The 56,911-nt window shown below is 72.9% G+C and carries 53 protein-coding genes and 2 pseudogenes (2 of these 55 cut by a window edge); 32 read left to right on the top strand and 23 right to left on the bottom strand.

Annotated elements, in window-relative coordinates; genetic code table 11:
• Positions 1-73, bottom strand: partial view of a hypothetical protein gene (locus ABZ801_RS22210; RefSeq protein ID WP_360700651.1) — the beginning only. It extends 1,250 nt beyond the left edge of the window; 73 of the gene's 1,323 nt are visible here — the first part of the coding sequence; its start codon is at positions 71-73; its stop codon lies beyond the left edge, outside the window.
• A gap of 273 nt (positions 74-346) precedes the next feature.
• On the opposite strand from ABZ801_RS22210, the pseudogene ABZ801_RS22215 reads away from it, so the two are divergent.
• From ABZ801_RS22215 to ABZ801_RS22235, 5 genes and pseudogenes are all read left to right on the top strand, one after another.
• A pseudogene (locus ABZ801_RS22215) lies at positions 347-775 on the top strand (ATP-binding protein); the annotation flags it as partial.
• Between the two features lie 225 nt (positions 776-1,000).
• Complete coding sequence (locus ABZ801_RS22220) at positions 1,001-1,162, top strand: hypothetical protein (RefSeq protein WP_360701212.1); 162 nt, start codon at positions 1,001-1,003, stop codon at positions 1,160-1,162.
• A complete protein-coding gene (locus tag ABZ801_RS22225) occupies positions 1,152-1,343 on the top strand; it encodes a helix-turn-helix domain-containing protein (RefSeq protein ID WP_360700654.1) in 192 nt (63 codons plus the stop codon). The genes ABZ801_RS22220 and ABZ801_RS22225 overlap by 11 nt, the downstream gene beginning before the upstream one ends.
• 104 nt (positions 1,344-1,447) lie before the next feature.
• On the top strand, positions 1,448-1,828 hold the full coding sequence (locus ABZ801_RS22230) for a hypothetical protein (protein WP_360700657.1): 381 nt from the start codon (positions 1,448-1,450) through the stop codon (positions 1,826-1,828).
• A 523-nt stretch (positions 1,829-2,351) separates the two neighbouring features.
• The gene (locus tag ABZ801_RS22235; protein ID WP_360700660.1) at positions 2,352-2,654 is read left to right on the top strand and encodes a hypothetical protein; all 303 of its coding nucleotides are present in this window, start codon (positions 2,352-2,354) and stop codon (positions 2,652-2,654) included.
• Positions 2,655-2,760: 106 nt separating this feature from the next.
• Here ABZ801_RS22235 and ABZ801_RS22240 read toward each other — a convergent pair whose 3' ends face one another.
• A complete protein-coding gene (locus tag ABZ801_RS22240) occupies positions 2,761-3,726 on the bottom strand; it encodes a zinc-binding dehydrogenase (protein WP_360700662.1) in 966 nt (321 codons plus the stop codon).
• 142 nt (positions 3,727-3,868) lie between these two features.
• Here ABZ801_RS22240 and ABZ801_RS22245 point away from each other — a divergent pair.
• Positions 3,869-3,988 (top strand): annotated as a pseudogene (locus tag ABZ801_RS22245) (CarD family transcriptional regulator); the annotation flags it as partial.
• 665 nt (positions 3,989-4,653) lie between these two features.
• Here ABZ801_RS22245 and ABZ801_RS22250 read toward each other — a convergent pair.
• Together ABZ801_RS22250 and ABZ801_RS22255 are read right to left on the bottom strand one after the other, a co-directional pair.
• Complete coding sequence (locus ABZ801_RS22250; RefSeq protein ID WP_360700665.1) at positions 4,654-5,094, bottom strand: SMI1/KNR4 family protein; 441 nt, start codon at positions 5,092-5,094, stop codon at positions 4,654-4,656.
• Between the two features lie 57 nt (positions 5,095-5,151).
• Positions 5,152-6,012 (bottom strand): patatin-like phospholipase family protein, encoded by an 861-nt coding sequence (locus tag ABZ801_RS22255; RefSeq protein WP_360700668.1) that lies wholly within the window; start codon positions 6,010-6,012, stop codon positions 5,152-5,154.
• Positions 6,013-6,650: 638 nt separating this feature from the next.
• Between ABZ801_RS22255 and ABZ801_RS22260 the strand changes: the two genes are divergently transcribed.
• Positions 6,651-7,049, top strand: a complete 399-nt coding sequence (locus tag ABZ801_RS22260; protein WP_360700671.1) for a VOC family protein — start codon at positions 6,651-6,653, stop codon at positions 7,047-7,049.
• A gap of 110 nt (positions 7,050-7,159) precedes the next feature.
• Here the strand turns inward: ABZ801_RS22260 and ABZ801_RS22265 are convergent, their stop codons facing one another.
• Positions 7,160-9,619, bottom strand: a complete 2,460-nt coding sequence (locus ABZ801_RS22265; RefSeq protein WP_360700674.1) for a DNA topoisomerase IV subunit A — start codon at positions 9,617-9,619, stop codon at positions 7,160-7,162.
• 224 nt (positions 9,620-9,843) lie between these two features.
• On the opposite strand from ABZ801_RS22265, the gene ABZ801_RS22270 reads away from it, so the two are divergent.
• From ABZ801_RS22270 to ABZ801_RS22285, 4 genes are all read left to right on the top strand, one after another.
• Complete coding sequence (locus ABZ801_RS22270; protein ID WP_360700677.1) at positions 9,844-11,007, top strand: lactate 2-monooxygenase; 1,164 nt, start codon at positions 9,844-9,846, stop codon at positions 11,005-11,007.
• A gap of 98 nt (positions 11,008-11,105) precedes the next feature.
• Positions 11,106-11,756 carry an ABC transporter ATP-binding protein gene (locus ABZ801_RS22275; RefSeq protein ID WP_360700680.1) on the top strand — a complete coding sequence of 217 codons (651 nt, stop codon included), beginning with the start codon at positions 11,106-11,108 and terminating at the stop codon, positions 11,754-11,756.
• 200 nt (positions 11,757-11,956) lie between these two features.
• Entirely contained in the window at positions 11,957-13,150 is a 1,194-nt protein-coding gene (locus tag ABZ801_RS22280; protein ID WP_360700683.1) for a histidine kinase, read from the top strand.
• Positions 13,147-13,752 carry a response regulator transcription factor gene (locus ABZ801_RS22285; RefSeq protein ID WP_360700686.1) on the top strand — a complete coding sequence of 202 codons (606 nt, stop codon included), beginning with the start codon at positions 13,147-13,149 and terminating at the stop codon, positions 13,750-13,752. The genes ABZ801_RS22280 and ABZ801_RS22285 overlap by 4 nt, the downstream gene beginning before the upstream one ends.
• 28 nt (positions 13,753-13,780) lie before the next feature.
• Here ABZ801_RS22285 and ABZ801_RS22290 read toward each other — a convergent pair whose 3' ends face one another.
• Both ABZ801_RS22290 and ABZ801_RS22295 read right to left on the bottom strand, forming a co-directional pair.
• Positions 13,781-14,176, bottom strand: a complete 396-nt coding sequence (locus ABZ801_RS22290; protein ID WP_360700689.1) for a hypothetical protein — start codon at positions 14,174-14,176, stop codon at positions 13,781-13,783.
• 25 nt (positions 14,177-14,201) lie between these two features.
• A complete protein-coding gene (locus ABZ801_RS22295; protein ID WP_360700692.1) occupies positions 14,202-14,774 on the bottom strand; it encodes a hypothetical protein in 573 nt (190 codons plus the stop codon).
• Positions 14,775-15,360: 586 nt separating this feature from the next.
• Here ABZ801_RS22295 and ABZ801_RS22300 point away from each other — a divergent pair.
• From ABZ801_RS22300 to ABZ801_RS22360, 13 genes are all read left to right on the top strand, one after another.
• Complete coding sequence (locus ABZ801_RS22300; protein ID WP_360700695.1) at positions 15,361-16,407, top strand: methionine ABC transporter ATP-binding protein; 1,047 nt, start codon at positions 15,361-15,363, stop codon at positions 16,405-16,407.
• Entirely contained in the window at positions 16,404-17,060 is a 657-nt protein-coding gene (locus tag ABZ801_RS22305; RefSeq protein WP_344947206.1) for a methionine ABC transporter permease, read from the top strand. The genes ABZ801_RS22300 and ABZ801_RS22305 overlap by 4 nt, the downstream gene beginning before the upstream one ends.
• Positions 17,061-17,141: 81 nt before the next feature.
• Positions 17,142-17,948, top strand: a complete 807-nt coding sequence (locus ABZ801_RS22310) for a MetQ/NlpA family ABC transporter substrate-binding protein (RefSeq protein ID WP_344947204.1) — start codon at positions 17,142-17,144, stop codon at positions 17,946-17,948.
• Between the two features lie 169 nt (positions 17,949-18,117).
• Positions 18,118-19,035 carry an STM4015 family protein gene (locus ABZ801_RS22315; protein WP_360700698.1) on the top strand — a complete coding sequence of 306 codons (918 nt, stop codon included), beginning with the start codon at positions 18,118-18,120 and terminating at the stop codon, positions 19,033-19,035.
• Positions 19,036-19,060: 25 nt separating this feature from the next.
• Entirely contained in the window at positions 19,061-19,996 is a 936-nt protein-coding gene (locus tag ABZ801_RS22320) for an STM4015 family protein (protein ID WP_360700701.1), read from the top strand.
• 32 nt (positions 19,997-20,028) lie between these two features.
• A complete protein-coding gene (locus ABZ801_RS22325; protein ID WP_360700704.1) occupies positions 20,029-20,475 on the top strand; it encodes a hypothetical protein in 447 nt (148 codons plus the stop codon).
• Positions 20,476-20,611: 136 nt separating this feature from the next.
• Positions 20,612-21,556 carry an STM4015 family protein gene (locus tag ABZ801_RS22330; protein WP_360700707.1) on the top strand — a complete coding sequence of 315 codons (945 nt, stop codon included), beginning with the start codon at positions 20,612-20,614 and terminating at the stop codon, positions 21,554-21,556.
• A gap of 2 nt (positions 21,557-21,558) precedes the next feature.
• Positions 21,559-22,698, top strand: coding sequence for an STM4014 family protein (locus ABZ801_RS22335; protein ID WP_360700710.1), 1,140 nt, complete (start codon positions 21,559-21,561; stop codon positions 22,696-22,698).
• Positions 22,695-23,486, top strand: coding sequence for an STM4013/SEN3800 family hydrolase (locus ABZ801_RS22340; RefSeq protein WP_344947467.1), 792 nt, complete (start codon positions 22,695-22,697; stop codon positions 23,484-23,486). Before ABZ801_RS22335 ends, ABZ801_RS22340 begins: the two co-directional genes overlap by 4 nt.
• Positions 23,483-24,793 carry an STM4012 family radical SAM protein gene (locus tag ABZ801_RS22345; protein ID WP_344947188.1) on the top strand — a complete coding sequence of 437 codons (1,311 nt, stop codon included), beginning with the start codon at positions 23,483-23,485 and terminating at the stop codon, positions 24,791-24,793. The genes ABZ801_RS22340 and ABZ801_RS22345 overlap by 4 nt, the downstream gene beginning before the upstream one ends.
• Positions 24,793-25,722, top strand: coding sequence for an STM4011 family radical SAM protein (locus ABZ801_RS22350; protein WP_360700713.1), 930 nt, complete (start codon positions 24,793-24,795; stop codon positions 25,720-25,722). The genes ABZ801_RS22345 and ABZ801_RS22350 overlap by 1 nt, the downstream gene beginning before the upstream one ends.
• Positions 25,723-25,836: 114 nt before the next feature.
• Positions 25,837-26,634, top strand: a complete 798-nt coding sequence (locus ABZ801_RS22355) for an SAM-dependent methyltransferase (RefSeq protein ID WP_360700716.1) — start codon at positions 25,837-25,839, stop codon at positions 26,632-26,634.
• A gap of 237 nt (positions 26,635-26,871) precedes the next feature.
• Positions 26,872-27,774 (top strand): helix-turn-helix transcriptional regulator, encoded by a 903-nt coding sequence (locus ABZ801_RS22360; RefSeq protein ID WP_360700719.1) that lies wholly within the window; start codon positions 26,872-26,874, stop codon positions 27,772-27,774.
• Between the two features lie 168 nt (positions 27,775-27,942).
• Here the strand turns inward: ABZ801_RS22360 and ABZ801_RS22365 are convergent, their stop codons facing one another.
• The 3 genes from ABZ801_RS22365 to ABZ801_RS22375 form a co-directional block, all read right to left on the bottom strand.
• Positions 27,943-29,028: a DUF6745 domain-containing protein gene (locus ABZ801_RS22365; RefSeq protein WP_360700722.1), complete on the bottom strand. Its 1,086-nt coding sequence runs from the start codon at positions 29,026-29,028 to the stop codon at positions 27,943-27,945.
• Positions 29,028-29,354: a hypothetical protein gene (locus ABZ801_RS22370; RefSeq protein ID WP_360700725.1), complete on the bottom strand. Its 327-nt coding sequence runs from the start codon at positions 29,352-29,354 to the stop codon at positions 29,028-29,030. Before ABZ801_RS22370 ends, ABZ801_RS22365 begins: the two co-directional genes overlap by 1 nt.
• Before the next feature lie 157 nt (positions 29,355-29,511).
• A complete protein-coding gene (locus ABZ801_RS22375; protein WP_360700728.1) occupies positions 29,512-30,888 on the bottom strand; it encodes a threonine/serine exporter family protein in 1,377 nt (458 codons plus the stop codon).
• Between the two features lie 154 nt (positions 30,889-31,042).
• Between ABZ801_RS22375 and ABZ801_RS22380 the strand changes: the two genes are divergently transcribed.
• Both ABZ801_RS22380 and ABZ801_RS22385 read left to right on the top strand, forming a co-directional pair.
• Positions 31,043-33,160 (top strand): DEAD/DEAH box helicase, encoded by a 2,118-nt coding sequence (locus tag ABZ801_RS22380; RefSeq protein WP_360700731.1) that lies wholly within the window; start codon positions 31,043-31,045, stop codon positions 33,158-33,160.
• Positions 33,161-33,642: 482 nt separating this feature from the next.
• Complete coding sequence (locus ABZ801_RS22385) at positions 33,643-34,695, top strand: LysR family transcriptional regulator (protein WP_360700734.1); 1,053 nt, start codon at positions 33,643-33,645, stop codon at positions 34,693-34,695.
• 384 nt (positions 34,696-35,079) lie between these two features.
• On the opposite strand, the gene ABZ801_RS22390 is transcribed toward ABZ801_RS22385, so the two are convergent.
• On the bottom strand, positions 35,080-36,003 hold the full coding sequence (locus ABZ801_RS22390) for a sugar kinase (RefSeq protein WP_360700736.1): 924 nt from the start codon (positions 36,001-36,003) through the stop codon (positions 35,080-35,082).
• Positions 36,004-36,171: 168 nt separating this feature from the next.
• Between ABZ801_RS22390 and ABZ801_RS22395 the strand changes: the two genes are divergently transcribed.
• The 4 genes from ABZ801_RS22395 to ABZ801_RS22410 all read left to right on the top strand — a co-directional run bounded on the left by ABZ801_RS22395 (position 36,172) and on the right by ABZ801_RS22410 (position 41,738).
• Positions 36,172-38,652, top strand: coding sequence for a GNAT family N-acetyltransferase (locus tag ABZ801_RS22395; RefSeq protein WP_360700739.1), 2,481 nt, complete (start codon positions 36,172-36,174; stop codon positions 38,650-38,652).
• Between the two features lie 467 nt (positions 38,653-39,119).
• Positions 39,120-39,701: a DUF5998 family protein gene (locus ABZ801_RS22400; RefSeq protein ID WP_344947163.1), complete on the top strand. Its 582-nt coding sequence runs from the start codon at positions 39,120-39,122 to the stop codon at positions 39,699-39,701.
• A gap of 28 nt (positions 39,702-39,729) precedes the next feature.
• Entirely contained in the window at positions 39,730-40,857 is a 1,128-nt protein-coding gene (locus ABZ801_RS22405) for a nucleotide pyrophosphatase/phosphodiesterase family protein (RefSeq protein ID WP_360700742.1), read from the top strand.
• 53 nt (positions 40,858-40,910) lie between these two features.
• On the top strand, positions 40,911-41,738 hold the full coding sequence (locus tag ABZ801_RS22410; RefSeq protein WP_360700745.1) for a sulfurtransferase: 828 nt from the start codon (positions 40,911-40,913) through the stop codon (positions 41,736-41,738).
• A gap of 13 nt (positions 41,739-41,751) precedes the next feature.
• Here ABZ801_RS22410 and ABZ801_RS22415 read toward each other — a convergent pair whose 3' ends face one another.
• From ABZ801_RS22415 to ABZ801_RS22430, 4 genes are read right to left on the bottom strand one after another with little or no spacing between them, the layout of a single operon-like run.
• Entirely contained in the window at positions 41,752-44,298 is a 2,547-nt protein-coding gene (locus tag ABZ801_RS22415; RefSeq protein WP_360700748.1) for a CHAT domain-containing protein, read from the bottom strand.
• Positions 44,295-44,735 carry a hypothetical protein gene (locus ABZ801_RS22420; protein ID WP_344947155.1) on the bottom strand — a complete coding sequence of 147 codons (441 nt, stop codon included), beginning with the start codon at positions 44,733-44,735 and terminating at the stop codon, positions 44,295-44,297. Before ABZ801_RS22420 ends, ABZ801_RS22415 begins: the two co-directional genes overlap by 4 nt.
• A gap of 4 nt (positions 44,736-44,739) precedes the next feature.
• On the bottom strand, positions 44,740-45,249 hold the full coding sequence (locus ABZ801_RS22425; protein ID WP_360700752.1) for a sigma-70 family RNA polymerase sigma factor: 510 nt from the start codon (positions 45,247-45,249) through the stop codon (positions 44,740-44,742).
• Between the two features lie 49 nt (positions 45,250-45,298).
• On the bottom strand, positions 45,299-46,486 hold the full coding sequence (locus ABZ801_RS22430) for a S8 family serine peptidase (RefSeq protein ID WP_360700755.1): 1,188 nt from the start codon (positions 46,484-46,486) through the stop codon (positions 45,299-45,301).
• A 155-nt stretch (positions 46,487-46,641) separates the two neighbouring features.
• On the opposite strand from ABZ801_RS22430, the gene lnt reads away from it, so the two are divergent.
• Both lnt and ABZ801_RS22440 read left to right on the top strand, forming a co-directional pair.
• Positions 46,642-48,075, top strand: coding sequence for an apolipoprotein N-acyltransferase (gene lnt / locus ABZ801_RS22435; RefSeq protein WP_360700758.1), 1,434 nt, complete (start codon positions 46,642-46,644; stop codon positions 48,073-48,075).
• 187 nt (positions 48,076-48,262) lie between these two features.
• On the top strand, positions 48,263-48,757 hold the full coding sequence (locus ABZ801_RS22440; protein WP_344947146.1) for a DUF3145 domain-containing protein: 495 nt from the start codon (positions 48,263-48,265) through the stop codon (positions 48,755-48,757).
• Between the two features lie 251 nt (positions 48,758-49,008).
• Here ABZ801_RS22440 and ABZ801_RS22445 read toward each other — a convergent pair whose 3' ends face one another.
• The 8 genes from ABZ801_RS22445 to ABZ801_RS22480 all read right to left on the bottom strand — a co-directional run.
• Positions 49,009-50,457: a carboxyl transferase domain-containing protein gene (locus tag ABZ801_RS22445; protein ID WP_360700761.1), complete on the bottom strand. Its 1,449-nt coding sequence runs from the start codon at positions 50,455-50,457 to the stop codon at positions 49,009-49,011.
• Positions 50,458-50,511: 54 nt separating this feature from the next.
• On the bottom strand, positions 50,512-51,819 hold the full coding sequence (locus tag ABZ801_RS22450; protein ID WP_344947142.1) for a beta-ketoacyl-[acyl-carrier-protein] synthase family protein: 1,308 nt from the start codon (positions 51,817-51,819) through the stop codon (positions 50,512-50,514).
• A 134-nt stretch (positions 51,820-51,953) separates the two neighbouring features.
• Positions 51,954-52,205 (bottom strand): acyl carrier protein, encoded by a 252-nt coding sequence (locus ABZ801_RS22455; RefSeq protein ID WP_344947140.1) that lies wholly within the window; start codon positions 52,203-52,205, stop codon positions 51,954-51,956.
• A 53-nt stretch (positions 52,206-52,258) separates the two neighbouring features.
• Complete coding sequence (locus ABZ801_RS22460; protein WP_344947137.1) at positions 52,259-53,242, bottom strand: beta-ketoacyl-ACP synthase III; 984 nt, start codon at positions 53,240-53,242, stop codon at positions 52,259-52,261.
• On the bottom strand, positions 53,239-54,156 hold the full coding sequence (locus tag ABZ801_RS22465; protein WP_360700765.1) for an ACP S-malonyltransferase: 918 nt from the start codon (positions 54,154-54,156) through the stop codon (positions 53,239-53,241). Before ABZ801_RS22465 ends, ABZ801_RS22460 begins: the two co-directional genes overlap by 4 nt.
• A gap of 135 nt (positions 54,157-54,291) precedes the next feature.
• Positions 54,292-55,473 carry a helix-turn-helix domain-containing protein gene (locus ABZ801_RS22470; RefSeq protein ID WP_360700767.1) on the bottom strand — a complete coding sequence of 394 codons (1,182 nt, stop codon included), beginning with the start codon at positions 55,471-55,473 and terminating at the stop codon, positions 54,292-54,294.
• Positions 55,474-55,560: 87 nt separating this feature from the next.
• Positions 55,561-56,511: an alpha/beta hydrolase gene (locus ABZ801_RS22475; protein WP_360700770.1), complete on the bottom strand. Its 951-nt coding sequence runs from the start codon at positions 56,509-56,511 to the stop codon at positions 55,561-55,563.
• Positions 56,512-56,794: 283 nt separating this feature from the next.
• Positions 56,795-56,911: the 3' portion of an acyltransferase gene (locus tag ABZ801_RS22480; protein ID WP_360700773.1), read on the bottom strand. 1,014 nt of this gene lie beyond the right edge of the window; the window shows 117 of its 1,131 coding nt (coding positions 1,015-1,131); its start codon lies beyond the right edge, outside the window; the stop codon is at positions 56,795-56,797.

Below are 56,911 nucleotides of genomic sequence, written 5' to 3' on the forward strand. Positions count from 1 at the left end.
GCTTGGTCCAACCGCGCCTTTCGCGTTCGGCCCAGATCCGTACGGCCCACTTCGGGAGCTGCTGATCGCTCATCGTTCCGCTCCTCTTGATCAGCGCGTTGATCGGCGCGGTACGCCTGGAGATGCGGCTCCCCGGGCGGTCTCGGTCATTCTCACCTGTCCTTGCGTCGCGTGACACGGATTCACTGAGAGTCACGTGAAAAGCGGGTTGCGGGCTCGTCGAGGTCAGCGACTTATGCCCCATTTGGAAGGAAAAGGCGTCCGTGCGGTGAGGCGACACCGTCACGCCTTGATCGGTGACAGCGGAGGTTCAAACCCCATGGCAGATCGTGCCTCTGAGCGCGACATGCCCCCCAGCCTGGGCGGGCTCGGTCCGACGGCCGAACGAACGGTGCGGGGCGCGGAGGCTCCCGGTGCAGGCCTCATTGTGGCTGGAGGGTGTGCGGTGTGGGCGTTGCCGCAGGACGCGACAATCGCGGCGGTGGCGCGGGGAAGGGTGCGGGAGACGCTGCGGGCGCTACTGATCTCCGAGGAGATGGTGGGAGACGCGGCCACTATGGTCTCGGAACTCGCGACGAACGTTCTCGTGCACGCGCTGCGGGACCGTTGCCGGCCGTTGGGGCAGCCCGAGTTGTGGATGTACCGGCGGGGCGAGGCCTCGCAGATCGTGACCAAGGTTTTCGATAGCGCCCCATGGAAGGGGGCCGTCCCTCACCAGCCCCTCCGTCCCGCACCCGGAGCCGAGGGAGGCCGTGGGCTCGAACTGGTGGACGGCCTCACGGGTGAACACGGCGGTGAGTGGGGAGTCCACCGAACGAGATCTCGGCTCGGTCGCTCGCCCACCTGCGGCAAGGTTGTCTATTTCGCGCTGCCCGCTCCGAAGGACAGCCCGGCGGCGCTCCCCCCGATCCGGCAGGGCTGCCGAGAAGCGGCGCGTCACCTGGAGGCTGTCCTTAGAGCGCGCGGCCTGGGGCCGTTGCACCGCTCAGAGGGCTGGGACATGTCGGTGCTCTCAGTACGGGCCGGGATCACCGTGTGGGCGCGGGACGGCGGACTGGCGGTGACCACGCCGTGTGCCGGGATGCTGCGGTTCCCGCTGGGGGACGTGACCGAGGCGGCGGAGACGATCGTGCGGCACTGCGAGGACCTGGATGCGAAATGACGATCTGCCCGACCTGCTGACCACGGCGGAGGTGGCCACGATGTTCCGCGTCGCCAGGTCGACGGTCTCCGGCTGGGCAGCGCGGGGCCTGTTGCCGTCAGCCCGAACCCCCAGCGGCCGCCTGCGCTTCCACCGCGCCGATGTCGAGGTCGTCCTGCGGCGCGGCCTCGATCCTCGATGAGTTTTCCACAGATCGTGATTTCACTGACGCGGACCGTGACGACTTGCCAGGCTTGAACTCCGAGACCTCCCCAGCCCCCCGGTCAGGAGAAGGAGACGAACACGATGCTGCTTCGGAGCGCCGTGATCAAGGCCCGGTTGATGGCTCTGGAAGAGTATGTCGGGCTGCCCAGGCAGCGCGGCGGTGTGACCATCACGGCCAGGCTCGACGCCCAACACGCCCTGCTCGTCGCCCTCAGCACCACACAGAGCGACATGAACCGGCGCCTGACCACGGTGGAGGACCGCCTGACCAGGGTCGAGGAGCGGCTGAGCAGCGTCGATGGCCGCCTCACCCGGGTCGAAGGGCGGCTGACCGGTGTGGAGATGCGGCTGACGGAGATCGAGAACTCGATGGGCAAGGTCCTGTGGGGCATGACCGAGATCAAGAACCTGCTCAAGGAGCAGAACAGTCCACCGGATGAATCGGCTGGGCCGCATCGCTGACATGCGTCCGCGCCTCAACCTGCCTCCACACCCCACGGCTGCGGCTGACGCCCAGAACAGGGCGCCGCTGAGCAGCAGGGCGGTGGAGGGGCCCCAGCGGTCGGTGGCGCGTCCGCCGAGTTGGCCTTCGGCGATGCCGGCCAGTCCGCAGACGGCGAACACCCAGCCGAGGGTGGTGGGGCCGGTGCCGGACATGTCGCGGAGGAACGGCGCCAGGTAGGTCAGGAACAGCACAGGTGGAGCAGGCTGCGCGTCCCATGTTGCTGGTGCTCCGGGACCGCGAGCTTCCGTGTGGCCTGCTGACATCCCGGTCTCTCTGCGCGCGCGTCGGTGTCGCCGTTGGTCATCACCGGGTGTGCGGACCAGAGGTGATCTGTGTCTGGCCGCGTTGGTGACGAGCATCGCGATGATCAGGTGAGGTTGCGGGCCCGCGGCACGGGCGCCCGCCAGCCCAGCCACTGTGCCGGGACGCTGCCGGCGGCCCAGCGCGGCGGGGTACGCGCTGAGCTACCTCACCTCGGCGATGGCGGTGGTGATGGCCAGGGTGGTCGTGCTGACCCGCGCTCCCGTATGGCAGGCCATGGTGCTGTCGGGCTACGGCCTGCCCCTGGGCGTACTGTTCGTCGTCCTGGAGGCCCCCCGGGGTGGCGCTGTCACAGATCGGCGTCGGCACCGTGGTCATTTCCCTGCTGGTGCTGCTGGCCGAGAGGGCGCAACCGAGCAGCAGCTCGTCGATCGCAAGGCGTCCGTGTGGCCGAGCAGCAGGGGAAGGGCGGAGCCTTGGCTGATCGACCTGCTCAGTGGGATGCGGCTGACGATTCCGTGACGCTCGTCAGCCGCCGCGCCCGCTGCTCGGTACGCCTACGCCTGGAGGTCTTCTTGCTGACCAGATACCTACCGGTCAGTGCCACCAAGATCGTAACCAGGTGCCGTTAGCGGATGGCCAGGACGGTTTTGGCCGGGGCTGTGCGGGTCTCCAATGCTTGGTGGACTTCGGTGGCCTGGTCGAGCGGCACGACGGACGGGGCGGGCTCGCGCAGGACTCCGCGGTGAACGAGGTCGACGATGGCCGAGAGGGCGGTGCCGACGCGGTCGGGGATGAGGTGGGCGACGCCGCCGAGGCTGAAGCCGAGGATCTGGCGGGTGTTCAGCCAGGCGGAGTCGGCCGAGACGGGGCGGTCCTGACCGCTGGCGTTGCCGACGACCACCAGGCGGCCGAAGGGGGCGAGCAGGTCGTAGGCCCGGGTGCGCAGGTCGCCGCCGACGGGGTCGATGACGATGTCGACGCCACGGCCGCCGGTGAGGTCCGGGACGGTGTCCAGGTCGGTTACCAAGTGCGTCCACGTGGGGGCGTCGGAGGGGCGACGGGACGAGCCGATGACGCGGCCGGCCGGGTGGATGGCGGCGAGGCGGCCGGTGATGCCGCCCAGACCGCCGCTTGCGCCCAGCACCAGCACGTCGTCGCCGACCTGTAGTCGCGCCAGGTCGTGCAGCGCGAGCCACGCGGTGACGCCGTTGATCAGGACGGCGGCCATCCGCGCCAGGTCGGCGTCTCCGGGAAGGCGGGTGGTCATCGTGGCGTGAGCGACGGCGACCTCGGCATAGCCGCCCGCCCGCATACCGCGCCCGAAGTCGTTGAGCAGGGCACCCACGGGCTGTCCGGGCTCGAAGCCGGTGACGCCGGGGCCGATCTCGCGGACATGGCCGGTGACCTCGATACCCGGGGTGAAGGGCGTGGGGAGGTCGAAGGCGCCCGAGCGAAAGAGCGTGTCGACGAAGCCGACTCCGGCGTAGGCCACGTCGATGGTCAGCTCGCCCGGTCCCGGTGACGGTGTGGCCGTCTCCGTGAGCCGCAGGGACTCCGGTGGGCCGGGCTCCTTGACGACCAACGCACGCATACTGACCTCCATTTCAAGATCCAACGGCCGATCCAACTCCCGAGATGGCGGTGGGTATTCCCGCGTGACGAACGCGCCCCTGGGAATGGCGAGTCGCCCCTTGGCCTGACACCCCGGTCTGACGCCCCGGCCTGTCGCCCCGGCCTGACGGCGTTACAAGGCGAACCTGGAGAAGCTCGCATCCGGTGACGTCAACAAGGTCGCCGAGGTCGTCCGCGACCTGCGGCGCCGCGACAAGGAACGCGGACTGTCGGCCGGTGAGGCCCCGGTCTGACGCCCCGGTTTGTTGGTCCGGCCAGGTGGCTTGGCTTGACGCCCCGGTTTGTTGGTCCGGCCTGATGCCCTAACCTGACGCGACCCGGTGTGATGGCTCGGCCTGGCGGTTTGGTGTGGCGGCTCGGCCTGGTGGTTCGGCCTGGTGGCTCGGTTTGGCGGCTCGGTTTGAGGGGGTGTGACGTGGCGTCCGGGCTCGTTGGCGAGATGCCGTTGCGTCGTCGGAGGCCGGTCGAACGCGTGTCTGCCGCAGACCCGGGGCGGAGGCGCATACCCCGTGAGTGCCGCGCGGGGCTAGCGGCGATCAAGAGTCTGGCCAGCAGCTTCGGAGGGTGCATCTGCCCTCGTCGCCGCGTTGGCGGGGTGGCGGGTGCGGGGAGTTTCCATGGGTGTGGTGCGGGGGGACAGGGAGGCGGCGTGCCTGACCCAGTTCGACACGTACGGATGGAACAGGCACCGGCGTGTTGGCACCCTTCAGCAACGTCGTGAACGCTCCTCCGGCCCGTGAACGCCATGCTGCGGGGTGCGCGATCAACCAGCTCGAACGCAACGGGGCGTCCGGCGCGAGCAGGTTCGGCAAGCTGGACGCTCGCAGGGAGGCGACCTCGTGCATCGCTTGGACCAAAGGATGGCTGTGCCCGCTCCTCGGCTCGCTCACTTGTACCAGTCGTCGCCGTTCGCGTCCGCCCTACGCTGCAGGTAGTCCTCGAGCGAGTTGGCGATCCACTTGCGTTCGTCGGTTTCGTGATCCCACACGAACACGTCGTCGGGTCGTCCAGAAGGGCCCCGGACGTACGCGAACTGGTCACCACCGCCGTTGTCCCCGATGAACATCAGCTGGTCGAACGGCATGTAGAGCTCGGCGAAGTCGGCGCTGCCCCGAAACTCCGTGTTCTCCTTGATGATCTCCTGCGCCGACCACACCAGTCCGGATCCGTACTCGGCCCGCACGCCGTTGGTCTGCCGCAGCAGTTCTCGCAGTTCGTCCGGCACCGCCTGGCCCAGCCGCCGCGCGATCTCGTCGATCTCCTCGTCGGACGCGGGTGCGGCGAACTCCGCGTCACCGTACAGGCGCCCGATGAGCTTTCTCCACATGGCAGGGTCCTCCCACGGTCTGCGGAAACGGCGATCACGGCAGGCCGACCAATGGGATCACTTCTGAGACGGCTGCTGCGGGCGGCTCCATTGGATCTCGAGTGTGCGGCCCTGGGCGCGGCCCGCCTCGGCGGCCGGCTCGCGGGTGGACGGGGCGAGCGGGTTCGGGCCGATGGCCGTCCGCGACGCCTCGTCCGGTTCGATGACCGCGACCTCGGCGCCGCTCGCACGCAGCTCCTCGACGGTCTGGTCCAGCGGCCTGTCGGTCGGAACCAGTTCGACGCCGCCCAGTGGCGCGAGCACCAGGACCCGGGACGCACCGGCGGCGTAGTCGGCGTTGGCGCCGGAGCGGACGCCGCCGTCGACGTACCGGCGTCCGCCGATCGTCACGGGTGGCCACACGCCGGGTACGGCGCAGCTCGCCGCGACGGCGTCGACGAGGTTCACGCCCGAGGCGTTGTCGAACACCCGCGGCTCACCGCTCTCGGCGTCCACCGCGACGATCTTCAACGATCGCGTCGGCCACGCGTGGGACGGCAGCCGCGACTCGATCACCGCCCGTCGCTCCGGCTCCGGCACGGTGGCGGCCTTGAGCGCGTACCTGCCCACCGCGCGCCGGATCTCCGCAACGGTGTCGACATCGCGCAGCGTGGCGGCGAACTCGGCGCCGAACCTCTCCAGGTCCAGGTCGACCATGATCTCGGCGGCCTGCAGCTCCGGCTCGACCTGCCGGGCGTACAGCTCGTCCAGGCTCAGTCCGCTGCCCAGCTGCGCCGCGACGGCCGAGCCCGCGGACGTACCCACGATCACGCCGGCGCCGGTGACGTCCTGCCCCGCGTCGGCCAGCCCGGCAAGCACCCCGGTGATCCAGGCGATCCCGCCGACACCCCCGCCGCCCAGCACCAGCGCCTCGGTCATGGTCGTCCTCCATCCGTCGAATACCGCTCAGTATCCTCCGGCCCACGCGTTCAGCGCGGCCACTCCGCCTGGTCAGTGAGCAGGTGAGGCGGCGGGGCGTGCTCGCCACGGGGCAAGGCGTCCCGCGGTCCCTGCCGAGGACGCCCGTACTGGTGAATCAAGGGCGTGCCGGTCGACCCGGTGGCCGGGACAGCGTGGATTCAGCCGGAACCCGCCCGGAACGGGTGTTGGAGTACACCACCGTGCGCTGGCCGGTCCCGGGGACACTTGTGCTGGCCGCCTCCCGCGCCCGTCCCCCGATCAACGTGTCAGGGGCTTTGCAGGTGAGGGGGTGCGTGTCGGTTTTGGGTGGGCCGAGACGCAGGACTTCGATCTTGTGTTGGGCATCACCGAATACTGGCGCGAGCACTACGACCCTGGTGAGCGTTTCCAGTGCGCGGGCGGCAGTCCGCCCAGGGCGGCCCGGGATTCCAGGTCGATCCGCGTGGGGTGTGGGCGTCGCGAGGGAGTGGTGGGGGTGCGGCTGGGCGTGTCGCGTCAGGACGTCGGTGGGGCGGCGGGGGTGAAGCAGGGTGCGCTCCTGAGGAGGGGGCGTTGAGCGGCCTGGTTCTGTCACTGGGGCGTAGGAGGATCCTGGCGTGGACTGGAATCTTGAAGTGGTGCCGGTGCCCGTCTCGGACGTGGACCGGGCGAAGGCCTTCTACAGCGAGCAGGTCGGCTTCAACGTGGACATCGACCAGGAGATCCCAGGGGGAAGACGGCTTGTGCAGCTCACGCCGCCCGGCTCCGGGTGTTCGATCCATCTGGTCACCGACGGTGAGCCTGGCAGCGTCAAGGGGCTGACGCTTGTGGTCGGCGATGTCGAGGCCGCCCACGCGGAACTGGCGGGACGGGGGGCTCCGGTCAGCGACGTGGTGCACTTCGAGGATGGAGTGCAGCGTCCGGGGCGTGGCGAGAAGCCCTGGAGCACGATGATCTTTTTCAGCGACCCGGACGACAATCACTGGGTCGTCCAGGAGCGCCCGGCTTCCGCGTGACCCCGCACCCGCCGGCCTGAGCGACTGGCCACCTTGGGTGCCCTCGGTCGAGGGTGTGCGTCATGCGGGCGCGGCCTGGGCGAGGGCCCAGGGCGCGCCCGCAAGACGTGTTATGCCTCGGAGGCCAGGGGGCCGCCCAGGGCCGTTATGGGCGTGGCGAGTTTTTCGCCGGACCCGTCGCGGCGGCCCAGTTCCGTTGTCAGGGGCAGCGGCTTGCCCGTGGAGGACGCGGCGCGTACGGGGGCCGGGCCCGCCCAGGCCAGGATCAGGGCGTCCTCGCCCTTGAGGAAGCGGTGGGAGCGGACGCCGCCGGTGGCGCGGCCCTTGGCCGGGAAGTCGGCGTAGTCGGAGACCTTGACCGCGCCGGTCTGGGTGCCGGGCAGGGCCGTGGAGGAGCCGGAGACCGTCACCACGCGGTTCTCACGGGCCGGGTCGACGGCGCCGAACCACAGGACGCGTGCCCCGGCGGAGAGCTTGATGCCCGCCATTCCCCCCGCGGGGCGGCCCTGGGGACGGACGTTGGCGGCGCTGTAGTGCAGCAACTGGGCGTCGGTGGTGATGAAGACCAGGTCCTGGTCCTCGGAGGTCAGCTGGACGGCGCCCACCACGCGGTCGCCCTCCTTCAGGCCGATCACCTCGAAGTCGTCGCGGTTGGGGAAGTCGGGGACGACCCGTTTGACCACGCCCTGCTCGGTGCCCAGGGCGAGACCGGCGCCGGAGTCGGCGATGACGCCCAGGCCGACGACCTTCTCGTCGTCCTCCAGGGCGATGTACTCGTCGATGGGCGCGCCGCCGGCCAGGGACGGCGCGGTGGCCGACGGCGGCAGCATCGGCAGGTCGATGACCTCGATGCGGATCATCCGTCCGGCCGAGGTGACCGCGCCGATCTGGCCGCGCGCCGACGTGCGGACGACCGACGCCAGCACGTCGTGCGGTGCCCGGTCGCCCTCGGCGGGCAGCGGCTCGGCGGTGGTGGTGCGGGCGAGCAGGCCGGTGGACGACATCAGCACCAGGCAGGGGTCGTCGGGGACCTCCAGCGGCACGGCGGCCGCGGCGGTGTGGCCGGACGCCTCCAGCAGGACGGTGCGGCGGGGCGTGGCGTACTCGGCGGCGACCTCGGCCAGCTCGGCCGAGACCACGCCGCGCAGCTTGGTCTCCGACTCCAGGATCTCGGTCAGCTCGGCGATCTCGCGGGCCAGCTGCTCCTTCTCCTTCTCCAGCTCCAGCCGGTCGTAGCGGGTCAGGCGGCGCAGCGGCGTGTCGAGGATGTACTGCGACTGGATCTCCGACAGTTCGAAGATCTGCATGAGGCGCTGCTTGGCCTGCGCGGAGTCGTCGCTGCCGCGGATGACCTGGATGACCTCGTCGATGTTGAGCAGCGCGACCAGCAGGCCGTCGACCAGGTGCAGCCGGTCCTCGCGCTTGGCGCGGCGGTGGGCCGAGCGGCGGCGCACCACGTCGATGCGGTGGTCGACGTAGACCTGCAGCAGTTCGCGCAGGCCGAGGGTGCGGGGCTGGCCGTCCACCAGCGCCACGTTGTTGATGCCGAAGGTCTCCTCCATCGGGGTGAGCCGGTAGAGCTCCTCCAGCACGGCCTCCGGGTGGAAGCCGTTCTTGACCTCGATGACCAGGCGCAGCCCGGTGGTGCGGTCGGTGAGGTCCTTCAGGTCGGCGATGCCCTGCAGCTTCTTGGCGTTGACCAGGTCCTTGATCTTGGCCTTGACGCGTTCGGGGCCGACCGCGTACGGCAGTTCGGTGACGACGATGCCCTTGCGGCGGGGGGTGACGTTCTCGATGTGCGCGGTCGCGCGGGTGCGGAACGTGCCGCGGCCGGTGGCGTAGGCGTCGCGGATGCCGTCCAGTCCGACGATCTTGCCGCCGGTGGGCAGGTCGGGGCCGGGCACGAAGCGCATCAGCGCGTCCAGGTCGGCCTCGGGGTTGTCGATCAGGTGCCGGGCGGCGGCGATGACCTCCCCGAGGTTGTGCGGGGCCATGTTGGTGGCCATTCCGACCGCGATCCCGGACGCCCCGTTGACCAGCAGGTTCGGGAACGCGGCGGGCAGCACCTCCGGCTCGGTCTCCTGCCCGTCGTAGTTGGGCCGGAAGTCGACGGTGCCCTCGTCGATCGAGGCGACCATCAGCATGGCCTCGCGGGACATGCGGGCCTCGGTGTACCGCATGGCGGCGGGCATGTCGTCGCCGCCGAGGGAGCCGAAGTTGCCGTGCCCGTCCACCAGCGGCATCCGCATCGCCCAGCGCTGGGCCAGGCGCACCATGGCGTCGTAGATGGCGCTGTCGCCGTGCGGATGCAGCTTGCCCATGACCTCGCCGACGACGCGGGCGCACTTGACGTGACCGCGGTCGGGACGCAGGCCCATCTCGTTCATCGAGTACAGGATGCGGCGCTGCACGGGCTTGAGCCCGTCGCGCGCGTCCGGAAGCGCCCGCTGGTAGATCACCGAGTAGGCGTACTCAAGGTAGCTGCCGCGCATCTCCTCGGAGACGTCGACGTCGACGATGTTCTCTTCGAAGTCGGGCGGCGGTGGGGCTTGGGATCCGCGTCGTGCCATGTGGAACATTGTTGCCGGTCCCACAGACAGATTCGTACCGGACGGCCCCCACGACGGCGGGGCGTCGCGGTCCGGACGGCCCGAGGAGGGCGCATGAGTGAGCCGGAGGGGCGTGACGCCGCCTGGCCCGCCAGCGTGGCGAGCCACAGGGGCACGGCGGCGTCCGCGAAGCGGGCGCCGCGAGCCGGGCGAGGACCCGGCGCGGCGGCGAGCGGGAGGCGGGCATGAGTTCGCTCGCCGACTTCCAGAACGAGATCTACCTGAGGGGCCTCGGTGACGTCGTCCCCGCGCTGCCCACCGACCTGACCAGGCTGGAGGCGCTGGCCGAGCGGCGCCTGTCGGCCGCGGCGTTCGGGTACGTGGCCGGGGCGGCGGGCAGCGAGGCGACCGCGCGGGCCAACCGGGAGGCGTTCGACCGGTGGCGGATCGTGCCGCGGATGCTGCGGGACGTGGCGGCGCGCGACCTGTCGGTGCGGGTGCTGGGCACGCCGATGCCCGCGCCGGTGGCGCTGGCCCCGGTCGGCGTCCAGTCGATCTTCCATCCGGACGGCGAGCGCGCGGCGGCGCGCGCGGCGGCGGCGACCAGGCTGCCGTACGTGCTGAGCACGGCCTCGTCGTTCTCGATCGAGGAGGTCGCGCAGGCGAACGGGGACGGGCCGCGCTGGTACCAGCTGTACTGGCCCAAGGACCGTGAGCTGGCCGTCAGCTTCCTGGAGCGCGCGGCCGCCGCCGGGTACACCGCGCTGGTGGTCACGCTCGACACGTTCGCGCTGGCGTGGCGGCCCCGCGACCTGGATCAGGCGTACCTGCCGTTCCTGCGGGGCATCGGGGTGGCCAACTACTTCAGCGACCCGGTGTTCCAGAAGGCGGTCGGCGGGCCGGTCACCGAGGCCAACCGGGACGCGGCGATCCTGCACTGGGCGGCCAACTTCGGCAATCCCTCGCTGACCTGGGACGACCTGGTGTTCCTGCGCGAGCACTGGCATGGGCCGATCGCGCTCAAGGGCATCCAGCATCCCGACGACGCGCGCCGCGCGGTGGACGCGGGCATGGACGGCGTGATCGTCTCCAACCACGGCGGACGGCAGATCGACGGGGCGGTGGCGTCGCTGGACGCGCTGCCGCCCGTGGTCGAGGCCGTGCGCGACCAGGCGGAGGTGCTGTTCGACAGCGGCGTCCGCACCGGCGGCGACATCGCCAAGGCGCTCGCCCTGGGCGCCAAGGCGGTGCTGGTGGGACGCCCCTTCGTGTACGGGCTCGCGCTCGGGGGCGAGGCGGGGGTCACGCACGTCCTGCGCTGCCTGCTGGCCGAGCTGGACCTGACCCTGATGCTCTCGGGCCACACCAGGGTCGCGGACCTCGGCCCGGATCTGCTGGTGTCGGCGTGAGGTCTGACAAATGTCATGGCGTGGCCGTGTGAAGGTCCCGGACGTTTCCTGACGTCCGTGACTGCCCGCCCTGTGCCGGCGCTCGGCAGCATGGGTGCATGGACGTGATCGAGGTACGCGACCTGCGGGTGCGTTTCGGGGAGCGCGACGCCGTACGGGACGTCTCGTTCACCGTGGCCCGGGGCGAGATGTACGCGCTCCTGGGTCGTCACGGGGCGGGCAAGACCACCCTGCTGGAGGTGGGGGCGGGGCTGCGTCGTCCCACCGGGGGGACGGTGCGGGTCTGCGGGGTCGACCCGTACGAACGGCGCGACGCGCTGAGGGCGGGCACGGTGTGGCGCGACGGCGGCCTGTTCCCGGGCCTGACCGTGGGGGAGGTCGTGGACGCCTGGCGCCGCTGGACATTGGACCCGCTCACCGCGACGCAGGCGCTGCGCCTGGTCGGCCTGTCGGGGCTGGAGAACGTGCCGTTCGAACGGCTCACGCCGGGGGAGCGGCGCCTGCTGGACGTGGCGCTGGTTCTGCTGGCCCGTTCCGATGTGCTGTTCCTGGACGAGCCCACGGCGGACCTCCAGGACGCACCGAGGGAACGCGTCTGGGGTGTGCTGCGGGCACTGTCCGCCCACGGGGTCACCGTGCTGATGACCACTCGTTCCCCGGACGAGGCATGCTTCGCCGACCGTGTCGGGATCCTGGACGAAGGACGTCTGGTCACAGGCGGTGACGAAGCGCATCCCAAGGCCGCCTGACACCGAACACCGGTCGCCTGGGACGCCCTCAGGCGGCCACTGGGCGCACCCAGGTGCGGTCATAGCGTTCGCGCAGGCCCACGCGCCCTGTCTGGGGGCTGAAATTGTGAGCGCGGTGATAATCGGCGGCCGAAAGCTTTGACGGCTTCGCCAAGAGGCGGGGGCGGGCACCTCGCGTACCCTGAGTGACCCTGCTCCCGTTGATCGCAGAGGCAGGCAGACAGGTGCAGCCGAGGATCGGGCGCCCCGGGGCTTTCGCCGCCGTCATCGTGGCGTTGACCCTGCTGACCCTGACCGGCATGCTGCTGCCCGCCCTCTGGTACGAGATCTTCGTCCGCTCCGAGCCGGGACGCGTGGCCCTGGCCGTGGCCGCGACGGCGGCCATATGCGCCACGTACGGACGGCTGCTGTGGCTCAACCTGCGTCGCCGTACCGCGCCCGCCCACCGGATCGGCCTTGCCGCCCTCACCGTCGTGTGCTGGGGGCTGCCGCCGGTGATGGGCGCGGAGGTCGGCTGGGGGAACCTGCTGATGTTCCCGGCGGGCCTCATCGCCGTCGTGCTGCCGCTACGGCAGGCCGTGGCGGTGACAGGGGTCGCCACCGTGCTCAGCCCCGCGTACGGGGTGTTGCTCGGTCTTCCCCCGTTGACGGTGCTGTACGAGCTGTTCGGCGTCCCGGTCGCGGCCTTCTCCGGTTACGTGACGGTGTGGATGTACCACATCGTCCAGGAACTGCGCCGGGCGCGCGCGGAACTGGCCCGGTCCGCCGTGGGGGAGGAGCGGCTGCGCTTCGCCCGGGACCTGCACGACGTGCTCGGCCACAGCCTCCAGGCCGTCGCACTGCGCGCCGAGGTCGCCGAACGGTATCTGGAGCGCGACCCCGGGCGCGTGCGCAAGGAACTGACCGAGATCCAGGCGATGGCGCGTGCGGCGGTCGGCGACGTGCGGGAGATCGTCCGCGGCTACCGGGCGACGTCGCTGCGCACAGAACTGGACGGCATGTCCGCCGTGCTGCAGGCGGCCGCGATCCGCTGCCGGCGTCCCGAGATCTCCCCGCGCCTGCCCGCCCACGTGCACGAACCGCTCGGCCGGGTCGCCCGCGAGGCCGCCACCAACGTGCTGCGGCACAGCGCCGCGACCTGGTGCCTGATCACGGTGTGGGCCGACGACGACCGGATGTGGCTGGAGATCAGCAACGATGGGGCGGGGCCGGGCCGCCGCGCGCCGGGCGCCGCCCCGCACCGGCCCGGCAGCGGGCTCGCCGGGCTGGCCGAGCGGATCGCGGCGGCGGGCGGGGAGTTCACCGCCGGGCCGGTCGGCGACGGAACGTTCCGGGTGGCCGCGGCCGTGCCGCTGCTCCCGGCGCGGGGACCCGCCGGGAAGGGACGGACATGATCCGGGTGCTGCTGGCCGACGACCACCTGCTGATCAGGGACGCGCTGGTCCTGCTGCTGGACACCGAGCCCGGCATCGAGGTCGTGGCCGATGTCGGCCGCGGCGACGAGGCGGTGGAACGGGCGCTGGCCCTCAAACCGGACGTGGCGGTGCTCGACCTGGACATGCCGGGCCTGGACGGGCTCGCCGCCGCCGAACGCCTGGCCCGCGACCTGCCCGGCTGCCAGGTCGTGATCGTCACCGCGCACGGACGGCCCGGCAACCTGCGCCGCGCCATGAGCGCGGGCGTGCGCGGCTTCCTCGGCAAGGACGCGCCCGGCGCGCGGCTCGCGCAGGTCATCCGGCAGGTCGCCGGCGGCGCCCGCTACATCGACCCGCAACTGGCCGCCGACGCGCTGGCCGCCGAGGAGTGCCCCCTCACGCCGCGCGAGCTGGACACCCTGCGCGCCGCCGCCGACGGCGCGCCCGTCGCCCGCATCGCCCGCGCCCTCGGCCTGTCGGAGGGGACGGTGCGCAACTACCTGTCGGCCGCGGTCACCAAGCTCGGCGTCGACAACCGGCACGCCGCCGTGCGGGCCGCACGCGACCTCGGCTGGCTGTGACGTCGGCCGGCTGTGCCCCCCGGAGGACTCAGCCGAGCATGACGCCCAGGAACAGGGCGGCCAGGGCGGCCACGCCGCTGACCGCTCCCGTCACGGCCAGGCCCTTGGGGGTGGACGCCCTGGTGTGCAGGAACGCGGCGACGCCCGACACGACCACGACGGCCAGCTTCACGTAGAGGGTCGTCCGGTACGCGCCGTCCACGTCGCCCACGGCCGCGATGTTCCACCCGCCCGTCAGCACCAGCACGGCGAACGCGGCCCACGCGACCCGGTTGAACTGGCGGGCGGCGAGCCGGGAGGTGTCGCCGCCCGCGCCGCGCAGCACCGGCAGCAGCGCCGTGAGGGTCAGCTGCCCGCCGACCCACACGGTCGCGGCCAGCACGTGCAGGAAGATCCGGACGGTGTCCCAGGTGATGGCGAGCACGGGTCCTCCGGGGGACGCAAGGGGGTCAGGCCGTCGTTGCCAGGGGGACGAGCCGGGGGCCGAGGTCCAGGGACTCCAGGACGACGCCGTCGTGGTCCAGGGCCTCGACGACGGGGTCGCGGCGCGCCGTCCAGACCACCACGACGTGCCCGTGCGCCGGGACGTCCAGCAGCCGGGCGCCGACCCGGATCCGCGCGACCTCGCTGGAGGCGCGCAGCTTGGCCTCGCTGACCCACTTGGCGCCCCAGGGGAACATGCGGTTGGCGTTGCGGACGGTACGGCCCGTGGCGTACCGGATCAGGTGGCCGCCCAGCTCCGCGGCGGGACGCCGGGCCAGCGGCTCGTCGGGCGCCCAGGCCCCGCCGCCGCCGAGCTCGATCCACTCGCCGTCCCGCTTGTGGAACGTGACACCTTCGATGAAGCAGCCACCGGTGCCGCCGTTCTGATGTCGCAGGAACGAGACGACGGCGACGTCGCCGTCCATGTCGAGCGCGAGCGGCACGAGGTCGCGCTCACCGTCCACCGCGGTCGATGCGGGCTCTGGCATCCCGTCGCTCAGCAGCCGCAGCAACTCCGCGCGCAGCTCATGCTCGTTCATGCTTCGGGTCCTCTGATCACACGAGGTACAGGGAAAGGGCCCTCCCGGAGGAGGGCCCCACGTCGAAGCTCACTCTAGACGTCCGGAACGCCTCGTTTCACCTGTTCGCACCATGAGATTGTGCTGTTCGCCGTGGGAGATCGTTCCGACCCGGAGGCCACCGTCCCCGGTGTCGCCGCCGCGGGGGGCCGGTGCGGCCGTGTGAGTCCCATCACGACTGCCTTTGTGCGGTATGACTGGATTTGCGCCACCAGTGTCGGACCGGTTTACTGATGACCGTGACTGCCGTATGCCCCTGCCCGACGCGCCGCCCGCGAGCCGTGCGCGCGATGGGGTGTACGTGCCGGTGTCGAATGTGTGACCGCTGAGGGCCCCGACCGAAGCCTCGCGCCCCGAAGCGAGCCGACCCCCGGACGACATCGAGCCGCGCACATGACCTTCCAGATCCACCTGCTGAGCCACGCGCCGTACCCGCCCGGCCGCGCCTAGAGCCCGCCGTCGGCTCCCCGCTCACGCGTCTTCCTGCCCACCGTCCAGCTCCGCGCGCCCCGGCCCGCGCGCGGTCGATCCGCACGGGTGAAACCCCTTGATCCAGATCGAGAAACTTCGCAAGGTCTACCGCACCCGCGGGCGCGAGGTGACCGCCGTCGACGGCGTCGACCTGACCGTCCGCGAAGGCGAGGTGTTCGGCGTGCTCGGCCGCAGCGGCGCGGGCAAGAGCACCCTGCTGCGCTGCGTCAACCTGCTGGAACGGCCGGACGCGGGGCGCGTGCTGGTGGACGGGCAGGACCTGCCGGCGCTGTCGGGCGGCGAGCTGCGCCGGGCCCGGCAGCGCATCGGCATGATCCACCAGCACTTCGGCCTGCTGTCCAGCCGCACCGTGGCGGGCAACGTCGCGTTCCCGCTGGAGGTGATGGGCGTGCCGCGCGCCGAACGGGCCGAACGCGTGGCCGAGCTGCTGGAGCTGGTCGGGCTCACCGAGCACGCCCGCGCCTACCCCGCGCAGATCTCCGGCGGGCAGAAGCAGCGCGTCGGCATCGCCCGCGCCCTGGCCGGACGGCCCAAGGTGCTGCTGTCGGACGAGGCCACCTCCGCGCTCGACCCCGAGACGACCGCGTCGATCCTGGAGCTGCTGCGCGACCTCAACCGGCGGCTCGGCCTGACCATCCTGCTGATCACCCACGAGATGGACGTGGTCAAGCGCATCTGCGACTCGGCGGCGATCATGCGCGACGGCCGCGTGGTGGAGTCCGGCCCGGTACGCGAGCTGCTGCTGCGCCCCGGCTCGGAGCTGGCCCGCGGCCTGTTCCCGCTGCCCGAGCCGGTGCTGCGCGACGGCACGACCGTCGTGGACGTCACGTTCGAGGGGGACAGCGCGGACAGGCCGTTCGTGTCCACGCTGGCCCGCACCTACTCCATCGACGTCAACATCCTGGGCGGGGCGGTCGAGGAGATCGGCGGCACGCGCATCGGACGGCTGCGCATCGAGCTGCCCGGCGAGCCCGACGTCAACGCGGCCCAGCTGGCCCACCTGCGCGAGGCGGGCCTGGCCGTCGAGGTCCACGGCGCCGCCGGCGATCCGGCCGCGCCCGGCGGCACGTCCGCCACGGAAGAGGAGGCGCCGGTCTCATGACCTGGGACGAAATGGTTCCGCTGCTGCGTCAGGGCACCCTGGAGACGCTGCAGATGACCGTGTGGTCGACGCTGTTCACGGCGCTCGGCGGCACGCTGCTCGGGGTGCTGCTGGTGCTGACCGAGCGCGGCGGGCTGCTGCCCGTCCCGACGGTCAACAAGGTGCTCGGCGTGATCGTCAACATCGGCCGGTCGCTGCCGTTCGTGATCCTGATGATGGCGATCATCCCGTTCACCCGGGCACTGGTCGGCACGTCCATCGGCACCCAGGCGGCGATCGTGCCGCTGACGCTGTCGGCCATCCCCTTCTACGCGCGCCTGGTGGAGACCGCGCTGCGCGAGGTGGACCCGGGGGTGGTCGCCGCCGCCCAGGCGATGGGCGCCTCCCGCGGCCAGATCGTGTGGAAGGTGCTGCTGCGCGAGGCCCGTCCCGGGCTGCTGGCGGGCCTGACCGTCACCGTCATCGCCCTCATCGGCTACTCGGCGATGGCGGGCGCGATCGGCGGCGGCGGCCTCGGCGACCTGGCGATCCGCTACGGCTACCAGCGCTTCGAGACCGGGATGATGCTCGCCATCCTCGTGCTGCTCATCGCGCTGGTGCAGGTGGTGCAGTCGCTGGGCGACGTGGCCGTCCGGCGCCTCACCCACAAGTGACCCCCCGCTTTCCTGTTCCCCTGACGACCGCAATCGCCTGACACCCGAATCCCCTGTCACCGAACGAGAAAGGCACTCTTCGTGCTGCGCAAGATCACCACCGTCGTCGCGTCCGCCGGGCTGCTGCTGGGCCTGGCCGGCTGCGGCGGCGGCGCGAACTCCGACGACACCCTCACCGTCGGCGCCACCTCGGTGCCGCACGCCGAGATCCTCAAGTACGTCAAGGACAACCTGGCGGCCAAGAACGGGCTCAAGCTGGAGATCCGCGAGTTCAGCAACTACGAGCAGCTGAACCCCGCGCTCAACGACGGCCAGCTCGACGCCAACTACTTCCAGCACAAGCCGTACCTGGACGAGTCCAACCAGAAGACCGGGCAGAAGCTGACCTTCGTCGCCGGGGTGCACCTCGAGCCGCTCGGCGTGTACTCCAAGAAGGTCACCAAGCTGCAGGACCTGCGGCAGGGCGCCACCGTCGCGGTGCCCAGCGACCCGTCCAACGAGGCGCGCGCGCTGAAGCTGCTGGCCGACAACGGCGTGATCACCCTCAAGCCGGGGGCGGGCCAGAACGCCACCGAGAAGGACGTCGCCGGCAACCCCAAGAACATCACGTTCAAGCCCACCGACGCCGCCGCGCTGCCGCGCCAGCTCCCCGACGTGGACGCCTCGGTCATCAACGGCAACTACGCGCTGGAGGCCAAGCTCACCCCGGCCAAGGACGCGCTGGTCAGTGAGAAGGCCGAGGGCAACCCGTACGTCAACGGCATCGTCACCAAGGCGGAGGACGCCGGCGACCCGCAGGTCAAGAAGCTCGTCGACCTGCTGCGCGGCCCGGAGGTCAAGAAGTTCATCGAGGACACCTACAAGGGCTCGGTGCTGCCCGCCGCCTGATCGGCGGAACGAGCCGGCGGACACGAGCCGGCGGACGGAATCGACGGCCCCCGGTCGCCTCCGAACCGGGGGTCGTCGCCATATGTCGGATAAGGGTTGCCGGAACTCGCCGTGGGATGTCCGGGGCGACTGATAGGACAGGTTCCGTTCGACGCGCGAAAGGGACCCCATGACCGTCAGCGATCATCTGTCGCACTTCGCCGGGCTGCCGGTGACCGACTTCCTGCACGACCCCCGCCCGGCCGGCGACCCCGGCGCGACGGCCTGGCGGGTGCGGACCGACTACAAAAGACCGTTCGAGGAGATCTTCCAGGAGTTCCTGGACACCGTCGACACCACCCGGGTGTCCCACCTGATCACGGGCTACGACGAGAACGCCGCCCACGTGCCCGGGCTGCTCGCCGACGCCGCCGGCCGCCTGCCCGCGCTGCGCAACCTGTTCGTGGGCGACATCGTGTTCGAGGAGTCCGAGATCTCCTGGATCGAGCGCGAGGACATCACCCCGCTGCTGGAGGCGTTCCCCGGACTGGAGTGCCTGGAGGTGCGCGGCAGCCAGGGGCTGCAGGTGCGGCCGGTCAGCAGCACGGCCCTGCGGCGGCTGCGGTTCGAGTCCGGCGGGCTGCCCGGCGAGGTCGTCCGCGGGGTCGGCGCCTGCGACCTGCCCGGCCTGGAGCACCTGGACCTGTGGCTGGGCGTCGAGAACTACGGCGGTGACGCCACCGTGGCCGACCTGGCGCCGATCCTGAGCGGCGAGCGCCTCCCGGCACTGCGCCATCTCGGGCTGGAGGACGCCGAGATCGCCGACGAGATCGCCGCGGCGGTGGCGGGCGCCCCGATCGTCGCGCGGCTGGAGTCGCTCAGCCTCGCCATGGGCACGCTGACCGACCAGGGCGCCGAGGCGCTGCTGTCCGGTCAGCCGCTCACCCACCTGCGCCGTCTCGACCTGCACCACCACTTCCTCAGCGACGCGATGATGGAGCGCGTCCGGCAGGCCCTGCCCGGCGTCGAGGTGAACCTCGACGCCCAGCAGAAACCCGAAGACGACGGCGACGGCGACGAATGGCTCTTCGTCGCCGTCTCCGAGTGACGGCCGCTCGCACGATGAGACATCGATGGTGATGACCGGCCATTTCGAGGAGTTCGCCGGCCTGCCGCTGATCGACTTCACCGACCCCGACCAGCCGTGGCCGACCGACGTGGGCGCGGCGGCGTGGTGGTTCCCCTCGGACGTGCCCTATGACCTCTACGACGACGGCGAAGCCGAATTCCCCGGCATTTTCGAGAGGTTCCTGGACACCGTCGACACCGCCCAGGTCACCAGCCTGGCCGTCGGGTTCTGGGAGCCGACGTCGCCGGTGGACGAGCTCCCCGCCCCGATCCAGGTCCTCACCGGTGCCGCCGACCGCCTGCCCGCGCTGCGCAACCTGTCCCTGAACGCGTCGAGTGACCGCGCGCTCTGGGAGCTCTACTGCCAGGACATCACCCCGCTGTTCGTGAGCTTCCCCGGGTTGACCTGCCTGGAGGTGCGCGGCCACGTGGTGGAGCCGCGGCCGGTCAGCAGCACGGCCCTGCGGCGGCTGCGGTTCGAGTCCGGCGGGCTGCCGGCCGAGCAGGTACGCATGGTGGGCGCCAGCGACCTGCCCGGCCTGGAACACCTGGACCTGTGGCTGGGCGTCGCCGACTACGGCGGTGACGCCACCGTGGCCGACCTGGCGCCGATCCTGAGCGGCGAGCGTTTCCCGGCGCTGCGTCATCTCGGGCTGGAGAACAGCGAGACCGCGGATGAGACGGCGGCGGCGGTGGCGGGCGCCCCGGTGGTGGCGCGGCTGGAGTCGCTCAGCCTCGCCCTGGGGACGCTCACCGACCGGGGCGCCGAGGCGCTGCTGTCCGGTCAGCCGCTCACCCATCTGCGCCGTCTCGACCTGCACCACCACTTCCTCAGCGACGGGATGATGGAGCGCGTGCGGGGCGCCCTTCCCGGCGTCGAGGTGAACCTCGACGCCCGGCAGCAGGGCCGCGATCGGCTGTTCGTCGCGGTCTCCGAGTAGGTCGCCTGACCGGCAGGATTTCTATGGCATTCGTGTTCGATGAGCATCTGACCCAGTTCGCCGGGCTGCCGGTGGCGGAGTTCACCCCGGACGGTGAGGCGGACGGGACGCCGCCGCCCGCCGGGGAGGTGGCGTGGGCCGTCCGGTACGACTGGGGCGACCATGCGTTCCCCGAGCTGTTCGAGCGGTTCATGGCCGCCGTCGACACCACGCGGGTGACCGCGCTGGTGGTCGGCTACTGGGGGTTCGACGATTCCACCGGGCTCGGCGCCAGGACGCTGACCGCCGCCGCCGACCGCTTCCCCAACCTGCGCGCCCTGTTCCTCGGCGACATCACCAACGAGGAACTGCACATCTCCTGGATCGACCATGCCGACATCACTCCGCTGGTGGAGGCGTTCCCCGGCCTGGAACGGCTGGAGGTGCGCGGTGGCAGGGGCCTTGAACTGAGCCCGTTCCGCAGCCAGGTCACGGAGTGACGGTGAGAGGTGTGCACCGTGATCGGGACTCCCGGAACCCGGCGGACCGCGTGTTCCACCGCCGCCTGCCGGGCGTCCGGCCCACGTCGCCTGCGCCGGATGAGCCGGCCGGAAAGGCAGAACCGAAGAGGAATGCATGTCGTTCGATGAGCATCTGACCGAGTTCGCCGGCCTGCCGGTGGTGGCGTTCACCCCCGACACCGAGCCGGACGAGCCCCTGCCGCCTGCCGGCGAGGCGGCCTGGGCCGTGCGGGGGGACTGGAACGACGAGCCGTACCCCCGGCTGTTCGAGCGGTTCATGGCCGCCGTCGACACCACCCGGGTGACCGCGCTGGTGATCGGCTTCTGGGGCTGGGACGACGCAGCCGGGCTCGGCGCCGCGACGCTGACCGCCGCCGCCGACCGCTTTCCCAACCTGCGCGCCCTGTTCCTCGGCGACATCCTCGACGAGGAGTACCACCTGTCCTGGATCCCGCACGCCGACATCACCCCGCTGGTCGAGGCGTTCCCCCGGCTGGAACGGCTGGAGGTGCGCGGTGGTGACGGCCTGGCGCTCCGCGCGCCGCGCAGCGACGCCCTGAAGGTCCTGCGGTTCGAGTCCGGCGGGCTGCCGTCCGGCGTGGTGCGGGCCGTGGCGGCCGGCGACCTGCCCGCGCTGGAGGAACTCGACCTGTGGTTCGGCGTGCGCAACTACGGCGGCGACGCCACGGTCGACGACCTGGCGCCGATCTTCGAGGGGACGCGGCTGCCCGCCCTGCGGCATCTCGGCCTGCAGAACGGCGAGTTCCAGGACGACATCGCGGCGGCGCTCGCGGCCGCGCCGGTCGTGGCCCGGCTGGAGTCGCTCGCCCTGGGCATGGGCATGCTGTCCGACCGCGGCGCCGAGGCGCTGCTGTCCGGCCAGCCCCTCACCCACCTGGAGCGGCTCGATCTCGGCTTCCACTACCTGTCGGAACCGATGATGGAGCGCCTGCGCGCCGCCCTGCCCGGCGTCGAGATCGACCTCGACCAGGCGCAGGGCGCGCAGCCGGAGCCGTGGAGGGAATGGACGGGCACCGCGTTCGTCCAGGTCACGGAGTGATGATGACGTCGTTCACAGTGATCGCCACGCCGGGCGACAGGCGGACCTCGTTCTTCGCCGCCGCCTGCCGCGCCCGCGGACTGCCCGAGCCCCATGTCGTGCCCTGGCCGGACGTGCTGCCCGGCGGGTCCGCGCGGCTGCACATGGACGCCGCTGGGGACGTGCTGGTGCGGATCGACTCGCCGGGGGAGGACGCGCAGGTCGACGCCCTGCTGCGCGGTCCGGGGCACCCGGCACGGGTGGGCGGCGGCGCCCGCTGGTACCGGACGTTCACCGGGGCCCTGTCGCGCGTCGCCACGGAGACCCAACGGGCCGGCGCGCGGCTCGTCAACGACGTGGACGACATCGCCGTCATGTGCGACAAGAGACGATGTCATGCCCGTCTGCAGGCGGCGGGCGTGCCCGTCCCGGAGGCCCTTCCGTCCGTCGAGAGCTACGCGCAGTTGCGCGACCGCATGGCCGAGGCGGGGATGCGCCGCGTGTTCGTCAAGCCCGCGCACGGCTCGTCGGCCTCCGGCGTGGTCGCGCTGCAGACCGCCCCCGGCGGCCGGATCAAGGCGGTCACCTCGGCGGCGCGGACGGCGACCGGGTACGCCAACTCCCTCCGCGTCCGGACGTACGAGACAGAGCCGGAGGTCGCGCATCTGATCGACGCGCTGGCCCCGGACGGGCTGCACGTGGAGCGCTGGTTCCCCAAGGCCGCCCTGGACGGCCGCGTGTTCGACCTGCGCGTGGTCGTCATCGCGGGGGAGCCGACCCACGCCGTGGTGCGGACGAGCCGTTCACCCATGACCAACCTGCACCTGGGCGGGACGCGCGGCGACCTGGAGGCGGTGCGGCGCGCACTGGGGGCGGACGGCTGGCGGCGAGCGCTCGACGTGTGCGCGCGCACGGCGGCGTGCTTCCCCGGGAGCCTCATGGTCGGCGTCGACCTGCTCGTCGGCGTCGACCGGCGGCGTTTCGCGGTCGCTGAGGTGAACGCCTTCGGCGACCTGCTGCCCGGCCTGACCGGCCTGCCCGGCACGTGGGCCGAGGGGCTCGACACCTACACCGCGCAGGTCCGCGCCGCCCTCGCCCGGTTCTCTCCCGCTCCCCGGGCCGTCCCGCCGGCGCACGCGGAGGTGGGCGCGTGCACGACATGAACGAGATCATCGGCAGCCACGATCTGCTGCTGGTGACGCTGGACACGCTGCGTTACGACGTCGCGGCCGAGCTGGCGGAGGCGGGGGAGACCCCGACGCTCACCGGCCTGCTGCCGGGCGGCCGCTGGGAACGTCGGCACACCCCCGGCAGCTTCACCTACGCCGCGCACGCCGCCATGCTCGCCGGGTTCATGCCCACCCCGGCGCGTCCCGGCCCGCATCCGCGGCTGTTCGCGTCGCGGTTCCCCGGCAGCGAGACCACCGCGGAGTCCACCTGGGTGTTCGACGCGGCCGACCTGCCGACGGGGCTCGCGCGGGCCGGGTACCACACCGTCTGCGTCGGCGGCGTCGGGTTCTTCAACAAGCGCACGCCGCTGGGCTCGGTCCTGCCGGGCCTGTTCGCCGAGAGCCACTGGGAGCCGGAGTTCGGCGTCACCGACCCCGCGTCCCTGACCCACCAGATCGACCGGGTGGCCGAGACGATGGCGCGGCTGCCCGCCGACCGGCGGCTGTTCCTGCTGCTCAACGTGGCGGCGCTGCACCAGCCGAACTGGTTCTACCTCGACGGCGCCACCCGGGACGACGGCGACACCCGCGACAGCCACGCCGCCGCGCTGCGCCACGTCGACCGTCACCTGGCGCGCCTGTTCGGCCTGATGCGCCGTCCCTGCTTCGTGATCGTCTGTTCCGACCACGGGACCGCCTACGGCGAGGACGGTCACGTCGGCCACCGGATCGGCCACGAGGTCGTCTGGACCGTTCCGTACGGGGAGTTCGTCCTGTCGTGATCACCACAACCGCCGGCCCGTACCAGGGCTACGTCTACGCCTACCCCCACAAGACCGCCTACCGCCACCTGCCCGCCCGGCCGCTGCGCGAGGTGTGGGCGAAGGAGCGGCGCGACGCGCTGTTCCTCTACCTGCACGTGCCGTTCTGCGAGATGCGCTGCGGCTTCTGCAACCTGTTCACCCGCACCGGGGCGCCCGAGGAGCTCACCGGCGCCTACCTGGACGCGCTCGCCCGGCAGGCCACCGCCGTGCGCGACGCCCTGGGCGATGCGACGTTCGAGGTCGCCGCGTTCGGGGGCGGCACCCCCACCTATCTCACCGCCGCCGAACTGGAACGGCTGTGCGACATCGCCGCCCGCTTCGCCGACCTGGACGCCGTGCCGCTGGCCGTGGAGACGTCCCCGGCGACCGCCACCGCCGACCGCCTCGCCGTCCTGGCCGAACGCGGCGCCACGCGGATCTCGATCGGCGTGCAGAGCTTCGTGGAGGCCGAGACGCGCGCCGCCGTACGGCCGCAGAAACGCGCCGAGGTCGAGGCCGCCCTCGGCCGCATCCGCGCCGCCGGCTTCCCGACCCTCAACATCGACCTCATCTACGGCATCGACGGGCAGACCCCGTCCTCGTGGCTGCTGTCCCTGGACGCGGCGCTGGCCTGGCGTCCCGAGGAGATCTACCTGTACCCGCTGTACGTCCGGCCGCTGACGGGGCTGGGCCGGCGCGCCGACGAGGCGGACGACGCCCGCGCCTGGGACGACCAGCGGCTCACCCTCTACCGCATCGGCCGTGACCACCTGCTGGCGAACGGCTACGAGCAGGTGTCGATGCGCATGTTCCGGCTGCGCGGCCTGGCCGAGCACGACACCCGGTACTGCTGCCAGACCGACGGCATGGTCGGCCTGGGATGCGGCGCCCGCTCCTACACCACGGATCTGCACTACTCGTTCGAGTACGCCGTCGACCTCCGCGCCGTGCGCGCCATCATCGACGACTACGTGCGCGAGGACGACTTCGGCACCGCGCGTGTGGGTTTCGAGCTGGACGACGACGAACGGCGTCGGCGCCACCTCATCCAGTCGCTGCTCCAGGCATCCGGTCTCGACCGTGGCGCCTACCGCGCGCGCTTCGGCGGCGACCCCGTCACCGACTTCGCCCCGGAACTGACGCGCTTCTCCCAAAGGGGGTGGGTGGAGGAGACCCCCGACCTCCTACGGCTCACCCCCGAAGGGCTCGCCTACTCCGACACCATCGGACCCGCGCTGTTCTCCTCCCGGGTGCGCGCCCTCATGGACACCTACGAGAACCGCTGATGCCGCACCCGCACACATCGCCGCCTCAGCACCACGCCCCGACGGACCGGTCAGAGGCGCACCAGGACGCGTCGGGGGAGCATCTCACCATCCTCTACCGCGGTCCGCTGGCGAGCTGCGACTACGACTGCCCGTACTGCCCGTTCGCCAAGCGCCGCGACACCCCCGAGCAACTGCGTGCCGACCGTGCCGCACTGGAACGCTTCGTGACGTGGGTGTCGCAGCAGACCCACCCGGTCTCGGTACTGTTCACCCCCTGGGGGGAGGGGCTGGTGCGGTCCTGGTACCGGCGGGCGCTCGTCGCGCTCAGCCACATGCCGCACGTCGAGCGCGCCGCCATACAGACCAACCTCAGCCACCGTCTCGGCTGGACGGCCGACGCCGACCTGTCACGCCTGGCGCTGTGGAGCACGTACCACCCCGGCCAGGTGCCCTACGAGCGGTTCCTCGAAAGGTGCGGCGAACTGCTCCAGCGGGGCGTGCGTTTCAGCGTCGGCATCGTCGGCATGCCCGAACACCTGGACGTCGCACGACGGTTGCGCGCCGCCCTGCCCGCCCACGTCTACCTGTGGGTGAACGCCGCCGAAGGGCGCTCCTACACCGATGACGAGGCCGCCGCCTGGACAGAGCTCGACCCCTTGTTCTCCTACAGCCGCCACCCCCACCGCAGCCGCGGCCTGCCCTGCCGTACGGGCCACAGCGTCATTTCCGTGGACGGCGACGGAACCGTACGGCGCTGCCATTTCGTCCCGGCCGTGTTGGGGAATCTCTACGACGGCACGTTTCGCGCCGCCCTCCGGCCGCGTCCCTGTCCGCTCGACATCTGCGACTGTCACATCGGCTACGTGCACCTCCAGCCGCTCGGCCTGTATGACGTCTTCGCCGGTGGCGTCCTGGAACGCATCCCGCTGTTCCAGGATTTGAGATAAGGACATGTTGTCCCGGCCCGTCCGAATAGCACATTCCACGGGCCGGGCGGAGCCGCGGGTCTACGTTGGTGAGCCGCCACGCCCCCCGCCCCGTGGACGAAAGGACGGCCGGCCGTGACCCACGACGACGCGCCCGCCCCCAAGATCGACATCTCGGTGCCGCACTCGGCCCGCATCTGGAACTACTGGCTCGGCGGCACCGACAACTACGAGGTGGACCGCCGCGCCGGCGACGCGTACGTGAAGGTCTATCCGCAGATCGTCGAGCTGGCCCGCACCGGCAGGCTGTTCCTGGCCCGCGCGATCCACTTCCTGGCCGGGGAGGCGGGCGTCCGCCAGTTCCTCGACATCGGCACCGGCCTGCCCACCGTTGACAACACCCATGAGGTCGCCCAGCGGATCGCCCCCGACTCGCACGTCGTCTACGTCGACAACGACCCGCTCGTCCTGGCGCACGCGCGTGCCCTGCTGACCAGCACCCCCGAGGGCACCACCCACTACATCGACGCCGACCTGCGCGACCCCGACAGGCTTCTCGAGCGGGCGCGGGGCATCCTGGACTTCTCCCGGCCGGTCGCGCTCATGCTCATGGGCGTCATGGGCCACATCGTCGACGACGAGGAGGCGCAGTCGATCGTCGGCCGCCTCAAGGACGCGCTGGTCCCCGGCAGCTATCTGGCCCTGTACGACTCCACCGACACCGAGACGTCCTTGAACGAGGCGCAGAGCGGCTACGACGACACGGGGGCCGTCCCGTACCGGCTGCGGCGGCCCGAGTTCGTCCACCGGTACTTCGAGGGCCTGGAGCCCGTCGAACCCGGAATCGTGCCGTGCTCGCTGTGGCGCCCGGAGGTGCAACCGCTGGAAGTGGTCGACCACCCCACCATGTGCGGAGTGGCCCGTAAACCCTAGGGCCGCACACGCCTCCTCGAGGGGTTGCACGAGCGCCCGTTCGGTTTTTTCATAAGGCCACACAAGCCGGATACGTCATATCCGCACGTCAGGATGTGCATCGGCGCGTCCCATGCCAGGCGGGGCAGGGGGACGACATGCCGGCACCGGAGGTGTGGGAGCGCTTCCACGCGGGTCAGGCCTTACCGTGTTAAGCCGGTGTTGGTTCGTCCGTGGCCGTCCACACGAGGAGCCGCCTTGGTCGCCGCCCCCCGCAGCGCAGCGTTCACCGACAGGCCCACCACGTCCGCTCCCAGCGGTCCGCTCGTCGCGCGGCTGCTGCTCGGCAGGCGCCTGCGCGCACTGCGCGAGGAGAGCCGCCTGACGCGCGGACAGGCGGCCAGGGCGATCGGCGCGTCCACGACGAAGCTCAGCCGCATGGAGCGCGGCCGCACCCGATTCAAGGCCCGCGACGTCGTCGCCCTGCTCACCCTCTACGGCGTCCACGACGAGGCCGAACGCGCCACCGCACTGGCCCTCGTCGACCAGTCCCGCGCGCCCGGCTGGTGGGAGGACGAGCGCGAACTCGTGCCCGCCCGGGAGCGCCTCTACCTGTCGGCCGAGCAGTCCGCCCGGCTCGTCCGTTGCTTCGAGCCCACCACCGTGCCGGTGCTGCTGCAGACCCCCGAGTACGCCCGCGCGGACATCGCCCGGCGCCACCCCGCCGCCACCGACGACGAGCTGCGCCGCCACGTCGGGCTGCGCCTGCGCCGCCAGCGGATCCTGCGGATGCGCCCGCGGCCGGTCAACCTGTGGGTGGTGCTGGACGAGGCGGTGCTGTGGCGGCCGGTCGGCGGCACGGCGACGATGCGCGCGCAGATCCAGCACATCATCGACGTCGGCCGGCGGCCGAACGTCACCGTGCAGATCGTGCCGCACACCGCGACGGGCCACCTGGGCGACCACCCGTTCACCCTGGTCCGCTTCCATCAGCAGGGCCTGCCCGACCTGATCTACCTGGACCGTCCCGAAGGGGCGTGCTACCCGTCCCGCCCCGCGCAGATCGAACGGTACTGGCACGCCTTCAACACCCTGGTCACCGAAGCCGCCCTCCCCGAACACGCCCCGCACATCCTCAACCACGTCCTCGGCTCGTACTGACCCCTCAGCGCAGCAGCGGCCCGGGGCCCAACGCCCAGGCTTTCCGTTGTCCGAGTGGGCGGGCGGGGCCCGTTGGTTGCAGGGGAAGTGCCACCAACGGGCGCCCGCTCGCCGTGCCGGTCCCCGCCGGAGTCTGGGCGGCCCGGGCGGACGGATGGCCGTCCCGGGTCAGGTCTCGCGTTCGGGCCTGTAGGCGGCCTCGTCCAGGCCGAAGGTCCAGGCGACGCCCTCGCGGGCCGTCTTGGTCCGGGGCGGGACGCGCAGGTAGTAGGTGCGGAACGACCCGTCCGGCTCGGGGGTGGAGTTCACCACCTCGACCATCACCACCGGCTCGTCGCCGGGCAGGTCGATGCGCCACAGCACGCCGGTCTCGTCGCGGTGCAGGGGCTTGGCGCCGCTCTCGGCCAGGTAGCGGTCGTAGCCGAAGATCTCGAGCATCACCCGGCGCAGCTCGGCGTTCTCTTCCCGCAGGATGCGCCGGTGGTCGAGGTCGGTCAGGGAGGCGATGAAGTCGGACGGCACCGGCATGCCCCGCCAGGCGTGCAGGGAGAAACCGCCCTCGTAGGCCAGCGCCGGCCCGTCCCCCCGGTGCAGCCGCCCCGGCTCGTCGCGGTGCAGCTCCGTCGGCCGCTCGGTGACGACCACCAGGCGTTCGTACGGCCACCACCAGCCCGCGTGGCGCGCCACCTCGGCCAACCCGGACAACGGGCCGTCCAGCATCCCCAGGGAGTCGAACGTCGCCAGCCACGGCGCGTCGTGCTGGCCCAGCACCGCGTCCAGGGTGGCCGCGCGCAGCAGCGCCTCGTGATCGTCACCGCCCACGGCGCCGATCGCCTGCCGGACGCGCGTGACCAGGGAGTTGACCTGGTCCCAGAGCGGCCCTCCCGTCTGCGCCCAGACCTGCGGCCACCGCTGCGGCCCGAGGTCGGCGTAGGCGGCGGTACGGGCGGACTCCCACGGCCGGGTCCGTACGGCGTCGCGCACGCTGGCACCCGGGGCGGCGTCACCGAGCGCCGCCCGCACCGGCTCGACCAGGTCGCCGAGCCCGGCGGCGTCCAGGGGGTGCCCGGCGAGCAGGGCCGCGGCGACGGTGCCGTGGGCGGGCGACGGGAGCCAGACGAACCGTTCGGGTGCGGGGAGACCCGCGCGGGTGTAGGCATCGGCGATGCCCGCCTCCGCCCGGCCACGATCCGCCGGCCCCGTGGCGAACGCGACGGACGCCCAGTCGGTGGTCTTCGTGACGGCGGTCGTCATCAGTCGGCCACCACCCGCACCGAGCCGGGCACGTACTCCCGCTGGCGGATCACCCGGTACCAGCCCTTGGGCAGCGAGATCGCCGCGTGCTCCTCGTGCTCCAGGCGCCCCCCGGACGGAAGGTGCAGATGGTCGGGGGCCAGCGGGTCGGGCGAGCGCAGCAGCGCGCCGGGCGCCTTCACGGCGTGCGCGTGCCCGGTCGCCTCGCCCAGCGCGAGCACCATGCGTCCCCGGGCGTCGCGCGGCGCGGGCGGCAGGTCGCGCACCTCCTGCGGAACCGCGTTCTCCGCCACCGGCACGATCAGGATGTCTCCCTGTCGGTACATGTCGTGAACGTAACCGCCGCCACTGACATTTTCCGCCGACGGCATCGAGTGATCGCGATCTCAGTCCGGGGCCGCGGCCAGGCGTCGCCCGTCCCACCACGTCAGGGGGCAAGTCCGGGGCTGTGTGCCCTGGTGGGCCCTGATCGCCGAGAGGACCTCAGTAGCCGCGGGTGCGGCGGGCTGCGGGACGGGCCCACCGGCCGGAGGCGCCCAGGCCGACGCGCTGGAAGGCGCGCACCAACTCCCGGCCGAGGTTCACGCCGGCGCCGAGCGCCAGTGCCGTGGACAGCGCCCCGATCAGGCTCAGCACGCCCGCCTGCGGGGAGCCCGTGTTGAGTTCGACCATGCCCCGGTACAGCAGCGTCCCCGGGAGCAGGGGGCCGATCATCGGGACGATGTAGGGCAGCGCGGGGGCCTGGTGCCGGCGCGCCAGCAGGCTTCCCAGCAGGCCGACGATGACCGCGGCGATGGCCGACGACAGGACGGACGTGACGTTCAGGTTCAGCAACAGGACGTACAGGACCCAGATGAGCCCGCCGCCCAGTGCCGCCGCGGGCAGCACCTGGCGCGGCGCGGCAAGCGACAGCGCGAACGTGAGCGACACCGCCCCGGCCGCCATCACCGACACCGGCTGCAGCAGCGCGGGGAAGTTCGGCAGGTGCGCCACGTCGATCGGCACGTTCAGCTTGATCGCCGCGTAGACGACGACGCCGAGCCCGGACACGAGCGCCGCGATGATGAAGAAGACCTCCAGCAGACGGGCGCCCGCGCTGAGCAGGTCTCCGGTGATGCCGTCCTGGATGCTGGCCACCAGGGGACGCCCCGGCAGCAGCGCCAGGATCGCCCCGGTGACGATGGTGGACGCACGGGCCGGGTTGCCCGCCCACGCCACCACCATGGCCGCGGCCGTCGCGCCTATGGCCGCGGCCACGGCGAGTTGGAAGAACTCGGCGACACCGCGGCGGGCCAGGGCGGCGGCGGCTCGGTCCCCCAGCAGCGTGGCGACGAACGCGGTTCCGGCCACCAGGGGCCCGCCGCCCACCAGCACGCTGGCCGAAGCGGCGATCAGCCCCAGCGAGACCACGATCAGCCACGGGGGATAGGGGCCGCGGCCCCGCTTGATCTCCCGCAGCCGCCGGTGCGCCTCCTCCAGCTCCAGCATGCCGATCGAGGCGTCCTGGACCAGGGAGTGCAACGCGGTCAGACGCCAGAACGCGGGAGTGCGCCGCCGGATGGCGCGCGCGCCGGTCACCGGCGGCGCGCCGGCCCCGGGATGCGCCGACACCAGCAGGCTCGTGAAGGTCACCTGGACCTCCACGCGCGGCAGCTCGTAGGCCACGGCCAGGCTCAGCATGGCCTCGTTGACCCGTTCCGTGGACTCGCCGCTGGCCACCAGCAGTTCGCCCACGCGCAGCACCAGGTCGATGGCGCGGGCGTCGACGACCTCGGCCGGCTCGTCCTCGGGCGGCTCGGAGGGCGTCCCGTCCATCAGGGCGTACCACGTGCGTCGCAGACGCTCCCTGACATCTCCCATGCCCGCCCAAGACCTCCCAAAGCCGCCGTCGACGATCTGTCTCGGCAGGTTACCCAGGGTGGGCGCGTGCCCATGCCTCCGCCCTCACGCCCCGGGTTTTCCACAGAACGTGATTCTGGTGCTCGGTGTCACGGGGCGTTGATACCAAGGAGTCATGACCACAGCAGAGACGGCGGAGACGCTCCGCGACGAGGCCGAGCGGTGCCTGCGCGCCCTCGCCGGCGACGACGCGCGGCTGCGCGACGACCAGTGGACCGCCATCCACGCCCTGGTGGCCGAGCGGCGGCGGGCCCTCGTGGTGCAACGCACCGGCTGGGGCAAGTCCGCGGTCTACTTCGTGGCGACCCGGCTGCTGCGCGACCGCGGCGCCGGCCCCACGGTGATCGTGTCGCCCCTGCTGGCGCTGATGCGCAACCAGATCGACGCGGCCACCGGGGCGGGCATCCACGCCCGCACCATCAACTCGGCCAACACCGCCGACTGGGACCAGATCTTCGCCGAGGTCGCCGCGGGCACGGTCGACGTGCTGCTGGTCAGCCCCGAACGGCTCGGCAACCCCGACTTCCGCGACCTGGTCATGCCCCGCCTGGCGGCCGAGGCGGGCCTGGTGGTCGTGGACGAGGCGCACTGCGTCTCCGACTGGGGGCACGACTTCCGTCCCGACTACCGCCGCCTGCGCACCCTCCTCGCCGACCTGCCCGCCGGGATCCCCGTCCTGGCCACCACCGCCACCGCCAACGCCCGCGTCACCCAGGACGTCGCGGAGCAACTCGTCGACCCGGCCGACGGAGAGGCGCTGGTGCTGCGCGGGCCGCTGGCACGCGAGTCCCTGCGGCTGGCCGTCGTCCGGCTGCCGAGCACCGACCGGCGGGTCGCCTGGCTGGCCGAGCACCTCGACCGGCTGCCCGGCTCGGGCATCGTCTACACGCTCACCGTGGCCGCCGCGCAGGAGGTCGCCGGCTTCCTGCGCGACCGCGGGTACGAGGTCGCCGCCTACTCCGGGCAGACCGACCCCGAAGACCGCCTGCGCGCCGAACGCGACCTGCTCGACAACAAGCTCAAGGCCCTGGTGGCCACCAGCGCGCTCGGCATGGGGTTCGACAAACCCGATCTCGGCTTCATCGTGCATCTGGGCGCCCCGCAGTCCCCGGTGGCCTACTACCAGCAGATCGGGCGCGCCGGCCGGCGCGTCGACCGCGCCGAGGTGATCCTGCTGCCCGGCGCCGAGGACCGCGACATCTGGGCCTACTTCGCCGGCCTGGCGTTCCCGCCCGAACCGCTGGTGCGCGCCACCCTCGACACGCTCGCCGCGGCCGGACGCCCGCTGTCCACCGGCGCCCTGGAGCCCCGCGTCGACCTGGGCCGCAGCCGCCTGGAGATGATGCTCAAGGTTTTGGACGTGGACGGGGCCGTGCAACGGGTCAAGGGCGGCTGGGTGGCGACGGGCCGTCCCTGGTCCTACGACCGCGCGCGCTACGAACGAGTCGCCGCCGAACGGGCCCGCGAGCAGCGGGCCATGCTGGAGTACATCGCCACCGAGGGCTGCCGCGAGGAGTTCCTGCGCCGCCAGCTGGACGACCCCGCCGCCGCGCCCTGCGGCCGCTGCGACAACTGCACCGGCCGCCACTGGCCCGCCGACGTCACCGACGAGGGTGCCGCCCACGCCCGCGACCGGCTGCGCCGTCCCGGCGTCGCCGTGCCGCCCCGCCGGATGTGGCCCACCGGCGTCAAGGACGACCTCGGCGTCTCCGGCCGCATCGCCGCCGACGTCGTCGCCGAGGAGGGCCGCGCGCTGGGACGGCTCACCGACATCGGCTGGGGCAACCGCCTGCGCGAGCTCCTGGCCGACGGCGCACCCGACACCGACGTCCCCACCGAGATGTTCGACGCCCTGGTCAAGGTGCTGGCCGCCTGGGACTGGCCCCGACGCCCCGCCGCCGTCGTCTCGATCGGATCCCGCACCCGCCCCCGCCTGGTCCGCGGCCTCGCCGAACGCATCGCCCAGATCGGCCGCCTGCCCTACCTCGGCGAGATCGTCCCCGTGGGCGACCCGGTGCCCCGCCGCCACAACAGCGCGCAGCGGCTGCGCTCGGTCTGGCACGCCCTCGCCCTACCCGACGACACGGCCACGGCCGTCCAAGGAACCGACGGCCCCATCCTCCTCGTCGACGACCGGATCGAAACCGGCTGGACCATCACCGTGGCCACCCGCCTCCTCCGCACCGCCGGAGCCCCCAGCGTCCTCCCTCTCACCCTGGCCGTCACAGCATGACCCCACCCAGAGCCCCCACACACTCGCCGCCTGAGTACGTCGGTCAGCCGCAGCCATCGCCTTCCCCATTCGTGAGCAGTTGCGGCCGGTCAAAGAGAGCGGGGCGAACAGCGTGCAGAACAGTGTGGCGGAGGCGATGCCGTGGGCGCGGGTCGAGAGCGTCTCGTACTCGTCCTGGAGCACCATGTCCGTCAGTGCGGCGTTCTGCGGCACGATGCCGAGTTCGCTCTCCAGCATCGGGTCGAGAACGGGCCGGGACATTTCCGGTCCGCCGATCAGCAGCATGGCCGGACCGGTGAGGCCGCTGGCGGGACGGCTTCGGGGCGCCGAACGAGAGGGTTTTCATGATCACCAAAGCGCGTCCAGTGGATTCCGAGGACATCTCACGATTAGTTCGGCGGGAAATAATGACATTTCTCGTCGAACTGCACCGGCGACCATTTCGAGCGAACCGGGGTGGAAAGCTAGTAACGTCCGTGTCCGTGTCTGCCTCGACCCCTGCGCACGTGACCGCCCAGCGGGCTCTGGACGAGTTGCTGGACTGCCCGCCCGCTCTGCTGGACACCACGTTCGATCAGCTCCGGACGCTCCTGGTGGTGTACGAGACCGGCTCGGCCCTGCGCGCGGCACGGGCCCTGGGCCGCGAGCAGTCCAGCGTGCAGAAACAGCTCAACACGCTCAACCGCAACTGCCAGGCGCTGTGCGGCGAGGTGCTGACCGTCCGGCAGGGGCGCGGCAAGGACTTCCTGTTCACCGAGACGGGGGAGGCCGCGGTCCGGCTGGCCCGCAGCACCCTGTCGCAGTGGCAGGACTCCATCCACCGCAGCCGGCGGCGCCTGGGCCGGATGCTGACCGTCGGTACCACCGAGTTCACCCTGCCGATCATCTCCGGGGCCTGGGAGCGGGTCGCCGAGCAGTTCCGCCGCCAGGAGGTGGAGTTCAAGGTCGTCCACGTGCGCACCCGGGACCTGTGGAGCCGCCTGGAGGCGCGGCAGGTCGACCTGATGTGCGGCAGCATCGTCAGCACGTCCGGGGACGACCGCCGCCTCGCCGACTACGAGGTGGTGGAGTTCGCCCGCGGCCGTCCCATGCTGCTGACCAACCTCACCGAGGAGGAACTGCCCGGCGACGCGGTCGGCACCGCCGCACTGGCCGACCTGCCGCTCGTGGTGCCCCCGGCCGGGCTGGTCGCCGACTACCTGAGCAGCTGGTACGGGCCCGGCTTCCGCGACCGGCTCGACGTGGTGGCCGACATCGACGACGTCCACTACGGGCTGTCGCTGCTGCGCTCCGGCTTCGTCCGCGGCTGCATGATCGTCACCCCGTCCATCGGCCGGCGGATGGCCTCCGAGGGCGACGCCGACAGCGTTCCGCTGCGCTCCCTCGACCTGCGCGACGACCAGGAACCCCGGGTGGAGATCATGACGGGTGCGTTCGTCCGCCGGGCCGACCTCATGCGGTACGCGCGCGAACACCCCCTCAACCGCATCTGGGCAGCCGTCCAGGAAGGCGCCCGCACCTACAGGGCACCCTGACCGCCGCTCCGCCGTCCCCGGCCGCGGCGCCTCAGCAGGCCACGGTCGCCCCGACGGTCGCGCGGTCGCATCCGTGTGCCGCGCCCCTGCCGGACGGTCAGCACCTCGCCGCACAGCGCCTGGCAGTTGCGGTTGAGCGTGTTCGCGCACCTGTGTCGACGTTCAGCGGACCGCCATGTCGGCGGCGGCGAACGCGTTCCACTCCCCGACGGACGGAAGCCAGCGAAAGTAGTGGTCGTCCGCGTGGGGGTTGGCCGTGCGGCGGTCGTCTATGTGGCGGTTGTCCGGGTGGCCTGTGGCGGTGGCCAGGTGGGTGCGCGGGGGCGCCGTCCTGGCGGAGTGGCCGGTGGCGCTCTGGGACGGGTGAGGGGACCGGGACGCGGGTTACTTGATCTGGTTGTCCACCACGTCGAGCGTGGGGCGGGCGCCCAGGTGCTGCATGGCCTGCGAGGCCAGGCGGCAGCCGGCGGACAGGGCCTCGGCGGGAGGCTTGCCGTCCAGCCAGGCGGGGAGGAACCCGGCGACGAACGCGTCGCCCGCCCCGGTGCCGTCGACGATCTTGTCGATGGGTTCGGCGGCGACGGTGACCGGCTCGGGGCGGCCGTTGGTGTACCAGAGGGCGCCCTCGGCGCCCAGCTTGATCACGACCTGGGGGTACCAGGCGGTGAGCACCTTGGCGGCCGCGTCGGCCTTGTCGCGGCCGGTCAGCACCTCGGCCTCGCGTTCGTCCACCACGAGCAGGCGGGCCCCCTGCGTCCACTCCAGGAACGGCTCGGCGCCCATGCGCTTGAGCGGGGAGGACGAGGCGCCGTCCACCGAGATCGACATCTGCGCCTGGCGGGCCAGTTCGAGGGCGTGCGTGGCGGCCTTGCGGGAGCCCTCGTTGATCAGCGAGTAGCCGGACAGGTGCAGGTGGGTGCCCTGGGCGAACAGGTCCCGGCACCGTTCGACGTCCTCGGGCAGCAGCGCCGCGTTGGCGCCCGGGTCCGACAGCATGGTGCGGTCGCCTTTGTGGGTGACGAGCACCACGCAGGTGCCGGTGGGACGCTCGGAGTCCATGACCAGGCGGGCGTCCACGCCGTACCCCATCAGCTCCATGTCCCGGTTCCGGCCCGCGATGTCGGAGCCGCGACGGCCCACGAACGCCACCTCGACGCCCTCAAGGGCCAGCCAGGAGGCGACGTTGGCGCCCGAGCCGCCTCCGTGCGTCGTCACGGCGGCGGGCGTGTCGCTGCCCTTGGCCAAGGGGTAGGCGGCACGTGCCACGGTGTCTGTCATCAGATCGCCGACCACGACCACGCGCGTCATGGAGTCATCACCTCGATCAACACGGCCCGCGCGAGCGGCATACTGGGCGTGTGCTCGACCGTAACAGTTCTTGACCCCCGATTAGGTCTCGAACGCGCAGCGAAACCGGGAACACGGCGTTTTCCCCGGCCGCCGCCACGCCGTGAACCGTGCCTTACCCTCTGGTACGTGACCGAACGGCATGCCGGGGGCTATCCGGACCACTGGGAGGCGGACGTCGTCCTGACCGACGGCGGCACCGCGCACCTGCGTCCGATACGGCCCGAGGACGGCCCGCTGCTGCGCGCGTTCTACGCCCGGCTGTCGCCCGAGTCGATCTACTACCGGTTCTTCTCGCCCCGGCCGACGCTGTCGGACCGCGAGGTCGAGCACTTCACCACCGTCGACTACGACCGCCGGGTGGCGTTGATCGCCACGATCGGCACCGAGATGGTGGCGGTGGTCCGCTATGACCGGCTGGCCGACGGTGCCAAGCCGGGCACGACCGCGGAGGTGGCGTTCCTGGTCGAGGACGCCCACCAGGGGCGGGGTCTCGGCGCGGTGCTGCTGGAGCACATCGCGGCGGCGGCGCGCGAACGGGGCGTGCGCCGGTTCGTGGCCAGCGTGCTGCCCGAGAACCGGCGGATGACCAGGGTGTTCCGCGAGGCCGGCTACCGGGCCGAGCAGCGGTTCGAGGAGGGCGTGATCGAGCTGGTGCTCGATCTGGAGCCCACCGAGACGTCCGTGGAGGTCATGGTGGCGCGCGAGCACCGGGCCGAGTCGCGGTCGATCCAGCGGCTGCTGTTCCCCCGGTCGGTGGCGGTGATCGGTGCGAGCCGTACCGAGCACAGCGTCGGTCACACGGTGCTGCGGAACCTGCTGTACGGGGACTTCAGCGGCCCCGTCTACCCCGTCCACCCGACCGCGACGGCGGTGGCGGGGGTGCGGGCGTACGCGTCGGTGCTCGACATCCCCGACGAGGTGGACCTGGCGGTGGTGGCCGTGCGCGCCGACGCCGTCCACGAGGTCGTCCAGCAGTGCGCGGGCAAGGGCGTGCACGGACTGGTGGTGGTGTCGTCCGGGTTCGGCGAGACGGGCCCGGAGGGCCGTGAACGCCAGGAGGAACTGGTACGTCTGGCCCGCGCCTACGGGATGCGTGTGGTCGGCCCCAACTGCCTGGGCATCGCCAACACCGACCCGGAGGTACGGCTGAACGCGACCCTGGCCCCCACCATGCCGGGACGCGGCCCCGTGGGGTTCTTCTCACAGTCGGGCGCGCTCGGCATCGCGATCCTGCAGCGGACGGCGGAACGGGGCCTCGGCCTGTCCACCTTCGTGTCGGCGGGCAACCGGGCCGACGTGTCCGGCAACGACCTGATGCAGTACTGGGAGGAGGACCCGGCCACCAAGGCCGTCCTGCTGTACCTGGAGTCGCTGGGCAACCCCCGCAAGTTCGCCCGGCTGGCGCGCAGGCTCGGCCGCCGCAAGCCGATCGTGGCGGTCAAGAGCGGACGCAGCACCCAGGGCGTGCCGCTGGGCCACGCGGCGCAGGCGCTCAGCCTGCCCGACCACGCGGTCAGCGCGCTGTTCGCCCAGGCCGGGGTGATCAGGGTCGAGGACCTGTCGGAGCTGTTCGACGTGGCGCAGCTGCTGGCCTACCAGCCGCTGCCCGGCGGGAACCGCATCGCGATCATCGACAACTCCGACTCGTTGCGGCTGCTGGCCCAGGACGCGGCCATGGCCCACGGACTGGAGGTGCGTCCCCCCGTCGACCTGGGGCCGCGGGCGGGCGCCGCCGAGTACGAGGCGGCGCTGGCCGACGCGCTCGGCGACGACGAGGTCGACGCGGTGGTGGCGCTGTTCACACCGCCCACCATCGGCGGCTACGACGTGCGCGTGCCCGAGCGCATCCTCAAGCTGGCGGCGGGCAGCTCCAAGCCGATCGTCGCCACGTACCTGGGCATGAAGGGCATGCCCGAGGACCTGCGCGTCATCGGCCCCGACGGGACGGCGGCCGCGGGGTCCATCCCGTCCTACCCGGCGCCGGAGGACGCGGTGCGCGCCCTCGCCTACGTGATCCGGTACGCGCAGTGGCGGCGGCGGCCGCACGGACGCGTCCCCGACCTGTCCCACGTCGACCGCAAGGGCGCACGCGAACTGGTGGAAGGGTGGCTGGATTCCGGGGACGCCCCGGGGGAGGCCTCCGCCGAACGGGCCGCCGCGCTGCTGCGCTGCTACGGCGTCACAGTGGGGGAGCAGATCGCGATGGGGGACCACGGCGGCGTACGAACGCGCATCTCCACCAGGGAGGACCCCTCGTTCGGCGCGATCGTGTCGTTCGGCCTGGCCGACGAGACCGCCGCGCTACTGGACGACCGGGCCTACCGCCTGGCGCCCCTGACGGATGTGGACGCGGCCGAGATGGTGCGGGCGATCCGTACCGCCCCGCTGCTGCTGGGCCACCGTGGCGCCGACCCGGTGAACGTGGGCGCGCTGGAGGAACTGCTCCTGCGCGTGGCACGCCTGGCCGACGACCTCCCAGAGGTGGCACGCCTGGAACTCGACCCCGTCCTCGTGGACACCTCCGGGGTTTCGGTACGACGCGCGTCGCTGCGCCTGCAACGCCCCCTGGGCCCCCGCCCCGAACTGGGCCCCCGCCGCCTCCGCTAGGCGGCCCCCGGGGACCCGGTGTGGCGGTGGGCTTTCCGTGTGGTGGGGCCTACTCCGGGTATGGCGGCGGGCCGGGCTCGGGTGGGACCGGTTCCGGATCCGGTATGGGCGGGATCGGTTCCGGTTCGGGTTCCGGTACAGGGTGCGGCGGACGGGGCGGCTCCGGGGGTTTCGGTGGCGGCTCCGGGGGCGGCACGGGCGGTTGGGGCGGCGGCACCGGCGGTGGGCCCGGCACCGGGTCGGTCATGCTCATGTTCCACCCCTACCCGGACCGCACGCGATGATCCCGGCGACGGCATCGGTCCTGGTGGGCGCCGTCCCGCCGGGAGTTCGGCGGAGGCGCCGCGGGCGGCGGGGGCCGGGAGCGCGACGGCCGGGTGCGACGGGGTGCGGCAGGAGGGGACCGTGGGAAGCGGGGTTCACCCGCGCGGCGTGCGAGGTGCGTCCCGACAGGGCAGGATGGGGGCATGAGGGACACCCGAGCGACGGCGCATGGGCTGCGCACGGCCATCGAGCGCAGCGGCTACTATCCCGCCCTTGTGGCGGACGCGGTCGAGTCGGCCATCGGCGCTGAGCAGGTGGACGCATTCGTGGTGCACCACGAGGCGACCTTCGATCCCGCCATGGAGATGCGGCGGCACGTGACCGTGCTGGTGCTGTCGCCGACCCGCCTGCTGGTCTGCCACACCGACGAGCACCCGCCCGGCGAGGGGAATCCACGGCCGCACGCCTCCACCACGACCGAGGCGGTCCGGCTCGACCGGGTCCAGTCGGTCGCGGTGACGCGCGTGGTGCCCGAGCCGGCCTCCTACGTCCCCGGCGTGCCGCCGTCGGAGGTCGTGCTGACGATCGGCTGGGGCGCGATCTCGCATATCGACCTCGAACCGGCGACCTGCGGCGACGAGAACTGCGAGGCGGACCACGGCTACACCGGCAGCGTCACCGCCGACGACCTGTCGCTGCGGGTCAGCGAGGCCGCCGACGGCACCGACGCGGTGACGCAGGTGCTGGCCTTCGCCGAGGCGCTGTCGGAGGCCACCGCCCGATGACCGGGGCCCGGGTGCGCGGGAGCGCGTGGTGACGGCGGGGTTGCCGCCGGCGCCGCGCTACGGCGCGGGGGCGCTGGCCGATCTGCCCACGTCCGTGCTGGCCGCGCTGGGCGTCCCCGGCGCCGCCAACGTGCTCGATCTTCCGGAGCGGCCGCGTGCCTGCGTCCTGCTGATCGACGGCCTCGGCTGGGAGCTGCTGCGCGAGTACGGGGCGGACGCGCCGTATCTCGCCTCGCTGGCCGCCGAGGGACGCGTCCTGACCGCCGGGTTCCCGGCCACCACCGCCACCAGCCTGGCGTCCCTGGGCACCGGGCTGCCGCCGGGGGAGCACGGGCTGGTCGGCATCCAGTTCGCCGTGCCGGGCGTGAACGGGCTGCTGTACTGCCTCAAGTGGCGGGCCGAGGACGCCGACCCGGCCGTCGTGCAGCCCCACCCGACCGCCTACGAGCGGGCCGCGGCGGCGGGCGTGTCCGTGAGCTACGTCGCGTCCGGCGCCTACCGCGGCAGCGGGCTGAGCCTGGCCACGGCCCGGGGCGCCGGCTACGTGGCCGCCGACTCGCTCGGCCAGCTCGTCGCCGAGGCCGAGAGGGCCCTCGCCGAGGCCGACCGGGCGTACGTGACCGTCTACCACTCCGACCTGGACTCCACCGGCCACCGCTTCGGCGCGGGCTCCCCGCACTGGCGCCACCAGCTGCGCTTCGTCGACCTGCTCGCCGAACGCCTGGCCGCCGTGCTGCCGCCCGGCACGTCCATGTACGTCACCGCCGACCACGGCATGGTCAACCCGTCCGAGCGCGTCGACGCCGACGAGGTGCCCGCCCTGCGCGAGGGGGTGGCCGAGCTGGGCGGCGAGCCGCGGGCGCGGCACGTGTACGCGCGGCCGGGCGCCGCCGGCGACGTGCTGGCGGCCTGGCGGGAGACGCTGGGCGACAAGGCGTGGGTGGTGACCCGTGAGGAGGCCGTGGCGGCGGGCTGGTTCGGGCCGGTGGCCCCGCGGGTGCTGCCGCGCGTCGGCGACGTCGTCGCGGTCCCCGACGGCGAGCTGGCGATCATCGCGGGCGAGGCCGAGCCGCTGATGTCCAGGCTGGTCGGCATGCACGGTTCGCTGCTGCCCGCCGAGCAGCTCGTGCCGCTGCTGGCCGTTCACCGAGGATGAGGAACGTGGACACTCCACTGTCAAATCCGGGCAACCACGGTCAAACTGGCGATGTGCAGCCTCTCATCGACGTCGCCGACCTGGCCCGGCTCGTGCGTCACGACCCCCCGACCTTGCTGGACGTGCGCTGGCGGCTGGGCGGCCCGCCCGGCCGCGCCGCCTACGACGGCGGCCACCTGCCCGGCGCGGTCTTCGTCGACCTGGACCGCGACCTGGCCGCGCCGCCGGGACCGAAGGGCCGTCACCCGCTGCCGTCGCCGGACGCCTTCGAGGACGCGATGCGGCGCGCCGGGGTGTCCGCGGGCCGCACCGTGGTGGTCTACGACGACGCCGACTCCACCGCCGCGGGACGGGCGTGGTGGACGCTGCGCTACTTCGGCCACACCCGCGTGCGCGTCCTCGACGGCGGCTACCACGCCTGGGTGAACGCGGGCGAGCCGGTGACCACCGAGGTGCCCGACGTCGAACCCGGTGACTTCACCGCCCGGCCCGGCGGGATGCCCATGCTGGACGCCGCCGGCGCCGCCGCGCTGGCCAAGGCCGGGGTGCTGCTGGACGCCCGTTCCGCCGAGCGCTACCGGGGCGAGAACGAGCCGGTCGACCCCGTCGCCGGGCACATCCCCGGCGCGGTCAGCGCCCCCACCGTGGGCAACGTGGGGGTGGACGGACGCTTCCTGCCGCCCGGCGTGCTGCGCGACCGCTTCGGCGAACTCGGCGCGACCGACGCCGTGGACGTCGGCGTCTACTGCGGCTCCGGGGTGACCGCCGCCCACGAGGTCCTGGCACTGAACCTGGCGGGCATCCCCGCCGCCCTGTACGTCGGCTCCTGGTCCAACTGGATCACCGATCCCGGCAACCCGGTGGCGACCGGCGACAGCTGAGCCTCCGGAGCGCTCAGCCGGCGCCGAAGCATTGGAACCCGGCGGTGCCGGGTGTGCGGGGGACCGCCGCGAGGGCGGAGGCGGGAGGCAGTCCCCGGTGCAGCCGCACGTGGAAGTCGATCATGGCGTCGCGGGCGGCGCGGTCCCCGACGGGGGCGACACTGGCGATCACGGTGGCCGTCCCCGCGCCCAGCAGCACCCCGGCCAGGCCGGTCACCGCGTCCCCGGCGTCCGAACGGCCCGTGTCGCAGCCCGACAGGACGATCGTGGCCGGGGGACGGTCCAGGTCCTGCAGGTCGTAGCCCATCAGGGGGCCGTCGGACAGCTCCAGGTGCGACAGCAGGGCGTTGCCCCGCCGGAAGTACCCGTGTGCGGCCAGGTGCGTCAGGTCGGCCCCGTCCAGCGCCTGGCGGACGTCGTCCACGCGTGCCGCCGAACCCGTCATGACGGTCGCGTCGGGGTAGAGCCTGGCCAGCGCCAGGACCTCCGCCGCGGCGTGCTCCAGCCTGGGGCCCGCGACCAGGACGACGCGACGCGCGCGGGCCCTGGGCGACTCACGGGCGCGCAGCCAGGCGGCGGCGGACGGCACCACCGTGAACGGTCGCTCGGCCAGCATCGGCAGCACCGCCCAGGGGAGCCCGTGCAGCATCGCCGTGGGCGCGATGACCAACTCGCGTTGCCCCAGGGCGTGTTCGAGCGGTTCCAGCACGACGGACTGGATGCGTTGCGCCGCCTGCGCCAGCCCCGATTCGGCCGCCTCGTCCGGGCCGTCGGCCATCACCAGGCGCCGCAAGGCGAACCGCACCAGGTGGACGTCTCGCTCAACGGTCCCGTAGGGGCCGAGCCGCTGGCGACGGCAACGTCCCTCGGTGAAGGTCACGGCGTGAAGTTCGTCGTCGATCCGCACCAGCTCCAGGAGCGCACGGTCGCCGAGGGCGTCCGGGAGCCGCATCAACGCCAGCGGCACCTCCGCCGGGTCCCAGCACGGCGTTCGAGGCGCCGGAGGCTTGGCGCGGGTCATGCTCTGGAGGGCCCGCTCCAGCCGGGAGAGCCGTTCGGCCGAGGCGGCGAGTTCGTCCGGTGGGAGGGCACCGTCCGCTGTGGCGGCGGCGTGGGCGGCGCTCGCGGCGCGCAACTCCACCAACGCGGCGGCACGGGACGGGTCGCGTGGCGGACGCACCGCGACGGGACGCCGAGCCACCGCGCGGCGCCGCTCCTCGGCCAGCAGCAGTTCGCGCGCCGATCGCGCCAGGCGCAACCCGAACGCGGCCAGCTCGTCACCGAGCCCGGTGACGTGCGCGCGCAGGTCAAGAGCGCTCATGGTCTCGGCGTGCTCGGCCACCACCCGCAGCCCCGCCCACACGGCCGCGGCCGTGCCGCGGCGGTCCCCGCGCGCCCAGCGGTCCAGCGCGGTCGCGTGCCAGGCCGCCACGCGCAGCGCCGCCGGGCCCCGCCCACGGGCGCACTCGATCCCGGCGGGCAGGGTGCGGGGCGGACGCCCCAGCTCCATGGACAGCCGCGCCGAGATGATCCACGCCTCGGCGGCGGCCTCGGCCCAGCCTCCCCGCGCGAGACGTTCGGCGGTGGCGGCCGCGGAGCGCAGGAACACCGCGGACCGGTCGCCGCCGGCCCAGCGCGCCCGCACCAGCAGGTGCTCGGCGGGCAGCGTCCACCCGGGACGTTCCTGGGCGGCGAACGCGGCGCGGGCCCGTTCGGCGGTGGCGACGGCCCGTTCCGGCTCCCCGTCGGCCAGCTCGGCGTGCGCGAGCAGCAGCAGCCCGTCCGCGGCGTCGCAGGCGTAGCCGCGCCGCGCCACGTCGGCGAGGGTCTTCTCCAGCAGCGGGCGGGCCTCGCCGGGCAGACCGGCGGCGATCAGCGTCTCGGCCCGGTCGAGCCGCGCCTGCGCCAGGCGTTCCCCGGTCAGGTCGGTCTCGGCGGCCCCGTACAGGTGCAGGGCCAGCGGCACGTCGCCCCGGCGGGACACGACGAACGCCAGGTTGCCCCGTGCCATCGCCGCCTGGTGCCGCAGCCCCGCCCGCGCCGCGACGTCCACGGCTTCGGCGAGCACGGTCTCCGCGGCGTCCAGTTCGCCCCTGAGGGCACGGGCCAGCCCCAGGTTGGTCAGCAGTCCGGCCAGCGCGGCAGGGTCTCTCCCCGAGCGCAGCAGGGGGATGGCGTCGAGCGCCTCGTCGAGACGCCCCGCCCTGGCCAGCGCGCAGGCCCGGTTGGCGGTGAGGCGTTCGGCGTCGGCGCCCTCCAGGAACGGCGCGGCGCGGTCGGCGGCGTCCAGGGCGCCCGCCAGGTCCCCGCGGGCGGCCAGAAGACCCACCAGCGTCATCCGCACCTGCGCCTCCTGGTAGGGCAGGCCCACCGCCGTGTGCAACGCGGTGGTGAGGAGCTCGATGCCCTCGCCCAGCCGCCCCAGCTCCTTGGCGGCGACCGCGGCGGCCCGTAACGCCGTGACACGGGCCGCCGCGTCGTCGTGCGTCTGCAGGGCCGCCAGCGCCGTCACGTAGGCGCGCGCGGGCTCCGACGCCGCCAGCCGCAGCAGGTCGTTCACAGGCGCACCCAGCTCGTGACGATGCAGACACCGTCGGGCAGGCGGAACAGCAGGCTGACCGGGCCCCCGGGCACGCCGTCGACCACGAACTGCCCCGCCATGTCGGTACTGGAGCGCAGCTCCCCGTCCGCATGCCGTAGGAACACGGTGGCGGTGGCCGGGGGCAGGAGACGGCCGACGACACGGTGCCCCTCGTGCTCCTCCATCACCTCGATCTCCACGCCCACGTCGTGACCGGTGAAGCTGAGCAGCCGGGGGCCGCCGCCACGGCGCAGCCCGGACCGTCCGGCCGCCGCGTCACCGACGATCTCCACAAGGACCGCGTCGGGGTCACGCCACCGGAACGCGGCCTGCGCCGCCGCCAGCACGTGCGGAGGGGGCGGGTCGATGGCGTCGAAGGCGGCCCGTATCTCCGCCAGGATTTCCTGCTCGTTCATTACGTCAGAAGTCGTCTCCGAGGCGTTGGCGTAGGGCGGACAGGCAACGCGTACGGGTGGGGCCGATGCTGCCGACGGGGATCCCCAGGGCCGCCGCCACGTCCGCGTAACTGGGGGACGTGGCGAACAGCCGCAGGAGCTGCCGACACCGCTCGGGAAGTTCCTCCAGCGCCCCCGCGACGAGGCGGAGACGCTCCCGGGCGGTCCAGACACGCTCCGGTGTGCGTTCCGCCGCCGCCGGCGGCCGGACGGCCCCGTTGGGCGGCCACTGCGCCGACCGGAAACGGGCGCGTTCGGCCTCACGGGCCGTGGTGACGGCGAGCCACGCCCCGATCCGCCGCGGATCGCGCAACGCGTCGAGCCGTTCGACCAGGCGCAGCCACACGGTCTGCACCACGTCCGCCGCGTCGTTCTGGGACAGCCCCCGGGAGCGGGCGATGGCCCACAGCATGTCGGTGTAGCGCCGGGTCAGCGCCGCCCAGGCGTCGCCGTCACCGTCACGGGCCCGCCCCACCAGTTCCTCGGGCGACGCCGCCTCCGCCTGGGGCGGCCCAGACGTCCGCCTAGGCGCCCGCGGGCTCACGCTGAACCTCGTCCCGTGCCGGCGGCCTGACGACGACGCCGAGGTCGGGCAGCGTGTGCGCGCCGGCCGGATCCAGCACCCGCCGCGCCGCCTCGGCCGCCGTCACGTCCTCCTGGGCGGCCAGGCCGGCGATCAGCCCCGCGACCACCGGCGCGGCGAACGAGGTGCCGCTCCAGCGCGCGTAGCCGTCGAACTCCCCGAACCGCACGAAACAGCTGGCGACGTCCACGCCGGGCGCGCACGCGTCCACCCACCAGCCGTAGTTGGAGAACCAGGCGCGGTCGGCACGCCCCTGCCGGGTGTCCAGGGCGGCCACCGAGATCACCGGCTTGGCCGCGGCGGGCCAGAACGGCCGCTCGCCGCCGGTGTTGCCCGCGCACGCCACCACCACTGGACGACGCGGCGACGACCGCAGCTGCGCCAGCACACGCGACAGCACGGGGGAGGGACGGTCGTCGAAGGTGTGGCACCCCAGCGACAGGTTCACCACGTCGGCGCGGCCCCACGCGGCCAGCCGGGCGAGCGTGCGCACCACGTCCAGCTCGTCGCCGACGCCGTCACTGCCCAGCACCCGCACCGCGCGGATACGGGCCGACGGCGCGTACCGCAGCACCACCCCCGCGATGAACGTGCCGTGCCCCGCCTGCGCGTCGAGTTCGCAGTCGAGGTCGGCGTCGAGCACCTCGGCCACGTCGTCGCGTTGCCCGGCGTACCAGTCCGCGCCGTCGTACCACGGATGGGGGGACAGGCCCGTGTCCAGCACCGCGACCGTCATCTCCCGAGCGGCGGGACGCGGCCTGGGCGCGGGCACCGGAGCCGTGGGACGGGCCAGATCGGCGGGTCCCGACCACCACAGCGGCTGGCCCTGCACCAGGTGGTTGGGGGCGACGGCCAGCTCCCGGTGGCGGCGGTCACCGGCGACCTGGGACGCCAGCTCGCACACGTTCACGCGCGCGGCCGGACGCAGCCGCATCCTATGGACCCCGTGGTCGTCCTCACCGGAGTCGTGCCAGCGGCGCACGAGGTCTGCCACGGCGGGTGCGTCCTGGGGGGCGACCAGCAGCTCGTCACGCCGGATCAGGGCGGGACGGCCGGGAACCGCCTCCACTACGACGGCGTCGTCATGCCGGGCGAGCAGACGCTCAAGACAGGAATCTTGGTCGAACATTTAACCGAGTGTGCCCTAACGGGCACGGTGTGTCATTGAAATCGCCCGGAGTGGCGTTCACGGAACGGCGGTGCCTTACTGGAGGAGTGCTCGGACGTCAGCAGCCCCGCGCCCCGGAGCGCGCACGGACGCCGCGACGGAGGGCGGCGACGTGGGTGACGCGTCCCCGGACGGTGAGCCTGCTGGCCGGGGCGCTGACGCTGGTCGTCTTCCCCGAGGCCGACCTGGGGTGGCTGGCGTGGGTGGTGCTCGTCCCGGGGATCCTGCTGATGAGCCGCGCCCCGACCGTACGGGAGGCGGCACTGCGCGGCTGGTGGTTCGGCGCGGGCTTCCTGCTGGCGGCCCTCTACTGGACGCTTCCCAACATCGGCCCGGGGCTGCTGCTCGTCGCGTTGGTGTTCGGCGCGATGTGGGCGGGATGGGGGGTCGCCGTACGGCGTCTCGTACCCGAGCACCCCGTCCTGGCCATGGTCGTGGTGCCGAGCGTGTGGCTGGTCATCGAACTGGTGCGTTCATGGCCGCGCCTGGGCGGCCCGTGGGCGCTGCTGGGGGCATCCCAGTGGCGGCACCCCACCGTGCTGGCCCTGGCCGCCGTGGGCGGGGTATGGCTGGTGTCGTTCGCGCTCGTCGCCGTCAACACGGCCCTGGCCCTGGCCCTTGTGCTCCCGCGGGCCCGCCCGGCGCTGCTCGCCACCGCCGTGGCGATCGGGCTGGCGGGCCCGGCGACGTTCGCGCTCAGACCCGCGCCGCCCGCCGAACGCGCCGTCCGCGTGGCGCTGGTGCAGCCCGGCGTGGTCCACCGCCCCGGCCCCCGGCTGGCGTCGGGCGAGCGCATCACCACCGGGCTGCCCCCCGCCGACCTGATCGTCTGGGGGGAGAGCAGCGTCGGCTTCGACCTCGACCGCCGCCCCGACATCGCCGCCCGGCTCACCGCCCTGGCCGCACGCGGCCGGTTGCTGGTCAACGAGGACGCCCGCGACGCCGCCGGCCGCATCTCCAAGAGCGCGATCCTCCTCGGCCCCCACGGGACCGAAGGGCGGTACGTCAAGACGCGGCTGGTGCCGTTCGGCGAGTACATCCCGCTGCGCCCGGCGTTCGGCTGGCTGACCCGCGTCAGCCGGGCCGCGGGCGAGGACCGCGTGCCCGGCACCGGCGCCGAGGCCCTGCACGCGGGCGACGTGACGATCGGGCCGCTGATCTGCTTCGAGTCCGCCTTCCCCGACCTCGGCCGCGCCGTCGTACGGCACGGCGCCCAGATCGTGGTCTACCAGTCGTCCACCTCCACCTTCCAGGCCAGCTGGGCGCCGCAGCAGCACGCCGCCCTCGCCGCCGTCCGCGCCGCCGAGACCGGGCGTCCCGCCGTGCAGGCCGCCCTGACCGGCGTCTCTGCCGCCTACGACGCCCAGGGCAGGCGGCTGGCCTGGCTGGACACCGACCGGCGCGGCGCCGCCGTCGTCACCTTGCGCGTCCCGCCCGCCGCGAGCCGCACCCCCTACGACCGCTACGGCGACTACGTGGGTCATCTGGCCGTGCTGGTGACGGCCGCCGCCGTCGTGCTCGCCGCCGCGCGGCGCCGCCCCGCCCCCTGACCCGGCGCCGGCCGCGCCCCGAGTAGGGTGCCCCACGGGGCCCTCCGCGGGCGCATTGCTTCGGCGAACAGTCGTCGCGCAGTGGTGTCTCCGGTGCCGATGATGCAGAATGATGGTCGCGGAACGCGTCCTGGGACTTACGAGGCCGTAGGGGAAGACGAGCCTCGGTACAGATCCAGGAGGTCCGGTGACCGCACGTGGCGTTTTCTACGTCCACTCCGCGCCGCCTGCGCTCAGCCCGCACATCGAGTGGGCCGTCGCAGGTGTTCTTGGCGTGCCCGTTTCGCTGGAATGGGCCGACCAAGCCGCCGCCCCGGGGACGCTGCGCGCCGAACTCCATTGGGAGGGCAGGCCCGGCACCGCGGCGGGGATCACGTCCGCGCTGCGCAGCTGGAAGCTGCTGCGGTTCGAGGTCACCGAGGACCCCACGCCGGGGTGCGACGGCGTCCGCTACAGCTTCACCCCGTCCCTCGGGGTGTTCACGGGCGTGATCGGCGCCAACGGCGACATCATGATCCCCGAGGACCGGCTGCGCAGCGTCATGGCCAACGCCGCCGTCGGCAAGACCAACCTCGAACACGAGCTGGAGCGCCTGCTCGGCACCCCCTGGGACAACGAGCTGGAGCCCTTCCGCCGCGCGGGCGACGGCGCTCCCGTCCGCTGGCTGCACGCCGCCGTGTGACCGCACGCCCCGGGCATCGTCTGACCGCACGCGCGGCCCGCTCCCCCCAAACCTCCAGGAGCAGCCGCGCGTAACGTTTTCCTGCCCGCCGTGCATTGCCACCGTAACCCCGGCGCCACACTCCGAGGCCGAAGCGCCGCGCCCCCGGCGCTGACGGGCGGCTCATGGAACGGGCTTGCTGATGGCCCCCGCTGCGTCCCTGGGCATGGCGATGGCCCGGCAGCGCGGCCGGGCCATCGTGGCGGTTGCGATCAGAGGGGGATGTTGCCGTGGGCGCCGCGGGCCGGGATGGCCTCGGCGATGGCGCGGGCCAGGGCGGCGCGGGTGGTCGTCGGCGTGATGACCTCGTCGACGACGCCGAGCTCGCGGGCGCGGTCGAGACCGCCGGCGATGCGCTCGTGCTCGGCGGCCAGCTCGGCCTCCAGGGCCGGGCGTTCCTCCTCGGGGACGGCGGCCAGCTTGCGGCGGTGCAGGATGCGGACGGCTGCGACGGCGCCCATGACGCCGAACTCGGCGGTGGGCCAGGCGAACACGCGGGTCGCCCCCAGCGAGCGGGAGTTCATCGCGATGTAGGCGCCGCCGTAGGCCTTGCGGGTCACCAGGGTGACGCGCGGCACCGTGGCCTCGGCGAAGGCGTGCAGGAGCTTGGCGCCGCGGCGGACCACGCCCTCGTGCTCCTGACCGACGCCGGGCAGGTAGCCCGGCACGTCCACCAGCACCACCAGCGGCACGCCGAACGCATCGCACATCCGGACGAACCGGGCGGCCTTCTCGGCGGACGTGGCGTCCAGGCAGCCGCCGAGCCGCAGCGGGTTGTTGGCGATCACGCCGACGGTGCGGCCGCCGAGGCGGCCGAGCGTGGTCACGATGTTGGGCGCCCACCGGGGGTGCAGCTCGACCGCCGCCGCGGCGTCGTCGAGCACGCCCTTGACCAGCGGCTGCACGTTGTAGGCACGGCGGGGGCTGTCGGGCAGCACGGCGGAGAAGTCGCGCTCCTCGACCTCGCCGGGGCGGACGCGGCCCTGGTGGCCGAGCAGCATGGCGATCTTGCGGCCCTGCGCGATGGCCTCGGTGTCGTCCTTGGCGACCACGTGCACCACGCCGGACTTGCGCGAGTGCGGCTCGGGGCCGCCCAGCCCCGCCATGTCGATCTCTTCGCCGGTGACCGAGCGGACGACGTCCGGGCCGGTCACGAAGATCTTGCCGCCCTCGGACAGGACGACGATGTCGGTCAGCGCCGGGCCGTACGCGGCGCCCCCGGCGGCGGCGCCGAGCACCACCGAGATCTGCGGGACGATGCCGGACGCGCGGGTCATCGCGGCGAACACGGTGCCGACGGCGTGCAGCGACTCCACGCCCTCGGCCAGGCGGGCGCCGCCGGAGTGCCACAGCCCGACGATCGGCAGCCGCTCGCGGACGGCCAGGTCGTAGGCGGCCACGATGGCCTCGCATCCGGCGGTGCCCATGGCGCCGCCCTGGAAGCGCGGGTCGGAGGCGAACGCCACCACGGGCAGGCCCTCGACCCGCCCGTGCCCGGCGAGCACGCCGCTGTCGTCGTCCTCGCCCGGGGCGCCGGCGAGCGGACGGAAGGTGCCCTCGTCGAAGAGCGCGGTGAGCCGGGTCCGCGGGTGCCGCGGATCGGCCTCCTGCTGGTCTGCGGTGGCTGCCGGGTCCACGACCCGGTTGTCGAGCACAGTCACGTCCGTAAAGCTCCTTGTGTCACAGCCGACGGGTCAGGCCCGCGGGGCGGGTCGTCAGACGGCGCGTTGGAAGGCGACCGACACGTTGTGGCCGCCGAAGCCGAACGAGTTGTTGAGCGCGGCGGCCGGGCCGTCCGGCAGCTTGCGCGGCTCGCCGCGCACGATGTCCAGGTCGGCCTCGTCGTCGAGGTCCTCCAGGTTGGCGACGGGCGGGACCAGGCCCTCGCGCAGCGCCAGGATCGTGAAGATCGACTCCAGCGCGCCGGCGCCGCCCAGCAGGTGGCCGGTCATCGACTTGGTGGCGGTGACGCACAGCTTGCGCGCCACGTCCTCGCCGAGCGCGGCCTTGATGGAGGTCAGCTCGGCGATGTCGCCGGCCGGGGTGGAGGTGGCGTGCGCGTTGACGTGGATGATGTCCTCGGGCTCCAGCCCGGCGTCGGCCAGCGCGCGGCGCATCGCCTTGGCCTGCCCGGCGCCGGACGGGTCGGGCAGCACGATGTCGTAGGCGTCGGCGGAGTAGCCGCAGCCGGCGGCGATCGCGTGCACGCGGGCGCCGCGGGCGCGGGCGTGCTCCTCCGACTCCAGGATCATCACGGCCGCGCCCTCGCCGAGCACGAAGCCGTCGCGGTTCTTGTCGTAGGGCCGGGAGGCGCGCTGCGGCTCGTCGTTGCGGGTGGACAGCGCCCGCATCACGCCGAACGAGGCCATCTGCAGCGGGTGGATGCACGCCTCGGTGCCGCCGCAGATCACCACGTCGGCCCGGCCGGTGCGGATCATGTCGATGGCGTAGCCGACCGCCTCGGCGCTGGACGCGCAGGCGCTGACCATGGCGTGCGACCCGGCCGTGGCGCCGAACTCGATGCCGATGTGGCCGGAGGAGCCGTTGGGCATCAGCATCGGCACGGTGAACGGCGTGACCCGCTGCCAGCCCTTCTCCAGGAACGTGTCATAGCTGTTGAGGGCGGTGTGCAGGCCGCCGATGCCGCTGGACACCACCACGCCGAGCCGGTCGCCGTCGACCCGGAAGCCGTCCCCGGCCTCGGCGGCGTCCCCGTCCTTGCCGCCCTTGCGCTTGACGGGCGGCGCGAACCCGGCGTCCCGCCACGCCTCACGCGCCGCGATCAGCGCGATGGCCTGGCAGCGGTCGAGGCGCCGCAGCTGCGCCTTGGGAATGGACTCCGAGGGCTCCACGGCCAGCTGCGCGGCGAACCGGACGGGCAGCCGGTCCACGTTGTCCCAGTCCAGCTTGCGCACCCCGGATTCGCCGGCGAGCAGCGCGGACCAGGTCGACGGCACGTCACCGCCGAGCGGGGTGGTCGCGCCGAGCCCGGTCACCACGACTTTGGTCTGGGTAGTGCTCATAAGAGAGTGCTCCTAGCGAACTGGGGGAGGCGGGCGGCTCCACAGGGCGGCGGGCGGCGCCGGAGTCGGGAACGCGGCCGGCGGCGCGGCGGCACCCTCCTCCGGTGCGCGCCGCGCCGCCCGCCGCGGCGGCCTTACTGCTGCAGGTTCTGGACGAAGACGATGACGTCCTTGACCGTCTTGAGGTCCTTGAGCTGGTCGTCGGGGATCTCGACGCCGAACTTGTCCTGGGCGGCCACCGCGATCTCCACCATCGACAGCGAGTCGATGTCCAGGTCGTCGACGAAGTTCTTCTCGGGGGTCACCTCGGACTTGTCGATCCCCACGATCTCGTCGATGATCTCGGCGAGGCCGGCCAGGATCTCCTGCTCGGTGGCGACTGCCATGGTGTGTGCTCTCCTTTTGGTCGGATCGTCGTCGGGTCGGGCCCCGCGTACGGTCAGGGAATCTGGATGACTTGGGCGGCGTAGGACAGCCCGGCGCCGAACCCGACCAGCAGGGCCGGGGCGCCGGACGGCACGTCGCCGCGTTCGATCATGCGCGACAGCGCCATGGGGATGGACGCCGCCGAGGTGTTGCCGGAGTGGACGATGTCGTCGGCCACCACGGCGTTGACCGCCTTGAGCCGCCGCGCGATCGCTTCGACGATACGCAGGTTGGCCTGGTGCGGCACCACGGCCGCCAGCTGGTCGGGAGTCACCCCGGCGCGTTCGCAGGCGGCCAGCGCGACGGGCGCCACCGCGGTGGTGGCCCAGCGGAACACCGCCTGGCCCTCCTGGTGGATGAACGACTGCCGGTCCGCCACGATGATCTTGTCGGCCAGGTCGCCGGCGCTGCCCCACACCACCGGGCCCACGCCCGGCTCGGCGGCGCCGGTGACGACCGCCGCGCCCGCGCCGTCGGCGAAGATGATGCAGGTCGAACGGTCGTTCCAGTCGATCCAGTTGGACATCTTCTCGGCACCGATCACCAGCACGTTGCGGGCGCTGCCGGTGCGCACGGCCGAGGCGGCGGTGTCCAGCGCGTAGCAGAACCCGGCGCAGGCGGCGTTCAGGTCGAACGCGCCCGGCGCCTTGATGCCGAGCCGGTGCGCGACCGTGGCGGCCTGGTTGGGGATGGGCGTCTCGGTGGAGCAGGTCGCCACGATCACCAGGTCGATGTCCTCGGGGGACACGCCGCCGGCCGCCAGCGCCTTGCCGCCGGCCTGCACGGCCATGTCGGCGATGGTCTCCTCGGGCCCGGCGACGCGGCGTTCGGCGATGCCGACGCGGCTGCGGATCCACTCGTCGTTGGTGTCGACGATCTCGGCCAGCTCGTCGTTGGTGACGACCCGGGCGGGCTGGTAGTCGCCGAACGCCACGACGCGGGCGCCGGGCGTGACCTCGGGCAGGCGCAGGGCGGGCGTCTCGTAGGCGGCGGTCATGACGTGTGCGCCTTGATCAGCTCGCGGGCCTTGTCGAGGTCCTCGGGGGACTTGAGGGCGAGCAGGTCGATGCCCTTGAGCTCGCGCCGGGCGATGCCGACGAGCGTGCCGGCGGGCGGCAGCTCGATGATGGCGGTGACGCCCAGCTCGCGCATGGTCGCCATGCAGCGGTCCCAGCGGACGGGGGCGCTGACCTGCTCGACGAGGCGGCCGAGGTAGTCGCGGCCGTCGCGCACCACCGCGCCGTCCCGGTTGGACAGCAGCGCGACGGCCGGGTCGGCGACCGGCGCGCCGGGCGCCAGGCGGCGCAGCGTGTCGACGGCCGGCGCCATGTGCTCGGTGTGGAACGCGCCCGCCACCGACAGCGGACGCAGCCGCGCCCCGGCCGGCGGGTCGTCCTTGAGCGCGGCGAGCCGCTCCATCGTCCCGGCGGCCACGACCTGCCCGGCGCCGTTGACGTTGGCGGGGGTCAGGCCGTGCCGTTCGATGACGGCGAGGACCTCGTCGGGGTCGCCGCCGAGCACGGCGGTCATGCCGGTCTCGGTGACGGCGGCGGCCTCGGCCATCGCGCGGCCGCGTTCGCGCACCAGCACCAGCGCGGCCTCGGGCGACAGCACCCCGGCGATCGCGGCGGCGGCCAGCTCGCCGACGCTGTGCCCGGCCACCGCGTCCGGACGGTCGTCGCCCTGGTAGAGGGTCTGGAACGCGGCCAGGGCCGCGGCGACCAGCAGCGGCTGGGCCACGGCGGTGTCGCGGATCTCCTCGGCGTCTGCGCCGGTCCCGTAGCGGACCAGGTCGAGCCCGGTGACCGCGGACCACCATGCCAGGCGGTCGGCGACACCGGGCACCTCAAGCCACGGACTCAGAAATCCTGGGGTCTGGGCGCCCTGACCGGGCGAGGCGAGGAGAATCACACGCCCCAGCTTCCCCCCTGGGCTTCCGTGGTGCCGATGCCGATCGCGACGAACTTTCGTCGGGGCCCTTTGTACGACCCCTACAAGGCGGGAGAAACAGACGTCATGCCTTGGGAAAGGGCGGCCATCGTGTCGCTAGGGCCGTGGCACGCGTTCGCTGAAGCGGCCGAGGACGAGCGCGATCCGCAGCGTGAAGGCGTTGCGACCGTCCGTCGGCGCCAGTCCGGTCAGTTCGGCGACGCGGCGCAGCCGGTAGCGGACGGTGTTGGGGTGGACGAACAGCAGCCGTGCCGTGGCCTCCAGCGACGAGCCCTGTTCCAGGTAGGTGGTGAGGGTGTCCAGCAGGGGCGCGCCCGCCGCGCACATGGGGTTGTAGACCTGCTCGACGAGGTATCGGCGGGCCTCCTCGTCGCCGTCGAGGGCGCGTTCGGGCAGCAGCTCGGCGGCCAGGACGGGACGCGGCGCGTCCGGCCAGCCGGCGGCGGCGCGCAACCCGGCGAGCGCGGCGCGCGCCGAGACGGTGGAGTCGTACAGGTCGCCGACCTGCGGGCCGACCACGACGGGACCGGGTCCGCACTTGGCCGCGATGGGACGGGAGGCCTCCAGCGGGTCGGCGGCGCCGCCCACGATGACGATGACGCGGCGGCCCTGCACACCGGCCAGCACGTCGACCCGGGCGCGGCGGGACGCCAGCTGCATCTGGTCGATGGTGACCTCGGGCTCCTCGTCCTCGGGGGTGTACCCGGCGATGACGGTGACGGGTTTGGACGTCCAGCCGAGGGCGGCCGCCCAGGAGTGCATGCCGTCGTCGACCTCGCCGCGCAGCACCGCGTTCACCACCAGCGCCTCCAGGCGGGCGTCCCAGGCGGCGCGCGTCTCGGCGGCGCGCGCGTACACCTGGGCGGCGCCGAACGCCACGTCCCGCGTGTAGCGCAGGATCGCCTCGCGCAGCTGCGCCTCGCCGCCGGGCGCGGCCAGCTCGTCGAGCCGCGTCTCCACCACGTCGATGATGACGCGGATCATGTCGATGGTGTGCTGCAGCTTCACGGACCGCATCAGGTCGCGCGGCGCGGTGCCGAACACCTCCCCGGCGATGGCGGGGCGGGTGCGCTCGGCGCTTTTGAACCACTCCACGAACGCGGCGATGCCCGCCTGGGCGACCAGCCCGATCCAGGAACGCTGCTCGGGTGGCATGCGCCGGAACCACGGGAGCTGTTGCTCCATATTGGCCAGTGCGGCGGTCCCGAAGGAGCCCATGGCCTTTTCCAAACGCAGCGTGGTCTGCTCTCTCAGGGCGGCCTCGTTCGTGGTGTCCACCTTCCCAAGGGTGCCACCACCTGGGTGGTGTCCATGCTCACCGGTCACCCTGAGGTCACCCTGACCGGCCGGTAACGGACGCGGAGGTCAGCCGCGGGTGACGTCCGCGGGACGGCCCAGGGCGATGTAGGTGAGGTTGCGCAGGGACGGCGAGCCCGGGGCGAGGTAGTCGCTGTGGCCGCTGCCGCCCGCGTCGAACACGCGGGCGCCGAAGCCGGGCGACACGGGGTCGGGTCCCAGGCCGAGGCCGAAGATGCGCACGTGCGGTACGTCCTGCATCCAGTCGGCGGAACCGCGTCCCGCCCACACGCGCGCGGCGCCGCCCAGACGTCCCGCCGACCATGCCGTGGTGCCGGGGCTGCCGTACAGGGCGATGTCGGTGACGCTGCGCCAGGCGTCCCCGGCCGTGCCGGATCCGGCCAGGGCGGCGCGTCCGCACACCACCGAGCCGTAGCTGTGGCACAGCAGTCCCACTTGGGCGTGAGGGTTGACGCGGTGCAGTTCGCGGAGGAAACGGCGCAACGAGGCCGCGCCCTGGCCGGCCCGCTCGTCGGTCAGTACGTCACTGCTGAACGTGCGCGGCGCCGCGTACCCCAGCCATGCCACGATGGCGATGTCGGGGTCGGGGGTCACCTTGTACGCCTGTTCCCACACCGCGCGTGCACCGCCCGCGGGGGTCGACCACGGCTTGCCGGCTCGGTCGTCGAAGTACGACAGCGTCGTGTCGGCTCCGGGGACCAGGAGCACCACCCGTTGGGCCCGTGTCAGGTCGCCGATGACCTCGATGGCCCGTCCGTCGCCGCGCGCGTCGAAGTACAGGAACCGCCTGCCCGGCTCCAGGAACGCGCCCAGCGCCTTGGCGCGCTCGTCGTCGCCCACCTGGTGGGCGGTCTGGAGGGCCTGTTCGATGGTGCGGCGTTCGGTGGCGTAGCGGGCGTCCAGGGTGGACGGGGCGAGCACGGGGACGGGGCCGGGGGCGGCGTAGGGGTCGGCGTGGCCGGTCCCGGCGGTGGTGAGCAGCAGGGCGGAGATCGTCACGGCGCAGGCGAGGGCCCGGCGCAGGCGCCGCCGGACGCGTCCGGGCGCGGCCGGACGGTCTTCCGGCGGGGCGTCCGAGGATGCTTCGCAGGGCCGTTCGGAAGGCAGGGCCGGTCGCGTCACTGCAGCTCGTGGCGGCATGGTCCGTCTTTCTACCGGATATGGCGGAGTGCTCCGCGCATCCAGGGGTCGTCGTGCGTGTCCGTCTGCCCCGCGCGTTCGCCGCAGTGCTCCGCCGCCCGGGCCACTCTTGTGTGATGTACGGGACGGCGCCGGGGTTGGCTCATCGCGGACGGGGCCGTTCGAACCGGTGCGCCGCGGCCCACAGCACCGCCAGGGCGAGCGCGAAGACCGGCAGCCACACCAGCCGGGCGGGGATCCACGCCGCCTGGTCGGGGGC

This window comes from Actinomadura sp. NPDC047616 (genome assembly GCF_040642915.1).
Classification (GTDB): domain Bacteria; phylum Actinomycetota; class Actinomycetes; order Streptosporangiales; family Streptosporangiaceae; genus Spirillospora; species Spirillospora miaoliensis.

Coding starts and splice junctions, on each gene's coding strand:
- ABZ801_RS22220 (WP_360701212.1), top strand. CDS start 1,001: ATGTCGGTGCTCTCAGTACGGGCCGGGATCACCGTGTGGGCGCGGGAC.
- ABZ801_RS22225 (WP_360700654.1), top strand. CDS start 1,152: ATGCGAAATGACGATCTGCCCGACCTGCTGACCACGGCGGAGGTGGCC.
- ABZ801_RS22230 (WP_360700657.1), top strand. CDS start 1,448: ATGCTGCTTCGGAGCGCCGTGATCAAGGCCCGGTTGATGGCTCTGGAA.
- ABZ801_RS22235 (WP_360700660.1), top strand. CDS start 2,352: ATGGCGGTGGTGATGGCCAGGGTGGTCGTGCTGACCCGCGCTCCCGTA.
- ABZ801_RS22240 (WP_360700662.1), bottom strand. CDS start 3,726: ATGCGTGCGTTGGTCGTCAAGGAGCCCGGCCCACCGGAGTCCCTGCGG.
- ABZ801_RS22250 (WP_360700665.1), bottom strand. CDS start 5,094: ATGTGGAGAAAGCTCATCGGGCGCCTGTACGGTGACGCGGAGTTCGCC.
- ABZ801_RS22255 (WP_360700668.1), bottom strand. CDS start 6,012: ATGACCGAGGCGCTGGTGCTGGGCGGCGGGGGTGTCGGCGGGATCGCC.
- ABZ801_RS22265 (WP_360700674.1), bottom strand. CDS start 9,619: ATGGCACGACGCGGATCCCAAGCCCCACCGCCGCCCGACTTCGAAGAG.
- ABZ801_RS22270 (WP_360700677.1), top strand. CDS start 9,844: ATGAGTTCGCTCGCCGACTTCCAGAACGAGATCTACCTGAGGGGCCTC.
- ABZ801_RS22275 (WP_360700680.1), top strand. CDS start 11,106: ATGGACGTGATCGAGGTACGCGACCTGCGGGTGCGTTTCGGGGAGCGC.
- ABZ801_RS22285 (WP_360700686.1), top strand. CDS start 13,147: ATGATCCGGGTGCTGCTGGCCGACGACCACCTGCTGATCAGGGACGCG.
- ABZ801_RS22295 (WP_360700692.1), bottom strand. CDS start 14,774: ATGAACGAGCATGAGCTGCGCGCGGAGTTGCTGCGGCTGCTGAGCGAC.
- ABZ801_RS22305 (WP_344947206.1), top strand. CDS start 16,404: ATGACCTGGGACGAAATGGTTCCGCTGCTGCGTCAGGGCACCCTGGAG.
- ABZ801_RS22315 (WP_360700698.1), top strand. CDS start 18,118: ATGACCGTCAGCGATCATCTGTCGCACTTCGCCGGGCTGCCGGTGACC.
- ABZ801_RS22320 (WP_360700701.1), top strand. CDS start 19,061: ATGGTGATGACCGGCCATTTCGAGGAGTTCGCCGGCCTGCCGCTGATC.
- ABZ801_RS22330 (WP_360700707.1), top strand. CDS start 20,612: ATGTCGTTCGATGAGCATCTGACCGAGTTCGCCGGCCTGCCGGTGGTG.
- ABZ801_RS22335 (WP_360700710.1), top strand. CDS start 21,559: ATGACGTCGTTCACAGTGATCGCCACGCCGGGCGACAGGCGGACCTCG.
- ABZ801_RS22340 (WP_344947467.1), top strand. CDS start 22,695: ATGAACGAGATCATCGGCAGCCACGATCTGCTGCTGGTGACGCTGGAC.
- ABZ801_RS22350 (WP_360700713.1), top strand. CDS start 24,793: ATGCCGCACCCGCACACATCGCCGCCTCAGCACCACGCCCCGACGGAC.
- ABZ801_RS22365 (WP_360700722.1), bottom strand. CDS start 29,028: ATGACGACCGCCGTCACGAAGACCACCGACTGGGCGTCCGTCGCGTTC.
- ABZ801_RS22370 (WP_360700725.1), bottom strand. CDS start 29,354: ATGTACCGACAGGGAGACATCCTGATCGTGCCGGTGGCGGAGAACGCG.
- ABZ801_RS22375 (WP_360700728.1), bottom strand. CDS start 30,888: ATGGGAGATGTCAGGGAGCGTCTGCGACGCACGTGGTACGCCCTGATG.
- ABZ801_RS22380 (WP_360700731.1), top strand. CDS start 31,043: ATGACCACAGCAGAGACGGCGGAGACGCTCCGCGACGAGGCCGAGCGG.
- ABZ801_RS22390 (WP_360700736.1), bottom strand. CDS start 36,003: ATGACGCGCGTGGTCGTGGTCGGCGATCTGATGACAGACACCGTGGCA.
- ABZ801_RS22400 (WP_344947163.1), top strand. CDS start 39,120: ATGAGGGACACCCGAGCGACGGCGCATGGGCTGCGCACGGCCATCGAG.
- ABZ801_RS22420 (WP_344947155.1), bottom strand. CDS start 44,735: ATGAACGAGCAGGAAATCCTGGCGGAGATACGGGCCGCCTTCGACGCC.
- ABZ801_RS22430 (WP_360700755.1), bottom strand. CDS start 46,486: ATGTTCGACCAAGATTCCTGTCTTGAGCGTCTGCTCGCCCGGCATGAC.
- ABZ801_RS22450 (WP_344947142.1), bottom strand. CDS start 51,819: ATGAGCACTACCCAGACCAAAGTCGTGGTGACCGGGCTCGGCGCGACC.
- ABZ801_RS22455 (WP_344947140.1), bottom strand. CDS start 52,205: ATGGCAGTCGCCACCGAGCAGGAGATCCTGGCCGGCCTCGCCGAGATC.
- ABZ801_RS22460 (WP_344947137.1), bottom strand. CDS start 53,242: ATGACCGCCGCCTACGAGACGCCCGCCCTGCGCCTGCCCGAGGTCACG.